54 protein-coding genes (2 of these 54 cut by a window edge) are annotated in these 54509 nt (G+C 68.3%); 41 read left to right on the top strand and 13 right to left on the bottom strand.

What is annotated here, in order from left to right:
- From accD to ACGTNG_RS05705, 9 genes are all read left to right on the top strand, one after another.
- A protein-coding gene (gene accD, locus ACGTNG_RS05665) for an acetyl-CoA carboxylase, carboxyltransferase subunit beta (RefSeq protein WP_394576004.1) crosses the window boundary here: on the top strand, nucleotides 1–806 show its 3' portion. Its footprint begins 211 nt before the window's first position; 806 of the gene's 1017 nt are visible here — the last part of the coding sequence; its start codon lies off the left edge, out of view; it ends in the stop codon at nucleotides 804–806.
- Between the two features lie 9 nt (nucleotides 807–815).
- Nucleotides 816–2150, top strand: a complete 1335-nt coding sequence (gene folC / locus ACGTNG_RS05670) for a bifunctional tetrahydrofolate synthase/dihydrofolate synthase (protein WP_394576006.1) — start codon at nucleotides 816–818, stop codon at nucleotides 2148–2150.
- The gene (locus tag ACGTNG_RS05675) at nucleotides 2147–2800 is read left to right on the top strand and encodes an SPOR domain-containing protein (RefSeq protein ID WP_394576007.1); all 654 of its coding nucleotides are present in this window, start codon (nucleotides 2147–2149) and stop codon (nucleotides 2798–2800) included. Before folC ends, ACGTNG_RS05675 begins: the two co-directional genes overlap by 4 nt.
- Complete coding sequence (locus ACGTNG_RS05680; RefSeq protein WP_394576009.1) at nucleotides 2797–3381, top strand: CvpA family protein; 585 nt, start codon at nucleotides 2797–2799, stop codon at nucleotides 3379–3381. The genes ACGTNG_RS05675 and ACGTNG_RS05680 overlap by 4 nt, the downstream gene beginning before the upstream one ends.
- 75 nt (nucleotides 3382–3456) lie before the next feature.
- Nucleotides 3457–4977, top strand: a complete 1521-nt coding sequence (gene purF / locus ACGTNG_RS05685; RefSeq protein WP_394576010.1) for an amidophosphoribosyltransferase — start codon at nucleotides 3457–3459, stop codon at nucleotides 4975–4977.
- Nucleotides 4978–4988: 11 nt separating this feature from the next.
- On the top strand, nucleotides 4989–6185 hold the full coding sequence (locus tag ACGTNG_RS05690; protein ID WP_394576011.1) for an O-succinylhomoserine sulfhydrylase: 1197 nt from the start codon (nucleotides 4989–4991) through the stop codon (nucleotides 6183–6185).
- Nucleotides 6186–6330: 145 nt separating this feature from the next.
- Nucleotides 6331–7020, top strand: a complete 690-nt coding sequence (locus tag ACGTNG_RS05695; protein ID WP_394576013.1) for a type 1 glutamine amidotransferase domain-containing protein — start codon at nucleotides 6331–6333, stop codon at nucleotides 7018–7020.
- Between the two features lie 172 nt (nucleotides 7021–7192).
- Nucleotides 7193–7747, top strand: coding sequence for a cytochrome b (locus ACGTNG_RS05700; protein WP_394576015.1), 555 nt, complete (start codon nucleotides 7193–7195; stop codon nucleotides 7745–7747).
- A gap of 39 nt (nucleotides 7748–7786) precedes the next feature.
- Entirely contained in the window at nucleotides 7787–8371 is a 585-nt protein-coding gene (locus ACGTNG_RS05705; RefSeq protein ID WP_394576017.1) for a YceI family protein, read from the top strand.
- 84 nt (nucleotides 8372–8455) lie between these two features.
- On the opposite strand, the gene ACGTNG_RS05710 is transcribed toward ACGTNG_RS05705, so the two are convergent.
- On the bottom strand, nucleotides 8456–9250 hold the full coding sequence (locus tag ACGTNG_RS05710; protein WP_394576019.1) for a 2OG-Fe dioxygenase family protein: 795 nt from the start codon (nucleotides 9248–9250) through the stop codon (nucleotides 8456–8458).
- A 294-nt stretch (nucleotides 9251–9544) separates the two neighbouring features.
- Between ACGTNG_RS05710 and ACGTNG_RS05715 the strand changes: the two genes are divergently transcribed.
- The 4 genes from ACGTNG_RS05715 to ACGTNG_RS05730 all read left to right on the top strand — a co-directional run bounded on the left by ACGTNG_RS05715 (nucleotide 9545) and on the right by ACGTNG_RS05730 (nucleotide 15100).
- Nucleotides 9545–11371, top strand: coding sequence for a putative bifunctional diguanylate cyclase/phosphodiesterase (locus tag ACGTNG_RS05715; protein WP_394576020.1), 1827 nt, complete (start codon nucleotides 9545–9547; stop codon nucleotides 11369–11371).
- A 117-nt stretch (nucleotides 11372–11488) separates the two neighbouring features.
- Nucleotides 11489–12805 (top strand): MATE family efflux transporter, encoded by a 1317-nt coding sequence (locus tag ACGTNG_RS05720; protein WP_394576179.1) that lies wholly within the window; start codon nucleotides 11489–11491, stop codon nucleotides 12803–12805.
- A 136-nt stretch (nucleotides 12806–12941) separates the two neighbouring features.
- Entirely contained in the window at nucleotides 12942–14201 is a 1260-nt protein-coding gene (locus tag ACGTNG_RS05725) for a D-amino acid dehydrogenase (protein WP_394576022.1), read from the top strand.
- Nucleotides 14202–14656: 455 nt separating this feature from the next.
- Nucleotides 14657–15100: a hypothetical protein gene (locus tag ACGTNG_RS05730; protein ID WP_394576024.1), complete on the top strand. Its 444-nt coding sequence runs from the start codon at nucleotides 14657–14659 to the stop codon at nucleotides 15098–15100.
- 221 nt (nucleotides 15101–15321) lie between these two features.
- On the opposite strand, the gene ACGTNG_RS05735 is transcribed toward ACGTNG_RS05730, so the two are convergent.
- From ACGTNG_RS05735 to ACGTNG_RS05745, 3 genes are all read right to left on the bottom strand, one after another.
- A complete protein-coding gene (locus ACGTNG_RS05735) occupies nucleotides 15322–16509 on the bottom strand; it encodes an amino acid aminotransferase (protein WP_394576025.1) in 1188 nt (395 codons plus the stop codon).
- On the bottom strand, nucleotides 16510–16848 hold the full coding sequence (locus ACGTNG_RS05740; RefSeq protein ID WP_394576026.1) for a 4a-hydroxytetrahydrobiopterin dehydratase: 339 nt from the start codon (nucleotides 16846–16848) through the stop codon (nucleotides 16510–16512).
- Nucleotides 16849–17011: 163 nt separating this feature from the next.
- Nucleotides 17012–18997, bottom strand: a complete 1986-nt coding sequence (locus ACGTNG_RS05745) for a RecQ family ATP-dependent DNA helicase (protein WP_394576028.1) — start codon at nucleotides 18995–18997, stop codon at nucleotides 17012–17014.
- A gap of 157 nt (nucleotides 18998–19154) precedes the next feature.
- On the opposite strand from ACGTNG_RS05745, the gene ACGTNG_RS05750 reads away from it, so the two are divergent.
- On the top strand, nucleotides 19155–19811 hold the full coding sequence (locus ACGTNG_RS05750) for a dienelactone hydrolase family protein (RefSeq protein WP_394576030.1): 657 nt from the start codon (nucleotides 19155–19157) through the stop codon (nucleotides 19809–19811).
- Nucleotides 19812–19821: 10 nt separating this feature from the next.
- On the opposite strand, the gene ACGTNG_RS05755 is transcribed toward ACGTNG_RS05750, so the two are convergent.
- Both ACGTNG_RS05755 and cfa read right to left on the bottom strand, forming a co-directional pair.
- Nucleotides 19822–20736 carry a GGDEF domain-containing protein gene (locus ACGTNG_RS05755; protein WP_394576032.1) on the bottom strand — a complete coding sequence of 305 codons (915 nt, stop codon included), beginning with the start codon at nucleotides 20734–20736 and terminating at the stop codon, nucleotides 19822–19824.
- A gap of 231 nt (nucleotides 20737–20967) precedes the next feature.
- Nucleotides 20968–22119 carry a cyclopropane fatty acyl phospholipid synthase gene (cfa, locus tag ACGTNG_RS05760; protein ID WP_394576034.1) on the bottom strand — a complete coding sequence of 384 codons (1152 nt, stop codon included), beginning with the start codon at nucleotides 22117–22119 and terminating at the stop codon, nucleotides 20968–20970.
- Nucleotides 22120–22432: 313 nt separating this feature from the next.
- Between cfa and ACGTNG_RS05765 the strand changes: the two genes are divergently transcribed.
- From ACGTNG_RS05765 to ACGTNG_RS05775, 3 genes are all read left to right on the top strand, one after another.
- Nucleotides 22433–23893, top strand: a complete 1461-nt coding sequence (locus ACGTNG_RS05765; RefSeq protein ID WP_394576036.1) for a sodium-dependent transporter — start codon at nucleotides 22433–22435, stop codon at nucleotides 23891–23893.
- Between the two features lie 210 nt (nucleotides 23894–24103).
- Nucleotides 24104–24982, top strand: coding sequence for a uroporphyrinogen-III C-methyltransferase (cobA, locus tag ACGTNG_RS05770; RefSeq protein ID WP_394576038.1), 879 nt, complete (start codon nucleotides 24104–24106; stop codon nucleotides 24980–24982).
- A 49-nt stretch (nucleotides 24983–25031) separates the two neighbouring features.
- Nucleotides 25032–25418, top strand: coding sequence for a septal ring lytic transglycosylase RlpA family protein (locus ACGTNG_RS05775; RefSeq protein ID WP_394576040.1), 387 nt, complete (start codon nucleotides 25032–25034; stop codon nucleotides 25416–25418).
- A gap of 19 nt (nucleotides 25419–25437) precedes the next feature.
- On the opposite strand, the gene ACGTNG_RS05780 is transcribed toward ACGTNG_RS05775, so the two are convergent.
- The 4 genes from ACGTNG_RS05780 to ACGTNG_RS05795 are packed head-to-tail and all read right to left on the bottom strand — an operon-like array spanning nucleotide 25438 to nucleotide 29184.
- The gene (locus ACGTNG_RS05780) at nucleotides 25438–26544 is read right to left on the bottom strand and encodes an ABC transporter substrate-binding protein (protein ID WP_394576042.1); all 1107 of its coding nucleotides are present in this window, start codon (nucleotides 26542–26544) and stop codon (nucleotides 25438–25440) included.
- The gene (locus tag ACGTNG_RS05785) at nucleotides 26541–27914 is read right to left on the bottom strand and encodes a sensor histidine kinase (protein ID WP_394576044.1); all 1374 of its coding nucleotides are present in this window, start codon (nucleotides 27912–27914) and stop codon (nucleotides 26541–26543) included. Before ACGTNG_RS05785 ends, ACGTNG_RS05780 begins: the two co-directional genes overlap by 4 nt.
- Nucleotides 27911–28573, bottom strand: coding sequence for a response regulator transcription factor (locus ACGTNG_RS05790; protein WP_394576046.1), 663 nt, complete (start codon nucleotides 28571–28573; stop codon nucleotides 27911–27913). The genes ACGTNG_RS05785 and ACGTNG_RS05790 overlap by 4 nt, the downstream gene beginning before the upstream one ends.
- Nucleotides 28570–29184: a helix-turn-helix domain-containing protein gene (locus tag ACGTNG_RS05795; protein ID WP_394576049.1), complete on the bottom strand. Its 615-nt coding sequence runs from the start codon at nucleotides 29182–29184 to the stop codon at nucleotides 28570–28572. Before ACGTNG_RS05795 ends, ACGTNG_RS05790 begins: the two co-directional genes overlap by 4 nt.
- Before the next feature lie 286 nt (nucleotides 29185–29470).
- Between ACGTNG_RS05795 and ACGTNG_RS05800 the strand changes: the two genes are divergently transcribed.
- The 17 genes from ACGTNG_RS05800 (at nucleotide 29471) to ACGTNG_RS05880 (ending at nucleotide 46189) form a co-directional block, all read left to right on the top strand.
- The gene (locus ACGTNG_RS05800; protein ID WP_394576051.1) at nucleotides 29471–30457 is read left to right on the top strand and encodes a Bug family tripartite tricarboxylate transporter substrate binding protein; all 987 of its coding nucleotides are present in this window, start codon (nucleotides 29471–29473) and stop codon (nucleotides 30455–30457) included.
- On the top strand, nucleotides 30457–30909 hold the full coding sequence (locus ACGTNG_RS05805) for a tripartite tricarboxylate transporter TctB family protein (protein ID WP_394576053.1): 453 nt from the start codon (nucleotides 30457–30459) through the stop codon (nucleotides 30907–30909). The genes ACGTNG_RS05800 and ACGTNG_RS05805 overlap by 1 nt, the downstream gene beginning before the upstream one ends.
- Entirely contained in the window at nucleotides 30909–32435 is a 1527-nt protein-coding gene (locus tag ACGTNG_RS05810) for a tripartite tricarboxylate transporter permease (protein ID WP_394576055.1), read from the top strand. Before ACGTNG_RS05805 ends, ACGTNG_RS05810 begins: the two co-directional genes overlap by 1 nt.
- Before the next feature lie 342 nt (nucleotides 32436–32777).
- Nucleotides 32778–34094, top strand: a complete 1317-nt coding sequence (gene urtA, locus ACGTNG_RS05815) for an urea ABC transporter substrate-binding protein (protein WP_394576057.1) — start codon at nucleotides 32778–32780, stop codon at nucleotides 34092–34094.
- Between the two features lie 60 nt (nucleotides 34095–34154).
- Entirely contained in the window at nucleotides 34155–35759 is a 1605-nt protein-coding gene (gene urtB, locus ACGTNG_RS05820) for an urea ABC transporter permease subunit UrtB (RefSeq protein ID WP_394576058.1), read from the top strand.
- Nucleotides 35760–35765: 6 nt separating this feature from the next.
- Nucleotides 35766–36905, top strand: a complete 1140-nt coding sequence (gene urtC, locus ACGTNG_RS05825) for an urea ABC transporter permease subunit UrtC (RefSeq protein WP_394576059.1) — start codon at nucleotides 35766–35768, stop codon at nucleotides 36903–36905.
- Complete coding sequence (gene urtD, locus ACGTNG_RS05830; protein ID WP_394576060.1) at nucleotides 36902–37747, top strand: urea ABC transporter ATP-binding protein UrtD; 846 nt, start codon at nucleotides 36902–36904, stop codon at nucleotides 37745–37747. The genes urtC and urtD overlap by 4 nt, the downstream gene beginning before the upstream one ends.
- A complete protein-coding gene (gene urtE, locus ACGTNG_RS05835; protein ID WP_394576061.1) occupies nucleotides 37747–38445 on the top strand; it encodes an urea ABC transporter ATP-binding subunit UrtE in 699 nt (232 codons plus the stop codon). Before urtD ends, urtE begins: the two co-directional genes overlap by 1 nt.
- Before the next feature lie 260 nt (nucleotides 38446–38705).
- On the top strand, nucleotides 38706–39593 hold the full coding sequence (locus ACGTNG_RS05840; RefSeq protein WP_394576062.1) for an urease accessory protein UreD: 888 nt from the start codon (nucleotides 38706–38708) through the stop codon (nucleotides 39591–39593).
- Nucleotides 39594–39618: 25 nt separating this feature from the next.
- Nucleotides 39619–39921, top strand: coding sequence for an urease subunit gamma (gene ureA, locus ACGTNG_RS05845; protein ID WP_394576063.1), 303 nt, complete (start codon nucleotides 39619–39621; stop codon nucleotides 39919–39921).
- Nucleotides 39922–39931: 10 nt separating this feature from the next.
- Nucleotides 39932–40348, top strand: a complete 417-nt coding sequence (locus ACGTNG_RS05850) for an urease subunit beta (protein WP_394576064.1) — start codon at nucleotides 39932–39934, stop codon at nucleotides 40346–40348.
- Entirely contained in the window at nucleotides 40345–42048 is a 1704-nt protein-coding gene (gene ureC, locus ACGTNG_RS05855) for an urease subunit alpha (protein ID WP_394576065.1), read from the top strand. Before ACGTNG_RS05850 ends, ureC begins: the two co-directional genes overlap by 4 nt.
- A 252-nt stretch (nucleotides 42049–42300) precedes the next feature.
- Nucleotides 42301–42837, top strand: coding sequence for an urease accessory protein UreE (locus ACGTNG_RS05860; RefSeq protein WP_394576066.1), 537 nt, complete (start codon nucleotides 42301–42303; stop codon nucleotides 42835–42837).
- Complete coding sequence (locus ACGTNG_RS05865; RefSeq protein ID WP_394576180.1) at nucleotides 42827–43543, top strand: urease accessory protein UreF; 717 nt, start codon at nucleotides 42827–42829, stop codon at nucleotides 43541–43543. The genes ACGTNG_RS05860 and ACGTNG_RS05865 overlap by 11 nt, the downstream gene beginning before the upstream one ends.
- A 40-nt stretch (nucleotides 43544–43583) precedes the next feature.
- Nucleotides 43584–44240 (top strand): urease accessory protein UreG, encoded by a 657-nt coding sequence (gene ureG, locus ACGTNG_RS05870; RefSeq protein ID WP_394576067.1) that lies wholly within the window; start codon nucleotides 43584–43586, stop codon nucleotides 44238–44240.
- Nucleotides 44241–44330: 90 nt separating this feature from the next.
- Entirely contained in the window at nucleotides 44331–44558 is a 228-nt protein-coding gene (locus tag ACGTNG_RS05875) for a hypothetical protein (RefSeq protein WP_394576068.1), read from the top strand.
- Between the two features lie 200 nt (nucleotides 44559–44758).
- Nucleotides 44759–46189, top strand: coding sequence for a phospholipase D family protein (locus tag ACGTNG_RS05880; protein WP_394576069.1), 1431 nt, complete (start codon nucleotides 44759–44761; stop codon nucleotides 46187–46189).
- A 71-nt stretch (nucleotides 46190–46260) separates the two neighbouring features.
- On the opposite strand, the gene ACGTNG_RS05885 is transcribed toward ACGTNG_RS05880, so the two are convergent.
- On the bottom strand, nucleotides 46261–47190 hold the full coding sequence (locus ACGTNG_RS05885) for a YihY/virulence factor BrkB family protein (protein WP_394576070.1): 930 nt from the start codon (nucleotides 47188–47190) through the stop codon (nucleotides 46261–46263).
- A 114-nt stretch (nucleotides 47191–47304) separates the two neighbouring features.
- On the opposite strand from ACGTNG_RS05885, the gene ACGTNG_RS05890 reads away from it, so the two are divergent.
- The 6 genes from ACGTNG_RS05890 (at nucleotide 47305) to dcd (ending at nucleotide 52247) form a co-directional block, all read left to right on the top strand.
- A complete protein-coding gene (locus ACGTNG_RS05890) occupies nucleotides 47305–47859 on the top strand; it encodes a YqhA family protein (RefSeq protein ID WP_394576071.1) in 555 nt (184 codons plus the stop codon).
- A gap of 92 nt (nucleotides 47860–47951) precedes the next feature.
- Entirely contained in the window at nucleotides 47952–48626 is a 675-nt protein-coding gene (locus tag ACGTNG_RS05895) for a spermidine synthase (RefSeq protein ID WP_394576072.1), read from the top strand.
- A 60-nt stretch (nucleotides 48627–48686) separates the two neighbouring features.
- Nucleotides 48687–49100 (top strand): alternative ribosome rescue aminoacyl-tRNA hydrolase ArfB, encoded by a 414-nt coding sequence (arfB, locus tag ACGTNG_RS05900; protein WP_089850620.1) that lies wholly within the window; start codon nucleotides 48687–48689, stop codon nucleotides 49098–49100.
- Between the two features lie 141 nt (nucleotides 49101–49241).
- Nucleotides 49242–50405: a coiled-coil domain-containing protein gene (locus ACGTNG_RS05905; RefSeq protein WP_394576073.1), complete on the top strand. Its 1164-nt coding sequence runs from the start codon at nucleotides 49242–49244 to the stop codon at nucleotides 50403–50405.
- A 154-nt stretch (nucleotides 50406–50559) separates the two neighbouring features.
- Nucleotides 50560–51360, top strand: a complete 801-nt coding sequence (gene apbC / locus ACGTNG_RS05910; RefSeq protein ID WP_394576181.1) for an iron-sulfur cluster carrier protein ApbC — start codon at nucleotides 50560–50562, stop codon at nucleotides 51358–51360.
- A gap of 320 nt (nucleotides 51361–51680) precedes the next feature.
- Nucleotides 51681–52247: a dCTP deaminase gene (gene dcd, locus ACGTNG_RS05915; protein ID WP_138182619.1), complete on the top strand. Its 567-nt coding sequence runs from the start codon at nucleotides 51681–51683 to the stop codon at nucleotides 52245–52247.
- 227 nt (nucleotides 52248–52474) lie between these two features.
- On the opposite strand, the gene purN is transcribed toward dcd, so the two are convergent.
- Both purN and purM read right to left on the bottom strand, forming a co-directional pair.
- On the bottom strand, nucleotides 52475–53215 hold the full coding sequence (gene purN, locus ACGTNG_RS05920; protein ID WP_394576074.1) for a phosphoribosylglycinamide formyltransferase: 741 nt from the start codon (nucleotides 53213–53215) through the stop codon (nucleotides 52475–52477).
- Nucleotides 53212–54285: a phosphoribosylformylglycinamidine cyclo-ligase gene (gene purM, locus ACGTNG_RS05925; RefSeq protein ID WP_394576075.1), complete on the bottom strand. Its 1074-nt coding sequence runs from the start codon at nucleotides 54283–54285 to the stop codon at nucleotides 53212–53214. Before purM ends, purN begins: the two co-directional genes overlap by 4 nt.
- Nucleotides 54286–54421: 136 nt before the next feature.
- Between purM and ACGTNG_RS05930 the strand changes: the two genes are divergently transcribed.
- Nucleotides 54422–54509, top strand: the start of a protein-coding gene (locus ACGTNG_RS05930; protein WP_394576076.1) for an AI-2E family transporter. 992 nt of this gene lie beyond the right edge of the window; only the first 88 of its 1080 coding nucleotides appear in the window; its start codon is at nucleotides 54422–54424; its stop codon lies beyond the right edge, outside the window.

Here is a 54509-nt window from a genome sequence, read left to right on the forward strand (position 1 = left end):
AGGAGGGTCGCGAGGAGATCGCGCCCAAGCTCGAGCCGATGGATCGCCTCAAGTTCCGCGACTCCAAGAAGTATCGGGATCGCCTGGTGGCGGCCCAGAAGGCCACCGGCGAGAACGATGCGCTGATCGCCATGCGCGGCTCCCTCGAGGGGCTGCCGGTGGTCGTGGTGGCCTTCGAGTTCACCTTCATGGGCGGCTCCATGGGCGCCGTGGTGGGGGAGAAGTTCGTGCGTGCCGCCAGCGTCGCCCTCGAGGAGGGCATCCCGCTGGTCTGCTTCGCCGCTTCCGGCGGGGCGCGGATGCAGGAGGCGCTCTTCTCGCTGATGCAGATGGCCAAGACCTCGGCGGCCCTGGAGAAGCTCAAGCAGGCCGGCGTGCCCTACATCTCGGTGCTTACCGACCCGGTGTTCGGTGGCGTCTCGGCGTCGCTGGCGATGCTCGGCGACCTCAACGTGGCCGAGCCCAACGCGCTGATCGGCTTCGCCGGGCCGCGGGTCATCGAGCAGACCGTGCGCGAGAAGCTGCCCGAGGGCTTCCAGCGCAGCGAGTTCCTGCTCGAGCACGGCACCGTGGACATGATCGTCCATCGCGGCGAGATCCGCTCGCGCCTGGGCGGCGTGCTGCGCAAGCTGACCCACCAGCCGGTGATCGGCGAGGAGCCCGTCGCGGAAGCGCCGGACCTGGTGCAGGTAGCCGAGCAGGCCGAACAGGATGACGTGCTCGCCACGACGCCCGTCGAGGGCGTTGAGCACGACGCGGAAAGCGACGCCGAGCCAAACGGCGAGCGTTCCGACCCGGCGCGCTGACCGATCCGCATGAGCGAGTGCGCCCTGCCCACGACGCTTCCGGCCTGGCTGACCCGGCTGGAGGCGGCCCATCCGGTCGGCATCGACCTCGGCCTCGACCGCGTGGCCGAGGTCGCGCGCCGCATGGGGCTTGGCGAGGCGCCACCGGCGGCTCGCGTCATCACGGTCGCCGGCACCAACGGCAAGGGATCGACGGTGGCGATGCTCGAGGCCCTGGCCCAGGCCCACGGCCTCACCACGGCGACCTACACCTCGCCCCACCTGCTGCGCTACAACGAACGCCTGCGGCTGGATGGACGGGAGGCCGACGACGCCACCCTGATCGCCGGCTTCGAGGCGGTCGAGGCGGCGCGGCTTGCGGGGGAGCCGATCAGCCTGAGCTACTTCGAGATGGGCACCCTCGGGGCGCTGTGGGCGATCGCCCGTCAGTCCCCGGCGCTGGCGATCCTCGAGGTGGGGCTGGGGGGACGCCTGGACGCCGTCAACATCATCGATCCGGACGTCGCGGTGATCACCACCGTGGCCCAGGATCATGCTGCCTTTCTCGGCGATGATATCGAGGGTATCGGCCGCGAGAAGGCCGGTATCCTGCGCCCCGGCCGGCCCGCGGTGCTGGGCAGCACGACGCTGCCGGCGAGCGTGACCGAGGTGGCCCGCGAGCGCCGGGCCCGGGTGGTGGCGCTGGGCGAGGCCTTCCACCGCGAGGGCGAAGGCGCCGGCTGGGGCTGGAGCGGGCAGGATGGTGGCGGTCATCCCGTCTCGCTCGTCGACCTGCCCGACCCCGAGCTGCCGCTGGACAATGCCGCCAGCGCCCTGCAGGCCCTGGCGCTCGCCGGGGTGTCGCTGGAGGCGTCGGCCTGCCGACGGGCACTCGCGAGCGTCCGGCTGCCCGGGCGCATGCAGTGGCTGGGTCCCTGGTGCCTGGATGTCGGGCACAATCCCCATGCGGCGGCCTACGTGGCGCAGCGGCTGGTGGCGCGTCCCTGCGCGGGACGCACCGTGGCGCTGATCGGCATGCTCGCCGACAAGGATGCCGACGGGGTGATCGACGCCCTGGCATCGGCGGTGGATGCCTGGGTGCCGGTGAGCCTCGAGGGCGAGCGGGCGCGGTCGGCGGATGACCTGGCCGGGCGCCTGACCCGCCAGGGCGCCACGATCTGGCACCGCGGTGATTCGCCGGCCGAGGCCGCCGACTGGCTGTCGGCTCGCCTCGCGCCCGAGGATCGTGTCCTGGTCTGTGGCTCTTTCTTCACCGTCGCCGCCGTGCTGGCCTGGCATCGGGCCGGTGGCCCGTCGGCGGGACCAACGGCAGGGCACGCCATGCGCAGCGAGGAAGCGAGATGAAATACGGAATGCGAGAGCGTCTCAGTGGGGCCGTGATCCTGATCGCCCTGGCGGTGATCTTCCTGCCCATGCTGTTCGACGAACCGGCCCCGCGCGGCGAGCGGCCTCAGCCGGTGATGACCATCGAGCAGCCCGTCGAGGTGGAGCGCCGCGAGCTTGAGGACCCGCAGCCGCCGGAGAGTCTCGATCAGGCACCGGAGGCGGAGAACGCGTCGTCGGACGCCGCCTCCGCCGCGCCGGAAGCGGCGCGGAACGCCGAGCCGGCGTCCGAGCCTTCGGACGAGCAGGCATCGACGCCGCCCGAGCCCGTCGACGAACCGGCCGCCGACCCCATCGCCGAGCTGGCCCGCGCCGCCGATGAACGCCTGGCCGGTCAGCAGCAGGCGTCCTCTCAACCGGTCGAGGCCGCCCCCGACGGGGAGTGGGCCGTGCAGGTGGGCAGCTTCGGCGAGACAGCCAACGCCGAGCGCCTCGAAGCGAAGCTCGCCGATCAGGGCCTGCCTGTCTACCGCCGCGCCCGCGACAACGGCCTGACCACCGTCTACGTCGGCCCCTTTGCCTCCTCACGGGAGGGCGAGCGGGTGATGGGTGAGCTCAAGGCTCGGGAGAACCTCCAGGGCCTGCTGGTGCGAGCGGACAACGGCTCATGACGCTGACCTGGATCGACTGGATCTTCGTGGCGGTCCTGGTCGTGACCGGGCTTGCCGGCTTCCTGCGAGGACTGGTCCGCGAGGCGCTGGGGCTCGCCGCCTGGATCATCGCGCTGCTGGCGGCGCGGCTCCTGGCCCCGCCGGTGGCGGATCTGCTCGCCGGGGTGATCGACAGCGCCGACGGTCGCCTGGTGCTGGCCTTCGTGCTGGTGATCTTCGCGGTGATCCTGCTCTGCGGCCTCGTCATTCGCATGGTGCATGCCGCCGTGGAGTGGGTAGGCATGGGCCTGTTGAATCGGATCACCGGCACCGCCTTCGGCATGGCCAAGGGCGTGGCGATCCTGGTCCTGGCGACCGTCCTGCTGAGCCTGACGCCACTGGTGCAGCTCCAGGCCTGGCAGGAGGCGACGCTGCGCCCGCCCTTCGAGCGTCTCCAGGACTGGGCGTTGAGCCACCTGGAGGCCTGGGAGGGTCGCCTGCCCGAGCCGTCCTCCCTGCGGCAGCTCTCCTTGCCGCCCGCGGCGCCGGCTGCATCCGCCGAGGCCGAATCGAGCGACGCCGATGAGGCGACACCCCCCTGACACACGACTTCGGGACGGCGCCCCGGCTCGTCCCTACTCTTCACAGCAAGTACCCGGCAAGAGAGGTAAAGTAGAATGTGCGGTATCGTGGGCCTGATGGCCAAGCAGGCGGTGAATCAGGGCATCTATGACGCCCTGACCGTGCTCCAGCACCGCGGACAGGATGCCGCCGGCATGATGACCTGGGACGAGGGTCGCTTCCTGTTGCGCAAGAGCAACGGCCTGGTGCGGGATGTCTTCCATACCCGCCACATGGCCCGCCTCAAGGGCAATCTGGGCATCGGCCACGTGCGCTATCCCACCGCCGGCTCCTCCAGCGAAGCGGAGTCGCAGCCGTTCTACGTCAACTCCCCCTACGGCATCACCCTGGCGCACAATGGCAACCTGACCAACTCGGATCAGCTCAAGCAGGAGCTGTTCTCCTCCGACCTGCGCCACATCAACACCAGCTCCGATTCCGAGGTGCTGCTCAACGTCTTCGCCCATGAGCTCGGCAAGCAGGGGCTGCACCTGGCGCCCGGCGATATCTTCGACGCGGTGCGTCGCGTGCATCGCCGCTGCCGGGGCGGCTATGCCGCGGTGGCGATCATCAACGGGGTCGGCCTGGTCGCCTTCCGCGATCCCCATGGCATCCGTCCGGTGGTGTTCGGCACTCGCGACGAGGGCGAGGGGCAGGAGGTGATGATCGCCTCGGAGTCGGTGGCCCTGGACGTCGGCGGCTTCGAGCTGCATCGGGATCTGGCCCCGGGCGAGGCGATCTTCGTCGACATGACCGGCGCCATCCATACCCAGCAGTGCGCCGACACCCCGCGGCTCGCCTCCTGCATCTTCGAACACGTCTACCTGGCGCGCCCGGACTCCATCCTCGACGGCGCCTACGTCTACGGCACCCGCATGCAGATGGGGCGCAAGCTCGGCGACCGCATCCAGAACGAGTGGCCCGAACACGACATCGACGTGGTGATCCCGATCCCCGACACCTCGCGGACCTCGGCGCTGGAGCTCGCCCAGCACCTCGGCGTGACCTATCGCGAAGGCTTCATGAAGAACCGCTATATCGGGCGGACCTTCATCATGCCGGGCCAGACCCAGCGCAAGAAGTCGGTGCGCCAGAAGCTCAACGCCATCGGCGTCGAGTTCAAGGACAAGAACGTGCTGCTGGTGGACGACTCCATCGTGCGCGGCACCACCTGCAAGCAGATCATCCAGATGGCCCGCGAGGCCGGCGCCCGCAAGGTCTATTTCGCCTCTGCCGCGCCGCCGGTGCGCTACCCCAACGTCTACGGCATCGACATGCCGGCGGCCAACGAGCTGATCGCCCACGGTCGCAGCGAGGCCGAGGTGGGCGAGCTGATCGGAGCCGACCGGATCTTCTACCAGGACCTCGACGACCTGAAGGCTGCCTGTCGCGAGGTGAACCCTGACCTCGAGGCCTTCGACTGCTCCGTCTTCGACGGCCAGTACGTGACCGGCGACATCGACGATCGCTACCTCGCGGCGCTCGAGGCCTCGCGCAGCGACGATGCCAAGCAGCTCAGCGCCGGCGATCACGCGCTGGTGGGGATGCACAATCAGGAAGACGACATCGACGACTGAAGGGGCCCGTCATGCAGCAGGATCAGACACCAGCGTCGGAGTGGGAGCTCGAGACCCTGGCCATCCGCGCCGGTCACCAGCGCACCCATGAGCAGGAACATGGCGAGCCGATCTTCCCGACCTCGAGCTTCGTCTATGGCAGCGCCGCCGAGGCGGCGGCCAAGTTCAGCGGCGAGGAGCCGGGCAACATCTACTCGCGCTTCACCAACCCCACCGTGCGCACCTTCGAGCAGCGCCTGGCGGCCATGGAGGGGGGGGAGCGCTGCGTGGCCACGAGTTCCGGCATGGCCGCGATCATGGCCACGGCGCTGGCGCTGCTCTCCTCGGGCGACGAGATCGTCGCCTCCCGGTCGCTGTTCGGCTCCACGGTCAGCCTGTTCGACAAGTACCTCGGCAAGTTCGGCATCACCACCCGTTACGTGGAGCTGTCGAACCTCGAGGCCTGGGAGGCGGCCATCGGCCCGGCGACCAAGCTGCTGTTCGCCGAGACGCCCTCGAATCCGCTCTCCGAGGTTGTGGACATCGCGGCCCTGGCCGAGATCGCCCACCGTCATGAGGCGCTGCTCGCCATCGACAACTGCTTCCTGACGCCGGCGCTGCAGAAGCCGCTCGCGCTCGGGGCGGATCTGGTGATTCACTCCGCCACCAAGTACCTGGACGGCCAGGGCAGGGCGATCGGCGGGGCGGTGGTCGGCCGCGACAAGGAGCTCGAGGAGGTGTTCGGCGTGGTGCGCACCTGCGGCCCCTGCCTGAGCCCCTTCAATGCCTGGCTCTTCACCAAGGGCCTCGAGACCCTGAACCTGCGCATGCGTGCCCACTGCGAGAATGCCCGGCAGCTCGCCGAGTGGCTGGAGGGCCATCCGGCGGTGGCGCGGGTCCACTACAGCGGCCTGGCGAGCCACCCGCAGCATGAGCTGGCCAGCCGCCAGCAGCAGGGCTTCGGGGCGGTGATCGGCGTCGAGGTGAAGGGCGGCCGCGAGGCGGCCTGGTCGGTGATCGACGCCACGCGCATGGTCTCCATCACCGGTAACCTCGGCGACGTCAAGACCACCATCACCCATCCCGCGACCACCACCCATGGACGCCTCTCCGATGATCAGAAGGCCGCCGCCGGCATCAGCGAGGGCTTGATCCGCCTGGCGGTGGGGCTGGAGGCGTTGGAGGACATTCGCGGCGACCTGGCGCGTGGGCTCGACGCCCTGGCCTGACGGCCGCTCGACCCTCCCTCCATGCCAAAGCGCCTGCCCTTCGCGGCAGGCGCTTTGGCGTGGATTTCTCCCGATTCCTTGAACTCCTCGCCCTCGTCTCCATCTCATCTAGGCACGCATCCACCCCAGCCCGAGGAGGGCCGCGATGAAGATCCTGATGGTACTGACCTCCCATGATCGCATGGGCGATACCGACCACAAGACCGGCTTCTGGCTCGAGGAGTTCGCCGCGCCCTACTACGTCTTCAAGGACGCCGGCGCCGAGATCACCCTGGCCTCGCCCAAGGGCGGCCTGCCCCCGGTGGACCCCAACTCCCAGGCCGAGGAGGCCCTCACCGAGGAGACCCGGCGCTTCGAGGCGGACGACCAGGCCAAGGCGCAGCTCGCCAGTACGCACCGACTCGCCGATGTCGAGCTCGATGACTTCGATGCGATCTTCTATCCCGGCGGACACGGGCCGCTGTGGGACCTGAGCGGCGATGCCGATTCCCGCCGCCTGATCGAGGCCTTCCTGGCCGCCGAGCGCCCGGTGGCCGCGGTCTGTCACGCCCCCACGGTGCTGCTCGATGCCAGGACTCCCGAGGGCGAGCCGCTGCTCAAGGGGCGCCGGGTCACCGGCTTCGCCAACAGCGAGGAGGAGGCGGTGGGCCTCACCGGCGTGGTGCCGCACCTGCTCGAGGATGCCCTCAAGGAGAAGGGTGGCCGCTACGAGCGCAGCAGCGATGATTTCGCCCCCTTCGAGGTTCGAGACGGGCTGCTGGTCACCGGGCAGAACCCGGCCTCCAGCGCGTCCACGGCCCGGTTGCTGCTCGAGGTGCTGGCCGAGCGACACTGATCCCCCGCCGCCAGGGACGATCGCCCAACACGCCCCCCATGCCGCCGCCACGCCCGTCGTGGCGGCGGCATGCGGTTTTTTTGAATGAGATGTTCGGGTTTATTCAAGGATGTCGATCAGCCGGTAGGGTATGCTGGCCGTCGATCCAACGACGCAGGGAGGCAGAGAGACCATGTGGAACAATACCCGTCGCGGCTGGGGACTGGTCAGCATCCTGCTGCACTGGGTCGGTGCCCTGGCCATCATCGGCCTCTTCGCGCTGGGCTGGTGGATGACGGGGCTCGACTACTACGACCGCTGGTACAACCTCGGTCCCTGGTGGCACCGCTCGGTCGGCATGCTGCTGCTGCTGGCTACCCTGATCCGCCTGGGGTGGCGCATCCTGCAGCCCACGCCGCAGGCGAAGGGTCATCGCCTGGAGCGCCGGGCCGCCCATCTGGGCCACCTCGGGCTCTATGCGCTGATGCTCGTGGCGCTGGTCAGCGGCTACCTGATCTCCACCGCCGAGGGCCAGGGGATCAAGGTGTTCGATGCCTTCGAGGTGCCGGCGCTGATCAGCGGCCTGCCGGATCAGGCCACGCTGGCCGGTCAGGTGCACTGGTACAGCGCCCTGGCGCTGATGCTGCTCTCCGCCGGCCACGCCCTGGCCGCCCTGAAACATCACTGGGTCGATCGCACCGATGTCCTGTCGCGGATGATCGACCCACGCCGTTCCCGTCGCCCCTGAGGCGATGATCTCCCCCGAAACGATCTGCAAGGAGCCTTCATGATCAAGAAGACCGCCATCGCCACCGCTCTGGCCGCCACCGCCCTCGTGCCGCTGACCCAGGCCCAGGCCGCGGACTACGCCATCGACACCGAGGGGCAGCACGCCTTCATTCAGTTCAAGATCAGTCATCTGGGCTTCTCCTACATCCTCGGCAGCTTCGAGGAGTTCTCGGGCAGCTTCCGCTATGATCCGGAGAACCTGGAGGACTCGGCCGCCAACCTCGAGGTCGATGTGACCAGCCTCACCAGCAACCATGCCGAGCGTGACAAGCACATCAAGAGCGATGACTTCCTGGCGACGGGCGAGTACCCGACCGCGACCTTCACCTCCACCGGCTTCACCCCCAGCGGGGATAACGAGGGCGTGCTGAGCGGCGAGCTGACCCTGCATGGCGAGACCAACGAGATCGAGATGCCCGTGACCCTGCTGGGCGAGGGCGAGGATCCCTGGGGGAACTATCGTGCCGGCTTCGAGGGCTCCACCACGCTGGCCCTGGCGGACTACGGTATCGACATGAGCAAGTTCCCCGAGTCGATGCACGAGCTCGAGCTCTACGTGACCTTCGAGGGCATTCGCCAGTAAGACGCGCCGCGACGCGGAGCGATCCGGCAACGAAACGCCCCCCTGGGACTCTCCCAGGGGGGCGTTTCGTTGCAGGACCCTGGCTTAGCTGGGCTCGTGGAGCAGCGCCTCGGGGAAGTGCCGGCGCAGGATACGGTTCTGAAACTCATCCACGAAGCGGCTGTTGATGATGATCACGAAGCGCTCGAAGGGCGCTTCTTCGTCGTGCTGTGTGATCGCATCCACGCTGTGGAAGAGGCGGTCGTCGCGCAGGTGCAGGATATCCCCCGGGGCGAGGGTCGTGTCGGCGAGGGGGTGGGTGCCGCCCTTGTCGGCATAGAGATGGTTCTCGGCCCCTGCCACGTTGTCACGGCTGAGTACCATGACGCTCAGTGCCTGGCAGCCATCGGCGTGAATCCCCTGGCCCTGCAGGGGGTCGACCATGCCCTCGCCGCGCACGCCGGTGATCTGCATGAGAATGGGCTCGTTAGGACGCAGATGCCACAGCCGCGCCCAGGCCCGGACGAAGGCCTTCACATCCGGCCGCGCCATGAACTCCGGCGTCAGCGGCTCGTAGTAGCGAAGCCGGTCCGCCATGCTCTCGGCGTCGTTGAAGGCGCCGCCCTGAGCCATCGGGCAGTGCCCCATGTCGAGGACATCGCCGCGGTCGTCCAGCGTCAGCCAGGACATGCGCTTCCAGCGACGGTTGACGTAGGGGTCCCGGGGCAGGTCGTGGGTGTAGGCCTGCCAGGCCTCGAGGTCCAGTCGAGAGCGCACCTCGGCCTGGGCCCAATCCTGCTGCCGCAGTGAGCGGGTGACCTCGGGGGACCAGTAGTCGGCGATCGGGTCGAGGGGCATGGTGGCGGTATCGAAGCCGTACTTGAGGGTGTCGAGTTTCATGGGATCTTCTCCATTGGGGGGGGATGGCATGATTGCCATTGGGTTGCCCAAGACCTGGGCAACCTTAGAAAAATGAGAAGATTTGCAACGAAATGTCAAAAAATGTACGAGACGGGGCACACTTCAGGGGCTAGGGTTCTCAGTGAAACGTTGGAGGGCAATGCCTGGTCGGAGACCTGATGCCGTGTAAGATATTTCCTACATAAGCAGGTAGGATGGGGAGTATCGATGTCGTCCCTAGGCATGCGCTCCCCGCAGGCAGGATGGCATCGCCAGGCGATGATGAGGGGATGAATGAGCGGTCGCGAAACCCGTTTCCGGCAATGGCTGATGCGCCGGTGGCAGCAGGTCAGATCGACATGGTCCGCCGTTCGGGGGGCTGACTCCCTGGATGACGTCGAGCGTGTGCGGCGCCAGTACCTGGAGAGCGAGCAGCGATTTCGTGCCCTGCTGGAGAGCCTGCCGAAGGTGGCGGTACAGGGCTACGACCGGCAGCGTCGGGTGATCTACTGGAACGAGGCCAGCACTCGGCTCTATGGTTATGCCCCCGACGAGGCACAGGGGCAGCTGCTCGAGGAGCTGATCATCCCCGCGCCGATGCGCGAGCCCGTGATCCATGCGCATCGTGCCTGGGTGGAGCAGGGGATCGAGATTCCCGCCGATGAGCTGGAGCTTCAGCACAAGAGCGGCGAGCCGGTATCGGTCTTCTCGCATCATGTGATGCTCGGGGAGCACACCGACGATCCCCTGATGTTCTGCGTCGACGTGGATCTCTCGGATCAGAAGCGCGTCCATCGCGAACTGGATTTTGCCACGCGCTTCGACGCCCTGACGCATCTCCCCAATCGCCAGACCTTCGAGACCCAGCTCGACGAGGTCCTTGCCGGGTGTGGACGACAGGATTGCGGCCTGGTGCTGGTCTACCTGGACATCGATCACTTCGTGGAGATCAACGATGCCCTGGGCTACGAGCAGGGCGATCGTCTGCTGGTCGAGCTGAGCCGTCGCCTGCACCGTACCAAGCGCGGGTCGGACCTGATGTCGCGCCTCTCCGGCGACGAGTTCGTGATCGCCTTCCCCGGCCTCCAGCGCGAGGACGTGCTGCCGCAGCTGGTTCACAAGATCCAGCAGGCGCTGCGGGCCCCCTTCATGGTGGACGGGTCGCGACGCCAGGTAACGGCCTGCCTCGGGGTCAGCTTCTATCCGGATAACGGCGATACGGCGCGGGAGCTGATTCGCAACGCCGATGTGGCCAAGAACCGGGCCAAGCTCGATGGCCGCGGCAGCGTGTGGTTCTTCGATCAGCAGCTCCACGACGAGCTTTTGCACCAGCATCGCCTGGCCGATCGCCTGGAGCAGGCGCTCGACCAGGGCGAGCTATTGCTGCACTACCAGCCCCAGGTGTCGGCCATGAGCGGGCGCATCGAGAACCTCGAGGCCCTGTTGCGCTGGCATCCTCATGATGGCCCGCCGATCTCTCCAGTCGAGTTCATCCCGCTGGCCGAGCATTCCGACCTGATTCATCGCCTCGGTGACTGGGTCATGGAAGCGGCCTGTGGGCAGCGGGCGCGCTGGCGGGACGCCGGCCTGGCGCTGGAGCGTATCGATATCAACTTCTCCGGTCGGCAGATGAGCCGGCCTGACGTCTTCGAGCGTTTCGAGGCCTGCCTGGCGCGCTACGACCTGGGGCCGCGGCACATCGGCATCGAGCTCACCGAGAACGTGCTGATCGAGGCCGACGATCGGATTCTCGAGGGGTTGCGCCGTCTCCATCGCCTGGGGTATCGCATCTCCATCGACGATTTCGGTACCGGCTACTCGTCGCTGAGCTATCTCAAGCACTTCCCGGTCACGGCGCTGAAGATCGACCGCGCCTTCGTGCGGGATGCCCCGGATCAACCCGAGGACCGTGCCATCATGGAGGCCGCGGTCTTCATCGGCCATCGGCTGGGTCTCGAGGTGGTCGCGGAAGGGGTCGAGAATCGCGAACAGCTGGCGCTGATCCAGGAGATGCGCTGCGATCTGGTGCAGGGGTTCTACTTCTTCCGCCCCATGCCCGCCGCCGACATCGAGCGTATCCTGGCCGGGCTGGTGATGGGGCACCGGGGACTTGCGGGCTGAGTCCGGCGCCGCCATGGCGTAGAATGCCAGCCCCCGTCAGCCCCCGGAGTCCGTGTGAATTCCCTCGATACATCCCGTTCCTCCCTCGGCCCCACCCTGTGGCGCCAGACTTGGCCCATGGCGATCGGCGTGCTGGCGCTGCTCGGCTTCCAGCTGGTGGACAGCGCCTTCATCGCCCGGCTGGGCACGGCGCCGCTGGCCGCCCAGTCCTTCACCTTCCCGCTCTCCTTCCTGGTCATCGGCATTCAGGTGGGCATGGGCATCGCCATCGCGGCGTTGATCTCGCGTGCCCTGGGTGCGCGGGAAACGGCGCGAGCCCGACGCCTGGGCAGCCTGGTGCTGCTGGTCGGCACCCTGACCATCGCGTTGCTCGTGCTGCTGCTGTGGGCTATCCAGACCCCGCTTTACGGCCTGCTGGGCGCCGATGGGGCGACGCGCGCGCTGATTCGCGACTACTGGGGGCCGCAACTGCTGTCGGCGTGGCTCGGGGCGGTGCTCTACTTCGGCTACAGCCTGTTCCGGGCCCACGGCGATACCTGGCTGCCGGGCAAGATGATGGTGATCACGAGCCTTCTGAACCTGGTGCTCGATCCGCTGCTGATCTTCGGTGTCGGGCCCTGGGAGGGGCTGGGCCTGCCGGGCGCTGCCTGGGCGACCGCGATCGCCTTCGCCATCGGCCTGCTGCTGCTGGGCCAGCGACTGCGTGACAAGTCGTGGCTCGCCGCCGAGGGACTGGTCGGGGAGATGCAGCGCTCGCTCACGCCCTTCGTCGGTATCGCCGGCCCGGCGATGATCAGCCAGCTGATGCCGCCTCTGGCGGCGATGCTGGCGATCGCGGTGGTGGCCTCCCTCGGCGAGTCCCAGGTGGCGGCCTGGGGGTTGGCCAGCCGTCTGGAGACGCTGTCGCTGATGGTGGTGCTGGCCATGACGATGTCGCTGCCGCCCTGGCTCGGACGCTGCTACGGGGCGGGGGATTGGGAGCAGGTGCATCGCCTGATGCGCCTCGCGCTCAGGGTGGTGGTGCTCTGGCAGCTGTCGCTGGGCGTGATCCTGGCGCTGGCCGCGCCCTGGGTCGCCCTCGCGCTGTCCGGTAATCCCGAGGTACAGGACGACCTGGCGATCCTGATTCGTTTCCTGCTGCCGAGCTACGCGGCGCTGGGGGTCTGCATGCTCGTGGTCTCGGCCGGTAATGCCCTGGGCTGGCCGCTGCGAGCCATGCTGATGTCGGGGGCTCGGCTGTTCGTCTTCTATCTGCCTTGCCTGTGGCTCGGGGCCTGGCTCGGTGAGCTGATGGGCCTGGCGATGGGGGCGGCCATCGGCAACCTGCTGGCGGGCCTGGCGGCCTGGCAGGTGCTGAGACGCATCCTGGCCAGCCCGCGTCGGCAGCCATCTCAAGACGAGGTAGAGGAAAAGCCCAAAAATACCGTTCTATAACGAGTTATTCATTATAGAAATCAATAAAAACATGGCTTGGCTTTGTTTGTAAGGGCTTTTTTGGTCGAATCATCTGGAGCGTTATCCCTATACTGCTGGGCTCGTTGATCTCACCACCCGGCAGAAGGGGAAGCGCATGAAGGTACTGATTCTCGGCAGCGGCGTCGTCGGCGTCACCAGCGCCTATTACCTGGCTCGGCAGGGCCACGAGGTCACGGTGGTGGATCGCCAGCCCTCGCCGGCGCTGGAAACCAGCTACGGCAACGCCGGCCAGGTCTCCTTCGGCTTCTCTTCGCCCTGGGCGGCCCCGGGCATTCCCCAGAAGGCCATCAAGTGGATGTTTCAGGAGCATGCGCCGCTCAAGATCCAGCCCAGGATGGATCCCAGCATGGCGCGCTTCATGACGCAGATGCTGGGCAACTGCAGCCCCGAGCGCTACATGATCAACAAGGAGCGCATGGTGCGCGTGGCCGAGCATAGCCGGTCCTGTATCGATGCCCTGCGCGACGACACCGGCATCCGCTACGAGGATCGTCAGCGCGGCCTGATGCAGCTGTTTCGCCATGAGAGCCAGGTGGAGGCGGTGGCCAAGGACATGCGGGTCCTGGAGCAGTGCGGCGTGCGCCACAAGCTGCTCAATGCCGACGAGATCGCAGGCGTCGAGCCGGCACTCGCCCGGGTGCCGGGCAAGTTCGTCGGCGGGCTGCACCTGCCCGATGATCAGACGGGCGACTGCTACCTCTTCACCAACCGGCTGGCGGACTACTGCTGCGAGCGACTGGGCGTCGAGTTCCGCTTCAACGTCGATATCCAGCGCCTCAAGCGCAGCGCCGGGGCCATCGAGAGTGTGGTGACCAGCGAAGGTGAGCTGACCGCCGACGCCTACGTGGTCTGCCTGGGCAGCTACTCGCCGTTCCTGGTCAAGGACATGGGCATCCGGCTGCCGATCTATCCGGTCAAGGGCTACAGCCTGACCGTGCCGGTCACCGACGACGGCGGCGCCCCCCAGTCCACGGTGATGGACGAGACCTTCAAGGTGGCGATCTCGCGCTTCGACGACCGCATCCGGGTGGGCGGCACCGCGGAGCTGGCTTCCTTTGATCTGAGCCTGCTGGAGAAGCGCCGGGCCACCATCGCCATGGTGGTGCGCGACGTCTTCCCCGAGGGGGGCGACGTGGGCCGGGCGGAATTCTGGACCGGCCTGCGCCCGATGACCCCGGACTCCACGCCGATCATCGGTCCCACCTCGGTCGACAACCTGTGGCTCAACACCGGGCACGGCACCCTGGGCTGGACCATGAGCTGCGGCAGCGCCCAGCTGCTGGCCGACCTGATGAGCGGCAAGGCGCCGGTCATCGACCCCAGCGGCCTGGGGGTCTCCCGCTACGCGGCCTGATCCGCCCGCGCCTCGCCATGCACAGGCCCCGCCGCGCTGAACTGCTCGGCGGGGCCTGTGCCTTGGGTGTGACGGTTCGCCGGCGCAGTGTCGGCCCTTCCGCGTGTGTGATGGGCAACAGATTAATCAATTGATATTAAAGGGAAAGTTGTGCCAGTGGTGTGAGGTGTCGACAAATAGTGACGGCGTGCCGCGGTCGGGTGGGTGAAAGGGTCCGTCTCCTGCGCAGAGGATTTTTATAATCATCTGTTTTTGAAGCTTAAATATTTTTTCTGGCATGTACTTCGCTGGAGGATAGGTGTCTGCTCCGGCCTTGGTGCCGGAGGCGCGAATGCTGCTGCCAAGGCAGTATCGCGGCCATGGAGGGCACGGGGCCAGGGAAGGGCCCGCGTGACATGGATCTATCATTTCGGAGGCCATCGAGCCGAGTTCGGTGGCCACCACCAGGAGGTATCATGAAACTGAAGACAGTCGGAATCACGCTCTCCCTCGCGCTGGCTGGCCTGGGCGCCCAGGCCGCCATGGCGGACAGCGCCGCTATCCAGGCCCAAGGCGATACCAGTGTGCAGACTCAGGCCGCCGGTCAGGACGTCGGTGCCGACCTGAGTGCCGACGCTCAGGGCAGTGCCGAGACCGGTACGGCACATCAGGCCGGGCAGGGCGCCGTCGAGGGCGCCACCGCCGCGGGTGCCGGCGTCCAGGAACGGGCCGACGCCGGGATGGACGCAGCCGGCGGCGCCCTGGATCGGGCTACCGACACGGCTGAGCAGACCCTCGAGTCGGCCGGGGATGACGCCGAGGGGGCCTGGGACAGCACCGCCGGGGGCGCCAGCGACCCGAACGGCTCGGCCAGCGCCGGCGTGTCCGGTACCGCCGAGGGCGAGGCCGCGGTCAACTGATCATCTCCTGCTAGACTCGCCAGGGCCCCGCCGGCAAAAAACCGGCGGGGCCCTCTGTTGTATGGCGGCCTCAGGAGCGGACGGGCGGCCCTGTGTCCCCGGCGGTGGGACGAACCTTTTTCGGCAAGCGTGGCGGTGGTTCCGCAACGGAAAACGGTCCCGCAAACGAAATGCCCGGGTCAGTGACCCGGGCATCTGGCGTGAGTCGCTGGGCGAGCGGCTCAGTTGACCGCGGCGATCGCCTTGGCCAGGTACGGCAGGTTCGCCTTGGAGAAGCCGGCGACGTTGGCGCGACCGGAGCGCACCATGTAGATGCCGAACTCGTCACGCAGGCGGTCGACCTGGTCGGGGGTCAGGCCGGTGTAGGAGAACATGCCGCGCTGCTCGGCCACACAGGCGTACTTCTGGTCCAGGCCGTAGGGCTTGAGGGCCTCGACGAAGTCGCGACGCAGCGTGTTGATGCGATCGCGCATCTCGGTGAGCTCCTCGCGCCAGATCACGGCCAGTTCGGCCGAGTGCAGGATCTCGCTGACGATGGCACCGCCATGGGCCGGCGGGTTGGAGTAGTTCTCGCGGGCGACGATGGCCACCTGGGAACGCACGTTCTCCATCTGCTCGGCATCCTTGGCCACCAGGATCAGGCAGCCGGTGCGCTCGCAGTAGATGCCGAAGTTCTTGGAGCAGGAGCTGGTGATGATCACCTCGTCGAGGTTCTCGGCCAGCAGGCGCACGCCGTAGGCGTCCTCGTCCAGCCCCTCGCCGAAGCCCTGGTAGGCGAAGTCGATCAGCGGCAGCAGGTTGCGCTCGCGGACGACCTCCAGGACCTGCTGCCACTGGGCCTGGGACAGATCGAAGCCGGTGGGGTTGTGGCAGCAGGCGTGCAGCAGCACCACGTCGCCCTCCGGAATCTGCTTGAGTGCGCCGAGCATGCCGTCGAAGTCGAGCCGGTTCTCGGCGTCGACGTACGGGTACTTGTGCAGGGTCAGGCCGGCGGCCGGGAAGATCCCCAGGTGGTTCGGCCAGGTCGGGTCGCTGACCCAGACATCCTTGCCGGGCAGCTGCTTGGCGATGAAGTCCGCCGCCAGGCGCAGGGCCCCGGTGCCGCCGGGGGACTGGGTGGCACTGGCACGCCCGGCCTCGAGCACCGGCGAGCCCTCGCCCAGCACCATGGGCAGTACCGCCTGGCCGTATGCCGGTGCGCCGTGCGAGCCGATGTAGGTCTTGGTGGTCTCGTTCTTGAGCAGCAGGGCCTCGGCTTCCTTCACGGCGCGCATCACCGGGGTGTTGCCCTGGTCGTCCTTGTAGACGCCCACGCCGAGATCGACCTTCTGAGGGTTGGTGTCCTTCTTGAAGGCTTCGATAAGACCGAGGATGGCGTCCCCGGGAACCCGCTCAATTTTCTCGAACATTTATGTCGCTACCTCGTCAGTTCTGGCGGCAAGAATGAAATCGTTCCTGTGCAGGCCCTTCATCTCGTGCGACCACCAGGTCACGGTGACCTTGCCCCATTCGGTCAGTAGGGCCGGATGGTGTCCGGCCTCTTCGGCGATCTCGCCGACGCGGTTGGTGAAGTCGAGGGCCTGCTGGAAGTCGCGGAACGTGAAGCTCCGCTCTAGCTTCATGATGCCATCGCGCTCGACGATCCGCCACTCGGGGATCTCGGCCCCGAACTGCTCGATCTCGGCCTGGGTCACCTGGGGAGCGTCCTTGTGGCAGGCCTCGCAAGTCTGTTCGGAAAGCTGGCTCATGGTCTCCTCCTGAGCGTCGACAAGGGTGTGGTGAGAAAGGTCGTGCAGCGACGCCGCCTCGTCAAGCCGGCGCGTGGCCCTGCCGGGCCCGGTTGAGTCCGGCTGGGGGCGGCCAGGGCACGCGTCGGGCGTCGTCGGTGAGCCGTCCTTCGGCGCGCGTGGATCAGGAGGAGGGCGGCACCGAGGCCATCCGGGGCAGGCGTTCGGCGACCCGCTCGCGCACCTCGCCGTAGGCGACCCCCTCGAGGGCGGCGAAGCCTGGCAGCTGGCGCGCCTTCAGCGGCGTGAAGAGCGGGGTGGTGATCCCGCAGAGAAAGCGCGTCAGCAGATCCGGCGTGGCGGGATGGCTCTCTCCGGCCTGGCCGAGGCGCTCGAGGAAGGGGGCGCACAGCGCCTCGAGGTCCTGGGGTGCCGGCGGTGCCGCCTTCGCGGCGGCGGGCAGGCGCGCCACCTGGCCCCGGCAGGCCGAGCAGTGGCCGCAGCGCTCGGGTGCCCGGGCATCGCCGAACCAGTCGGCCAGGCGCCGGCTGAGGCAGCCGTCGCTCTCGAAGAGCGCCAGCATGGCCTCGAGACGCGCGATCTCCGCGTCTTCCTTGTCGCGGAAATAGCGGCTCAGGTCGTCGGTGAGCGCCGCCGGGTCGGCCTGCCGGGCGAGCACCTCGTAGACCTCGGTCATCTGCTTGCTCTCCAGGGTCATCCAGCCCTTCTCGACGAAGTATTCCAGGGCGGTGATGACGCGCCCGCGCCGGGTATCGAGCCCGCGTTCGGCGCCCAGTGCCTCCAGGGCGGCGAAGTCCAGGGTGTACCAGGTGCGGGCCCGGGACGCGGCGTCGAGAATCCCCTGGACGAAGGCGCGACGCTCGCCCTCGAAGCGGGCCACCAGCGTCTCCGGCTCCTCCGCCAATCGAAAACGATAGTCGGCGAAGTAGCTGTAGCGCGGGGCGATGATGCCGCGCAGCTCGAGCTGCACCAGCAGGGTCTTGAGGGGCAGGGGGCGGATATTGCTGTGTCGCGACAGGGCGTTGAGCATCAGCTCCCACTCGTCACCGGCTGCCTGTAGCGCGTCGATCACGCGACGGATGCCGTGATGCTCCGGCGTGTCGCCATAGACGAAGTTCTCCAGCACCTCGAGGTGGTCGCGCCCGGCCAGCATCAGGCAGTTCGAGGGCAGCCCATCCCGGCCGGCCCTGCCGATCTCCTGGCTGTAGTTCTCGATGGACTTCGGCAGGTCGAAGTGCACCACGTTGCGGATATCGGCCTTGTCGATGCCCATTCCGAAGGCGATGGTGGCGACGATGCAGGGCGTCTGTCCCGCCATGAAGTCCCGCTGGATAGCGTCGCGCCGCTCGGCGTCGAGCCCCGCGTGGTAGGCCGTGGCGGGTAGGCCGGCCTTCTGGAGGTAGGCGGCCAGGCGCTCGGCGGTCTGCTGCAGGGTGACGTAGACGATGGTCGGCTCGGGCGGGTCCGGCGCGAATTTCGGTCGCAGCCACTCCACCAGCCGGCGCGGGCGCTGATCGGCGGGCACCGGGGAGACCGCGAGGTCGAGGTTGGCGCGATAGAAGCCGGTGCCGGTGACGTCCTGCGGCGCGATGTCGAAGCGGCTGCGCATGTCGTCGATGACCCTTGGTGTGGCCGTGGCGGTCAGCAGCAGCACCTGGGCAATGCCGAACTCCCGGCGATAGGCGGGCAGCTTGAGGTAGTCCGGCCGGAAGTTATGCCCCCATTCGGAGATGCAGTGGGCCTCGTCCACCACCATCAGCGAGATCGGTACGCGGCGGATGAAGGCCCGGAAGCGCTCGTTCTTGAGGCGCTCGACCGAGACCATCAGGATGCGAATGTCGCCGCGCTTGACGCCCTCCATCACCGCCGCCGCCTCCTCGCGGCTCTGGCCGGAATCGAGACTGGCGGCGGCGATGCCGTGGCGCGCCAGGAAGGCCAGCTGATCCTGCATCAGCGCCAGCAGGGGCGAGATCACCAGCGTCAGGTGCGGAAGGTGCAGGGCGGGCAGCTGATAGCAGAGCGACTTGCCGGAGCCGGTGGGGAAGATGGCCGCCGCCGAGCGGCCGGCCACGATCGCCTCGATCACCGGCCGCTGCCCGGGGCGGAAGTCGTCGTAGCCGAAGACCTGTTCGAGCGTCTGCTGGATCATGGGGCTCTCCCTGCCGAGTCGTTGGGGGGTCACTGGGGATCCATCCAGTATACCGGCCTCGGGCGGCTCGCGTCCGCCGCTGTGTCTGCCGGTCGACCCAGTCACTATACTTCGGGTATGACCGTCGCGGCCTGCGGGGTCGGGAGGAAGCCTGTCCATGACCGAGCACGATCTCGAGATCCAGACGTCGGGTGTCGCCCTGGAGGGGAACCTGTTGATGCCCGAGGCGCCGGCCGGCATCGTGGTGTTCGCCCACGGCAGCGGCAGCAGCCGCTTCAGCGTCCGCAATCGCCGGGTGGCACGCCACCTGGCCGAGCAGGGATTGGCGACCCTGCTGTTCGATCTGCTGACGCCGGAGGAGAGCCTGATCGACGAGCGGACCCGGGCGCTGCGCTTCGATATCGCGCTGATCGGGGCGCGCATGAGCGGCGCGGTGGCGTGGGTCGCCGAGGCGACGGCGTCGCGGGGGCTCGGCATCGGCCTGTTCGGCGCCAGCACCGGGGCTGCGGCGGCGCTCATCGCGGCGGCCGACCAGCCGGCGCGAGTGAGGGCAGTGGTGTCGCGCGGCGGACGTCCCGACCTCGCCGGGGAGGCCCTGGCGCGGGTCAAGGCGCCGACCCTGCTGCTGGTCGGCGGGCATGACCCCCAGGTCATCCGGCTCAACGAGCAGGCCATGGCGCGGCTCTGCTGTCCTCGCCAATTGCTGATCGTGCCCGGTGCCAGCCACCTCTTCGAGGAGCCCGGTACCCTGGAAAGGGTCGAGGCCCACGCCGCCCGATGGTTTTTCGATCACCTGACCGGCGAGCCCTCCTGAGATGCACGGGTCAGGCGCCGGCCATGATCCGGTTGCGCCCGCCGTGCTTGGCGGCATAGAGGTTATCGTCGACGCGCTGCAAGAGGATCTCGCGGGAGTCGCCGACGCGGTGTTCGGCGATGCCGATGCTGACGGTAACCTGGCCGCTTCCGACGCCGAAATCATTCTCGGCGATGCGCCGGCGGAGCCGCTCCGCCAGCTGCCGGCAGTGCGACTCGGGGGTCAGGGGCAGCAGCACGGCGAACTCTTCGCCGCCGAGTCGGGCCATCAGGTCCTCCTCGCGCAGGATGCCCTGGCAGAGGCTCGCGAGCTCGCGTAGCACCTGATCGCCCTGCAGGTGCCCCCAGGTATCGTTGATCGACTTGAAATGATCGATGTCGAGCATCATCAGCGACAGCGGCAGGCCGTGACGGTTACTCAGCGAGAGTTCCTCGTCGAGACGCGTCATCAGCTTGCGTCGATTGGCCAGGCCGGTGAGATCGTCGGTGTCCGAGAGCCGGCGCAGGCGGTCCTCTTCCAGCATCTGCTCGCTGATATCGATCATCAGGCCGACCCAGAGCGTGCCGCTCTCGACCTCGCGAGGCTGGGCCCGCACGGCGATCCAGTTCATGCGCTCCCCGTTCAGACGCAGCCGAAAGGTGGTGGCGATGGGAGACCCCGAGCGCGCCGAGCGTTCGATGAGGGCCATCAGCCGCGGGTAGTCCGGTTCGGCCAGGCGTTCCAGGGCGGGGAGGGCATTCTGTTCCAGGTCGCGCCGATCGAGGCCGTCGAGCCCGGTGCCGCTGCCGGCCAGGTAGGGAAAGTGCAGGTGGCCATCCGGGGCACGATGCAGCTGGAAGATCACGCCGGGCAGCTGCTCGGTCAGCTCGAGGAGCCACGGGGCATGTGAACTCTCTCTCTCCGGCAGGACATCGTTGGAGGGCATGCGGGTGTCCTTGTATCCCTGCTGCGCACAGCGAGTGTCGTTATCGTCCTGCCCAGCGAGAGGCTGGGTCGGTCGCGCGCTCGTGGCGTGGCGCGTCGCTTTTCGATCGGCGGCATTATGCCGCCTCGCCAGGGTACTGCCTATCCACCTTGAGGTGTAGGCGATCGCCGACAATAAGGCTTAGGTAATGGGCTGCGTCGGCGGGTCAAGCCGTGACGTCACGACCGGGCATCAGCGCGGCGCGTCGTAGCGGCGTTCCTGTCCGCGCGAGAACACCACCTGCCAGAGCTGGAGATGGCGAGAGCGAAAGGCGCCGGCACAGACCGACAGGTAATAGCGAAACATCCGGCGTGTGCGCTCGTTGTAGCGCGGGGCGATCTCGTGCCAGTGAGCGTCGACATTGGCGAGCCAGGCCATCAGCGTCCGGTCGTAGTCCGGGCCGAAGTTCTGCCAATCCTCCATCAGCAGATGATTCTCGCTGGCTCGCGCGATATGCATGGCCGAGGGCAGGGTGCCGTTGGGGAAGATGTAGCGATGGATCCAGGGATCCGCCGATATCTCTGAGCGGTTGGCGCCGATGGTATGCAGGAGGAAGAGGCCGTCCGAGGGCATCAGGCGCCGGATGGTCTCGAAATAGGTCCCGTAATTGCGGTGCCCCACGTGCTCGAACATGCCGATGGAGACGACACGGTCATACAGGCCATCGAGGTCGCGATAGTCCTGCAGCAGGATCTCCACCGGCAGCTCGGCGCAGCGCTCTCGGGCGAGGGCCGCCTGCTCGCGGGAGATGGTGATACCGGTGACCGACACGCCGTGATGACGGGCCGCATGCTCGGCGAAGCTGCCCCAACCGCAGCCGATATCGAGGACCCTCATGCCCGGTTTCAGATCGAGTTTCTGACAGGCAAGTTCGAGCTTGGCCTTCTGAGCGGAGGCGAGATCATCGGCCTCCTTCCAGTAGCCGCAGGAGTAGCACATGGTCTCATCGAGCATGCGCTCGAAGAGGTCGTTACCCAGGTCGTAGTGCACCTCGCCGACCATGTAGGCCCGGGTCCGGCTCTGCAGGTTGCGAAAGCCCGACTGCAGTCGGTACATGAGTTTTTCCGACGGCGTGCGGGCGTGCTGTCCCAGGCCGTGCAGCAGCAGACGATGGGCCATCTGATCGATGCGCTCGCACTCCCACCAGCCCTCCATGTAGGTCTCGCCGAGGCCCAGGGTGCCCTGGTGCAGGATGCGCGAGAAGACGTCGGGATGCAGCACGCGGATATCCTGGGGAGCATCACCGTTGAGCGTGACGCCCGATCCTTCCAGCAGGTTTTCGACGATGCGCCTGGATCGGGTATCGGGCAGGGCGATCGGGCCGATAGGGGTGTCACTGGTCATGGTGTCCTCCTGGGCGCGTGCTGGCTGACAGGTTGACGAACGCGGCCGCGCCGCGCCAATGCCACTTTGATCACCAGCATAGACCAGCCGGCTTGAATCGTGGGATAGGCCGTGAGTCGGGACTCGTGGCCGTGAGCGTTCGCGCCGTCCTCATGAGGGGGTGCCGTCGCCAGCGTATTTTCCTCAGGCGCTGACGGTCTCTGGCAGCACAATCGGTCGTGCGTCTGCCCAATGACGATAAAATCCGTCACAATAGCCGGCTGGTGGCGATGCCTCGCGGTGTCGGAAAGAACTCCGGTGATCCTGGTGTGATATGACAACGAACGCACAACCTCGAACCCAGTGGCTCGGCCGCTGGGGCTTCATCCTGGCGGCGACCGGTTCCGCCGTGGGCCTGGGCAACATCTGGAAGTTTCCCTACATCACCGGCGAGTTCGGCGGTGGCGCCTTCGTGCTGGTCTACCTGGCCTGCATCCTCGCCGTGGGGGTGCCGGTGATGATGACCGAGATCGCCCTGGGGCGACGTGGCCGTGGCAGCCCCGTCGATGCCCTGCGGCGCGTCGTCGCCGAGTCGGGCCGCGGCTCGGCCTGGTCGCTGCTCGGCTGGATGGCCATGCTGTGCGGCTTTCTGATCCTGTCGTTCTACGTGGTGGTGGCGGGCTGGTCCTTCGCCTATCTCTGGAAGATGCTGAGCGGCGGCCTTGCGGGCTCGAGCGTCGATGAGATGGCGGCGATCTTCGCGGCCAACAACGCCAGTCCCCTGAACCTCGGGTTCTGGAGCACCCTGGTCACGGTGGCGACCATGGTGATCGTCGGCAAGGGCGTGCAGGCCGGCATCGAGAGAAGCGTCAGCTGGATGATGCCCGGCATGGTGCTGATGCTGCTGCTGCTGATCGGCTATGGCGTGTTCTCCGGCGGCTTCCCGGCGGCGGTCGAGTTCCTGTTCTCCTTCGATGCCGGCCGCCTCTCCAGCGAGGGCATGCTGGCCGCACTGGGCCACGCCTTCTTCACCCTGTCGCTGGCCTCCGGGGCCATCCTCACCTACGGCAGCTATCTGCCCGCGACCACCTCGATCGCGCGGACCACGCTCTCCGTGGCGCTGGCCGACACGGTGGTGGCGCTGATGGCGGGGCTGGCGATCTTCCCGGTGATCTTCGCCAACGGCATGAGCCCAAGCAGCGGCCCCGGTCTGATCTTCATGAGCCTGCCGTTGGCCTTCCAGGCGATCCCCATGGGCACCCTGTTCGGCGTCCTGTTCTTCGTGATGCTCTCCATGGCGGCGCTGACCTCGTCGATCTCCATGGTCGAGGCCACGGTCTCCTGGCTCACCGACAACAAGGGCATCTCGCGTCGTACCGCCTCCTGGGGTACCGGCCTCGTGCTGTGGCTGATCAGCACCCTGGCGATGCTCTCCTTCAACGTCGGCGCCGACTGGACCCTGGCCGGCAAGCACTTCTTCGACTGGCTCGACTACCTGACCTCGCGCTGGATGATGCCGTTGGGTGGGCTGGGCATGGTGATGCTGGCCGGGTTCGTGCTGAAAAGCGAGACCTTCCGGGAAGAGCTCGGCCTGTCGCCGGCCTGCCATGCGCTCTGGCTGTTCATGGTGCGCTACGTCAGCCCGCTGGGGATCCTGATGATCTTCGTCGATGCGCTGGGCATCACCCGCGTGGAGTTCGGGCTGCACTGGCCCTGGCTGCTGGCGATCCTCGCGGCCGCGACCCTGTTCGGTGAGCTCGCAAGCCCCCGCCTGCGGCGTACGCTCTGCTCCTGAGTGCGTCGTCGTGCCGGTTCCGATCCCCCCCGCCCCGCGGGGGCGATCTGGTTTCAGGCGGGGCCACCGCCGCCGGTGCCGGCCCCGGTTCCGGTCCCACGATGATGAAACCAGCGGTTATAGCCTTGTGCCGAGGGAGTCGTGGTATCCGTGGCGACTGTTAATTACCATAATGAATAAATCGCCATTCATTACTGAGGTTATTGGAATATGAGAACCGGTTCCGTGCACGCGGCAGGGCGAGACGAGGCGCCGCTGGGGCTGCCGGCGGGCTCGGCCTTCCCGCCAGGCTGTGTCAGCCTGGTCGGGGCCGGCCCGGGCGACCCGGAGCTGCTCACCCTCAAGGCGTGGCGACGCCTGAAGGCCGCCGAAGTGATCCTGCATGACCGACTGGTCAGCGACGAGATCCTGGCGCTGGCGAGCCCCGAGGCCCAGCGCCTCTATGTGGGCAAGGAGCGCTCGCGGCACAGCGTTCCCCAGGACGGCATCAATCAGGCCCTGGTCGACTGGGCCCTGGCCGGCAAGCGGGTCGTTCGCCTCAAGGGCGGCGATCCCTTCATCTTCGGCCGTGGCGGCGAGGAGCTCGAGACGCTGGTCGACGCGGGGATCATGGTGGAGGTGGTGCCCGGCATCACCGCGGCATCGGGCTGTGCGGCCTATGCCGGCATCCCGCTCACGCATCGCGAGCATGCGCAGTCGGTGCGCTTCGTCACCGGTCACCTGCGCAACGGCAGCAGCGACCTGGACTGGCCGACGCTGGCGGCGCCCGGCCAGACCCTGGTGTTCTACATGGGGCTGGGCAGCCTGTCGCTGATCGGCGAGCAGCTCTGCCGCCACGGCCTGGCACCCGAGACGCCCGTGGCGCTGATCGAGCAGGGCACCACGGCACGCCAGCGGGTACACGTCGGTACCCTCGAGAAGTTGCCGCCGACGGGCGAAGTGGTTACTATCCGACCGCCGACGCTGATCGTCGTCGGCGGTGTCGTGACACTGCACGATCGGCTGGCCTGGTTCGACCAGGCACGGGCCAACAGCTCGGGTTGGCTGCAGGGCAAGCACCCTTCGCCGCCCCTCGACCAGGGCGCCTGATCGCTGGATGCGATGGTCGGCGCCATCCGGTATGTCATGAGGTGACCGCATGGGAATTCGCTCCCGACCGATTCTGACCATCTGCCTGGCGGGGTGGCTGATGACCGGCTGTGCCGGCACCGGTCAGGCCCACGAGGCCGAGGCCAAGACCCAGCAGGGCGTGGCGTCCTACTACAGCGACCGTTTCCAGGGCCGCACCACGGCCAGCGGCGAGCCCTTCGACCAGCAGGCCCTCACCGCCGCCCATCCCACCCTGCCGTTCGGCACCCGGGTCACGGTGACCCGGGAGGACAACGGGCGCGAGGTCGAGGTGCTGATCAACGATCGAGGCCCCTATGCCAAGGGGCGCATCATCGACCTCTCCAAGCGGGCCGCCAAGGCGCTCGGCATGCTCAAGCGCGGCACCGTGCCGGTCGAGATCTCCTACGTCCGTTGAGCCGGTCGGCAATGACCGATCAGCGGCGCTCCCGGCGCGTGAACTCGCGTCGCCAGCGCGTCAATAGCGCCTCTCGCTTGAGATCGTCCAGGGTCGCCAGCAGGCCGGGGCCCAGGCGGATGGGGCGCAGCGCCTCGCCGCGCTGCCGTCGCAGCGCGGCCGCCGTGCCCGGCCCCTCGAGCGAGGGGTGAATGGCACCCAGCGGCGTGGCTCGCGCCAGCACTTCCTGTCCCCTCTCGCCGATCAGGTAGTCGAGAAAGCGCCGGGCCATCTCGGGGTGGGGCGCCAGGCGCGGCACCAGGGCCAGGCGCTGGGTGACCAGGGTGTAGTCCTCGGGCACCACGATCTTGAGCCGTGGCTGGTCGGCGAGGCGCTCCCGGGCGTAGCTGCCCAGCAGGTTGTAGCCCACCAGATAGCGGCCCTCGATCAGTCCCTCCAGCATCTCCCCGGTGGTCTCCGCCAGGGCGGCCTCGGCCTCGCCCAGCGCCGCCACCAGCTCCCAGTAACGCGGCGAGAGCCGTGACTCCTCGATGGCATAGGTATAGCCCGCGCCGCTGATGGCCGGGTCATAGGTCACCACGCGGCCGCGCAGCGACTCGCCCTCACGTTCCAGCAACGTCAGCAGGTCGGCGTGGCTGCGAACCTCGCCGAAGCGCGCGATGATCGCCTCGTTGACCACCATCACGATGGGCTCGAAGGTGATGGCGAAGAGTTCGCTGCGCCAGCGCGCCCAGGCCGGCCAGCGCCTGGCCGCAGGCGTGTCGAGCGGCTGGGCCTGGCCATCGTTGGCCAGGCGGTACTGCCAGGGCATGGCCGAGGAGATCAGCACGTCGGCTTCCGCGGGCGAGCGGAGGAAGCGCTCGTGCAGAGCCAGGGTGGAGAGGTTGCGGTAGTGCAGGGCGACATCGGGGTGGTCGCGGTGGAAGGCGTCCAGCAGCGGCCGCACCTGGGGCAGGTCCAGGGCGCCATGAATCACCAGCGGTGAGGCGGCGTCGCCCTCCGGCGTGGCGGGGTAGCGCAGACTCTGGGCGGCGTGGGTCGTGAAGGGGAGCGCCAGCAGCAAGGCGATCAGGCAGCACCCGGCCAGGCGAGAGAGCGGGGGCATCGTGGGGCGTCGGGGGCTCATGGAGTGTCTCCGGGAAAGACCAGCGTCACGCGAAGCCCGGCACCGCCCGGCCCTTCGGACATCTCGAGACGGGCGCCGTGCGTGCGGGCGATGCCGTCGACGATGGCGAGCCCCAGCCCGGAGCCCTCCACGTCGTCGCGATCGCGGTGGAAGGGGCGCAGCATCAGTAGCCGGCGGGCAGGGGGGATGCCCGGGCCGTCGTCCTCGACGGCCAGGCTCGGCGGCGCCTCGCCGACCCGGATCGTGACGTGCCGTGCCCCGTAGCGACGGGCATTGTCGATCAGGTTGCCGAGCGCCTCGGCGAGCTGCCAGTCGATGCCCGCTACCTCGACCTCGGCCGCGGCGCCCGCCACGCCGAGGTCGATCCCCGCTCGGTGGCAGGCCGTCCAGTGCTCGCGTACCGCCTCCCGGGCGATGGCGTTGAGGGAGAGCGGTGTGAGCTCGGGGCAATATTCGGGGTTGGCCAGCCGCGTCAGCGACAGCAGCTGCATCGCCAGTCGCGCGGTGCGGGTGCTGGTGGCCTGCATGGCGACCAGGGCCTCCCGCCAGCGCGCCGGATCGTCCTGGCGCAGGGCGAGCTCGGCGCGCGCCGAGAGCCCCGCCAGCGGCGTGCGCAGCTGGTGCGAGGCATCCCCGATGAAGCGTTCCTGGTTGGCGCGCACCCGGCGCATCCGGGCGAGCAGGTCGTTGACGGTATCGCGCAGTTCGGCGAGTTCGCGCGGCAGGCGAAGCGCCAGCGGGGCGAGGGTGCGAGGATCGCGGCTTCTGATCGCGCGGCGCAGGCGAGTCAGCGGGGCCAGGGCGGTGCGGATCGCCAGCAGCAGCGCGACGATCGCCAGCGCCGCCATGGCCAGGATCATCGCCAGGTTGGCCCGCCACAGCTCGGCCGCCAGGGCGTCACGCCCCTCGCGACTGTGGGCGACGCGCACCTCGAAGGGCTCGCGCAGCTGCCACTCCTCGAGGCGCGTGCGTCGCACCCCCTGGCGCAGCGACAGGCCCTGCCAGGCGATGTCGCGGTAGAGCAGGGTGTCGTCGTCCGAGACCGCCTCACGCGCATCCCCCGGCAGTTCGGCGTTACCGGTGATCATGCGGCCGTGGCGGTCGACCAGGCTATAGAACACGCGCTCTTCGGCGTCGGTGGCCAGCATCTCCAGCGCCGCCGGCGGCAGGTCGAGCCAGAGGCGGTCGTCCTGCCACTGAACCTGCTCGGCGATGGCCAGGGAGGCGGCCTCGAGCAGGCGGTCGAAGGCGCGATCGGCGGTGCGCCGCGCCTCGAACCAGGCCTGCAGGAGCATCAGGCTGCCGAGTACCAGCAGCGGCACCAGCAGCCAGGCCAACAGGCGGCGAGCGAGACTGTCGCCGCGCTTCATTCGGCCTCCAGCAGGTATCCCAGGCCGCGCACCGTGCGCAGGGCCACGGGGCTTCCGGCCAGGCGTTTGCGCAGACGGTGCACATAGACCTCGATGGCGTTGTCGCCCATGGCGTCGCCCTGGAACGCCTCCTCGGCGAGCCGGGCCTTGTCCACCGGCGTGCCGGCATGCTGCATCAGGCAGGCGAGCAGGCGTTGTTCCCGGGGCGGCAGGGTGAGCGGCTCGCCCTGGAGGGTGAAGCGCTGCTGCCGGGTGTCGAGCGTGAGGGGCCCCACGCTCATCTCGGCCGCGGGGCTGCGGCGCCTGAGCAGGGCGCGCACGCGCGCCTCGAGCTCGTCGAGGGCGAAGGGCTTGGCCAGGTAGTCGTCGGCGCCCAGGTCGAGGCCCCGCACCCGGTCCTCCACGGCGCCGCGGGCGGTGAGGATCAACACCGGGGTGGCACGGTCATGGGCCCGCAGGGCCTCGAGCACCTCGAGTCCGCCACAGCCCGGCAGGTTCAGGTCGAGCAGCACCAGCGCGAGGCCATGCCCGGGCTCCGCCAGGCGCTCACGCGCCGCGCTGCCGTCATCGAGGTGGCAGACCTCGTGGCCTTCCAGGCGCAGGGTCTCGGCCAGCGTCTCGGCGAGCAGGGCGTCGTCCTCCACCAGCAGCAGCGTCATGGTCCCGCACCCCCTGAGCCATTTCCCGATTCGGCGGACAGCCTCGCCACGACCGCCTCGAGCGCCGCCCTGGCGCGCCGGGTGTCCAGGCGTCCGGCCGGGCCCGAGAGGGCCAGCCACCGGGGCGGTTCGAGGGCGTCGCCGGGCAGCGCCTGGCAGACCATGGTCCCGCCGGGCAGCGACGGGCGCGGATCCTGTTCCTGTGTCACCGCCCAGCGGTCGCCCGGGTGCAGGTCATGGCGCAGGGCGCTCTCGGGCAGCGTCACCAGGCGACACTCCGCCATGCCGTCCTCCACCTCGAGCAGGGTCGCGGTCTCGCCGGACTCGGCCGCCAGGCGGGCCAGCAGGGGCTGGATACGCCTCGCCAGATGCCGGCCGGGAAGGTGCCGGCGCGCCAGGCGCACCGGGGCATGGCCGAGATGCCAGCGGCCGTGGTCGTCGCGCTGCACGTAGTCGAAGCGGGAAAGCGAGCCCAGCAGGCGCAGCAGCGTGCTCTTGTAGAAGCCGGTGGCCTGGGCCAGCTCGGCGAGGGTGAAGTACTCCTGCGCGGAGTCGAAGGCCTCGAGCACGGTCAATGCGCGCTCCACGGCCTCGACGCGGTCCTGTGCCATCTGTGGATCGAGCCTCCGTTGTGTTCAGCGTGTGTCCTGCGCCGTGCGTGACCGACATGAGTGGTGCCGATGACGCTGCTCGCGTCGGCGTCGAGCCGTGGTCAGGGCTGACGGTCTCGGCTAGAACTTTGGTCGCAATCGGGCAGCCGGCCGTTGACGCTCCAAGAGCCCGGGCCTACCTTTCTGTCCTGAGGAACGATGTTCTGCCTTACAGAATTGTAAGGAAGGCCGACAGGTTCCGCAAGCCAACAATCACACAAGCCTGATCTTGGGAGGAACGCCCGCCATGAACCTCAAGCGCCCCGTCCAGCTGGTGGCCATCAGCGTGCTCGCCACCACCGCCGCCTCCGCCTTCGCCTTCGAGCCCGAGGGCAAGGTGGAGTGTCTGGCCCCCGCCGACCCGGGCGGCGGCTGGGACTTCACCTGCCGCAGCGTCGGCAAGGTCATGCAGGACCTCGAGCTGGTGCCCGGCAACGTCCAGACCATCAACATGGCCGGTGCCGGCGGCGGGGTGGCCTACGCCCACACCGTCAGCAAGCGCGCCGGCGACGACCAGCTGCTGGTAGCGGCCTCCACGGCGACCACCACGCGCCTGGCCCAGGGGCAGTTTCCGGGCATGACCGCCGACATGGTCAACTGGATCGGCGCGCTGGGCGCGGACTACGGCGTGATCGCCGTGGCCGATGATTCCGAGTACCAGGACCTGCCGGCGCTGATGGCGGCCCTCGAGGAGGATCCGCGCAGCGTCAAGTTCGCCGGCGGCAGCGCCAAGGGCGGCTGGGATCACCTCAAGGTGCTGATCGCCGCCCAGGCGGCGGGCATCGAGAACCTGCCGCGCATCGCCTACCTCTCCTACAACAACGGTGGCGAGGCCATGACTCAGGTGGTCGGCGGGCACGTCGATGCCTTCACCGGCGACATCTCCGAGGCCCAGGGCTTCATGGAGTCCGGCGACCTGCGCGTGCTGGCCGTGCTCTCCGAGGAGCGTCTGCCCGGCGAGTTCGGTGACATTCCCACCGCCCGCGAGCAGGGCATCGATGCCATCGGCCCCAACTGGCGCGGCTTCTACATGCCCGCCGATATCCCCGACGAGGCGAAGCAGTACTGGGTGGACGCCATGGACACCATCTACGAAAGCCAGGAGTGGCAGGAGGTCATGACCAATAACGGCCTGATGCCCTTCCACATGAGCGCCGGCGAGTTCGAGACCTTTGTCACCGACCAGATCGATGACATCGAGCAGCTCTCCCAGGACATCGGGCTGATCCAGTAATGACCTTCAACGACCGCATCTTCGGAGTGCTGATGATCGTCCTGGCCGTCGCGTACGGCTGGGGCGCCACGCAACTCCCCGAACCCTTCGGCGGCAGCGAGGCCGTCGGCCCCGAGACCTTCCCGCTGCTGCTGGCCGTCGTGCTGGCGCTCTCCAGTCTCTACCTGATCGTGCGGCCCGACCCCGATAACGCCTGGCCCTGGAGCCGCACCGGCGTCGAGCTGATCATCGCCGTGGTGGTGCTGGTGCTCTACGCCATGCTGCTCCAGCCGCTCGGCTTCATTCTCAGCACCGCCCTGGCCGTCGGCACGCTGTGCTGGCGCATGGGCTCGCGCGTGCCGCGCGCCTACCTCGTCGGGGCGATCTCCGGCCTGGTGGTCTATCTGGTGTTCAACTTCGCCCTGGACCTCGCGCTGCCGCTGGGCCTGCTCTCGTTCCTGGAGGTGAGCTGATGGAGACCCTCGGCTATCTGATCGACGGCTTCGGCGTCGCCCTGGCGCCGCACAACCTGATGTTCGCCCTGATGGGTGCCTTCCTGGGCACCCTGATCGGCGCGCTGCCGGGACTGGGGCCGGCCAACGGCGTGGCGATCCTGATCCCGCTGGCCTTCACCCTGGGGCTCGCCCCGGAGACCGCGCTGATCATGCTCACCGCGGTCTATGCCGGCGCCATGTACGGCGGGCGCATCTCGTCGATCCTGCTCAATATCCCCGGTGACGAGCCGGCCATGATGACCTGCCTCGACGGCTATCCCATGGCCCAGCAGGGCAAGGCGGCCGAGGCGCTGGCGATCTCCGCGGTGGCCTCGTTCATCGGCAGCCTGGTCGCCACCATCGGCCTGATCCTGCTGGCGCCGCTGTTGGCCGACTTCGCCCTGACCTTCGGCCCCGCGGAGTATTTTGCGCTCTTCCTGCTGGCCTTCGCCACCCTGGGCGGCATCACCGGCAAGAACCCGATGAAGACGGTGGTGGCCGCGGCCATCGGCCTGATGATCGCCACCGTGGGCATCGACAATACCGGCGTGCAGCGCTTCACCTTCGGCGTGCTGGAGCTCTACGAGGGGGTGGACTTCATCATCGCCATCGTCGGGCTCTTCGCGATCTCGGAGCTGCTGTTCTTCATCGAGGAGCGCGCCGGCGGCGGCAAGCAGAAGATGGTGGTCAACAAGCTGAAGCTCTCCTGGGCCGACATCCGCGCCATCCTGCCCTCGAGCCTGCGCGGCGGGGTACTGGGCTTCATCGCCGGGGTCCTGCCCGGGGCGGGGGCGTCGCTGGGCAGCTTCATCGGCTACACCCTCGAGAAGAAGGTGGTCGGCGCCAAGGGCTATTTCGGCAAGGGCGACCCGCGCGGCGTGGCCGGCCCCGAGGCGGGCAACAACGGCGCCTCCTCCGGCGCACTGGTGCCGATGCTGACGCTGGGCGTGCCGGGCAGTGGCACCACCGCCGTGCTGCTGGCGCTGCTGATCTCGCTGAACATCACGCCGGGACCGTTGATGTTCACCCAGAACGCCGACATCGTCTGGGGGGTGATCGCGGCACTGCTGATCGGCAACTTCCTGCTGCTGGTGCTCAACATCCCGCTGGTCGGCATCTTCGTCAGGCTGCTGTCGGTGCCGCCGATGTACCTGCTGCCGGTCGTCACCATGATCGCCTTCGTGGGGATCTACTCGATCAGCAACACCACCTTCGATCTCTACTTCATGGTGGCCTTCGGGGTGGGGGGCTACGTGCTGCGCAAGCTCGAGATCCCGCTGGTGCCGGTCATCCTCGGCCTGCTGCTGGGGCCGGAGATGGAGAAGAACCTGCGCCACGCCATGGACATCTCCGATGGCGACTGGACCATCCTCTGGGACAGCGGGCTGGCCATCGGCCTGTGGGTGTTCGCCGGCCTGGGGCTGATCCTGCCCTACATCGTCGGCCCGCTGCTGCGGCGGCGCATGAAGGTGACCACCGGCACGGGTGGCCCGGAAGGCGACTGACCCCTCAGGCAGCTCTGCTAGCATCGCGCGTTGCGCGTGTCCCACGGGGGCGCCGGCCTGGCCGGCGCCCCCGTCTCGTGTCCGGCCGCCTCGCCCCGCGATGGTGCGTTGCACCATGGGGGCGGACGATGATGGGGCGTCGCGCCGGGCGCCCGCCCCTCGTCGAGCCCCGGCGGTGGCCGCCGCCCCTTGTTGAGCTTCTGCCAATAGACTGATTCGTTGAGCAAAACTCGGCAGCCTCTGGAAGTGGCACACCCCTTGCGATGACAGGCCAGAGGCATCGTTCGCGATGTCCTCCTGCGCTGGACAGATCGACAACAACATCGCCCGCAAGGAGTTCCCATGATTCCGTCATCCGCTTCCCGTTCCCCCCGCTGGTTGGCCGCGTCTCTCCTGAGTCTGGGGGTGGCCGCCCCCGCCCTGGCCCAGGAGGACCCGATCAAGGTCGGCATCCTGCACTCGCTCTCCGGCACCATGGCCATCAGCGAGACGGTGCTCAAGGACACCGTCGAGATGCTCATCGAGCGCCAGAACGCCGAGGGCGGCCTGCTGGGTCGCCAACTGGAGGCCGTGGTGGTGGATCCGGCCTCCGACTGGCCGCTGTTCGCCGAGAAGGCTCGCGAGCTGCTCTCCCAGCAGGAGGTCGACGTGATCTTCGGCAACTGGACCTCGGTGTCGCGCAAGTCGGTGCTGCCGGTGGTCGAGGAGCTCAACGGCCTGCTCTTCTACCCTGTGCAGTACGAGGGTGAGGAGTCCTCCGAGAACGTCTTCTACACCGGGGCGGCGCCCAATCAGCAGGCGATCCCCGCCGTCAACTACCTGATGAACGAGGTGGGCGTCGAGCGCTGGGTGCTGGCCGGCACCGACTACGTCTATCCGCGCACCACCAACAAGATCCTCGAGGCCTACCTCGAGGGGCACGGCGTGGACGCGGCGGACATCATGGTCAACTACACCCCCTTCGGCCACTCCGACTGGCAGAACATCGTCTCCGAGATCAAGGCGTTCGGCAGCGAGGGCAAGAAGACCGCGGTGGTCTCGACCATCAACGGCGATGCCAACGTGCCGTTCTATCGGGAGCTGGGCAACCAGGGCATCAATGCCGCCGACATCCCGGTGGTGGCCTTCTCGGTGGGCGAGCAGGAGCTCACCGGCATCGACACCGCGCCGCTGGTCGGCCACCTCGCCGCCTGGAACTACTTCATGAGCGTCGACACCGACGCCAACTACGACTTCATCGACGCCTGGATCGAGTACACCGGCGACGAGATGGCGGTGACCAACGATCCCATGGAAGCGCACTACATCGGCTTCAACATGTGGGCCGAGGCGGTCCGCAAGGCCGGGACCACCGAGGTCGATGCGGTCAAGGACGCCATCATCGGCGTCAGCGTGCCCAATCTCACCGGCGGCTACGCGGCGATGATGCCCAACCACCACATCACCAAGCCGGTGCTGATCGGCGAGATCCAGGACAACGGCCAGTTCTCCATCGTCTGGGAGACCCCCTCCACCGTGGCCGGGGACGCCTGGTCCGACTACCTGGAAGGCTCCAAGGATCTGATCAGCGACTGGCGCGCGCCGCTCGCCTGCGGCAACTACAACGTCGTCGAGAATCGCTGTGGCGGTGGCGAGGCCGAGGTGGCCTCGGCCGAGTAAGCCGCTCCCCGGGCCGCATCCGCGGCCCGGGGTCTTCCCCCTTACCGACAGGACATGGTCATGAGGAAGATTCGCTCCCTCGTGAGAGGTTTGCTGTGCCTGGCCGTCGTCGCGCTTGCCGCACCGGCGGCCCTGGCCGCACCCGACGACGACGGCCAGGCGCTGCTCGAGGCCCTCGATACCCGCGCCTACGCCGACAAGGGCGAGGCCATCGAGGCGCTCGCCGCCAGCGGCGACCCGCGCACCCGGCGCTGGCTCGAGGCCCTGCTGGACGGCAAGCTCCAGCGTCACAAGGAGACCGGTCGCTTCGTGGTGGTGCTCGAGAACCGGGGGCGGCACTGGCCCGTCGAGGATGCCCTGAACTTCGAGCCCGCCGGCGAGATGTCGCGGCGTGAGCTGGATCGCATCGGGATCAACAATGCGCTGCGCGGCCGGCTGCAGAGCACCCTCGCGGTGCTCGACCTGCGGGTGGATGACGCAGGCGCCCGCCGCGAGGCCGCCCGCGACCTGCTGGGGCGGGTCGGCGCGGCCATGGTGGCGCCGCTCGAGGGCGTGCTCGAGGAGGAAGGCGACGCCGAGGTCGCCCGCCTGCTGGCGCAGGGGCTGGCGATTCACCGGCTCGAGCAGGGCGACGACGCGGCGATCGAGCTGCTGGCGGGCAGCCTCAACCCCGAGGCCCGGGCGGCCCTCAGTGCCGCCGCGCGCAGCGATGATCCCGCCCTCGCCGAGGCCGCCAGCGGGGCGCTCGCCGATATCGAGCAGAAGCTCAGGCTCAATCGCGGTCTGGAGACGCTCTACTTCGGCCTGTCGCTGGGCTCGGTGCTGGTGCTGGCGGCGATCGGTCTGGCCATCACCTTCGGCGTGATGGGGGTGATCAACATGGCCCACGGCGAGCTGATGATGCTCGGCGCCTACACCACCTGGGCGGTGCAGCAGCTGCTGCCCGGCCAACCCGGCCTGGCGCTGCTGCTGGCCATTCCCGCCGGCTTCCTGGTCGCGGCGCTGGCCGGCATCGCCATCGAGCGCGGCGTGATCCAGTTCCTCAAGGGACGACCGCTGGAGACCCTGCTCGCCACCTTCGGCGTCAGCCTGATCCTCCAGCAGCTGGTGCGTACCGTCATCTCGCCGCTCAACCGCACCGTGGTCACCCCGGAGTGGATGAGCGGCTCGCTGATGATCAACGAGGGGTTGTCGCTGACCCTGAACCGCCTCGTCGTGCTGGGCTTCGCGCTGCTGGTCTTCGCCGGCCTTTGGCTTGTGATGCGGCGCACCCGCCTCGGCCTCGAGGTGCGGGCCGTGACCCAGAACCGGGCGATGGCCCGTGCCATGGGCATCCGCGCGACCCGGGTGGACATCCTGACCTTTGCGCTGGGTTCCGGCGTGGCGGGACTCGCCGGCGTGGCGCTCTCGCAGCTGACCAACGTCGGGCCCAACCTCGGCCAGAACTACATCATCGACTCCTTCATGGTGGTGGTGTTCGGTGGGGTGGGGAACCTCTGGGGCACCCTGGTGGCCGGGCTGTCGCTGGGCGTCATCAACCAGGTGCTCGAGCCCTGGGCCGGGGCCGTGCTGGCCAAGATCCTGGTGCTCGTCTTCATCATCCTGTTCATCCAGAAGCGCCCCCGCGGACTCTTTCCGCAGAAGGGCCGGGCCGCGGAGGGCTGATTCGCCATGTGGCTCACAAGACCGTTTTACGAACGTGCGACACAGCTCTTCCTGGGCATCCTGCTCACGGCCCTGGCCGCGGTGACGCTGCTCAACCTGGCGCTGCCGGCGGAGCATCCGCTGCACGTCTCCACCTACACCGTGACGCTGCTCGGCAAGTACCTGAGCTATGCGCTGCTGGCGGTGGCCGTGGACCTGGTGTGGGGGTATCTGGGCATCCTGAGTCTCGGGCACGGCGCCTTCTTCGCCCTGGGCGGCTATGCCATGGGCATGTACCTGATGCGCCAGATCGGCGATCGCGGCGTCTATGGCGACCCAGTGCTGCCGGACTTCATGGTCTTCCTCGACTGGGACGCGCTGCCCTGGTACTGGCTGGGCTTCGACATGCCCGGGTTCGCCTTCTTGATGGTGCTGCTGGCCCCGGGGCTGCTGGCGCTGGTGTTCGGCTTTTTGGCCTTCCGGTCGCGGGTCACCGGGGTCTATCTCTCGATCATCACCCAGGCCCTGACCTTCGCGCTGATGCTGGCCTTCTTCCGCAACGAGATGGGCTTCGGCGGCAACAACGGCCTGACGGACTTCAAGGAGCTGCTGGGCTTCGACCTGCGCAGCGACGCCACCCGGCTGGGACTGTTCCTGGCCACCGGCGTGGCCCTGGCCCTGGGGTACGTGCTGTGCCGGGCGATCGTCGCCAGCAAGCTCGGTCGCGTCTGCGTGGCGACCCGCGACGCCGAGGCGCGCACGCGCTTTCTCGGCTATCGGGTGGAGCGCTTCCAGCTGTTCGTCTTCGTGGTCTCGGCGATGCTGGCCGGGGTCGCCGGGGCGCTCTACGTGCCCCAGGTGGGCATCATCAACCCCGGCGAGTTCTCGCCGATCTTCTCCATCGAGATCGTGCTGTGGGTGGCGCTGGGCGGACGCGGCACCCTCTACGGCGCGGTGATCGGCGCGCTGCTGGTCAACTACGCCAAGACGGTGTTCACCGGGGCGATGCCGGATGCCTGGCTGTTCGCCCTGGGCGGCATGTTCGTGCTGGTCACGGTCCTGCTGCCCAAGGGCATCGCCGGCCTGCTGGCCTATCGCCTGCGCCGCCGACCCTCGACACGCCCGTCATCCCCCGAACCCACTGCGCCCAGGGAGGCCTCGGCATGAACTTCCTGAACTCCTTCGCCGACCGTGACCGGGTCTTCGACTTCCTGGTGCCGGCGGCCTCGCCGGTGGACGTGCGCCACGGCCCGATCCTCTACCTGGACGGCGTGACCGTCAGCTTCGATGGCTTCAAGGCGATCGACGCCCTCGACCTGACCATCGACGACGGCGAGCTACGCTGCATCATCGGCCCCAACGGCGCCGGCAAGACCACCATGATGGACATCATCACCGGCAAGACCCGCCCCGACAGCGGCTCGGTGTGGTTCGGCAGCCGCCATGACCTGCTGGCCAAGAGCGAGCCCGAGATCGCGAGTCTCGGCATCGGGCGCAAGTTCCAGAAGCCCACGGTCTTCGAGGCCCTGACGGTGTTCGAGAACCTGGAGCTCGCCATGGCCGCCGACAAGCGGATCCTGCCCACCCTCACCGCGCGCCTGACCGGCGAGATTCGCGATCGCATCGAGGAGGTGCTCGCCACCGTCGGGCTCGTCGAGTGTCGCCAGCGTCCGGCCGGCATCCTCTCCCACGGCCAGAAGCAGTGGCTGGAGATCGGCATGCTGCTGATGCAGCGCCCCCGGCTGCTGCTGGTCGACGAGCCGGTCGCCGGCATGACCGAGCAGGAGATGGAGCGCACCGCCGAGCTGCTCACCGGGCTCGCCGGCAAGGGCAAGCAGTCCGTGGTGGTGGTCGAGCATGACATGGGCTTCGTGCGCTCCATCGCCCGCACGGTGACGGTGCTGCACCAGGGCAGCGTGCTGGCCGAGGGCAGCATGGACGAGGTCGCCAGCGACCCCCGGGTCGTCGAGGTCTACCTGGGCGCCGACCCCGACGAGGAGGCCGCCTGATGCTCACGATCGAGTCACTCGACCAGTACTACGGCGAGAGCCACACCCTCTGGGACCTGAACCTCGAGGTGCCCGCCGGCCAGTGCAGCTGCGTGATGGGGCGCAACGGCGTGGGCAAGACCACCCTGATGAAGGCGATCATGGGCGAGGTGGCGGTGGCCGCCGGCCACATCCGCTATGCCGACGACGTGGAGCTGACCCGTCGCCGGGTCGAGGATCGCCCGCGGCTGGGCATCGGCTACGTGCCCCAGGGGCGCCAGATCTTCCCGCTGCTGACCGTCGAGGAGAACCTGCGCACCGGCCTCGCGGCGCGCGGCGATGGCCTCAAGCGCATTCCCGAGCGGGTCTATGAGCTCTTTCCGGTGCTCGAGGAGATGAAGCACCGCCGCGGGGGCGACCTCTCCGGAGGCCAGCAGCAGCAGCTGGCCATCGGCCGGGCGCTGGTGCTCGAGCCAAGGCTGCTGATCCTCGACGAGCCGGGGGAGGGCATCCAGCCCAACATCGTCACCCAAATCGGCGAGGTGATCCGCCGGCTGATCCGCGAAGATGGCCTGACGGTGCTGCTGGTGGAACAGAAGCTGCCCTTCGCCCGCCAGTACGCCGACCGCTTCGCGATCATGGATCGAGGGCGCCCCGTGGCGCGTGGTGAGATCGGCGAGCTCTCCGAGGCGCTGATCCGCGAGCATCTGACCGTCTAGCCCGTGCCGTGCGGTCCTAGGGCTCACTCGACCCGGCACCAGACCATGCACCAGAAAAGGACGGTTGCCCCCAGGCCCTGTCGCTTCTGGTGCGCCTCAGGATCTGACTGCTCCTTTCTGGTGCGCCGCCGATTGGGCGATGCTCCCGCGTATACAATACAAATTATTGAAATAAAAGAAAAAAGCTTGGGGTTTTCCGTTCTGGTACAGGCTTTGCGAGTGACAGGGCACTCGCCACTTTCCTGACAGGGCGGACCGCCATGACGGCCATTCCGACACTCACGCCACCCCTCCCGGCCTCCGGACATCGTTTCGATGCCGGTCGCCACTGGGCGGCTTCGCTGGACCTGGCCTTCGCCCCCCGGGACGGCGTGACGCGCATGACGCGCTGTCGCCATCTCGGGCCGCTGCGGGTCCAGCGCCCCTTTCACCCCGAGGGCCGTCGGGGCGCCTGCCACGCCTACCTGCTGCATCCGCCCGGCGGCCTGGTCAGCGGCGACGCCCTGACCATCACCGCCCGGGTCGCGCGGGGCGCCCACGCCCTGCTGACGACCCCTGCCGCCAACAAGCTCTACCGAGCCGATAGCCACGGCGTCGCCTGGCGGCAGCACACCCGGCTCGAGGTCGCCGAGCAGGGCGTGCTCGAGTGGCTGCCCCAGGAGACCCTGGCCTTCGACGGCTCCCGGGGCGAGCAGTGCACCACCATCGCGCTGGGAGAGACGTCGCGCTGCCTCGGTTGGGAAGTGATGGCCCTGGGGCGCCCGGCGAGTGAGCTGCCCTTCCAGAGCGGGCGCATCGAACAGCGCTTCCACCTCACCCGTAACGGCCGACCGCTGTGGCTGGAGCGCCAGCCGCTGGATCCCCGCCACCCGCGCTTCACCGGTCGCTGGGGGCAGGGCGGAGCCAGCGTGCAGGCCACGCTCTGGGCAGTAGGGCTCGAGGATGAGGCGGGCGCCGTGGAGGCGCTGCGCGAGGGCCTGCCGAGCTCCCCGCACTGGGCGGTGACGGTGCGCCACGGCGTGTTGCTGCTGCGCTATTTGGGCGCGGAACGTAACGAGGCCTGGCAGCTGTGTTGCCGGGCCTGGGAGATCCTGCGACCGCGCCTGCTCGACCGGCCGGCCCACACCCCGAGGATCTGGTTGACCTGATGGCCCTACACGATGGAGATGCCCCGTGGAACTGACTCCCAGAGACAAGGACAAGCTGCTGCTCTTCACCGCCGGCCTGCTGGCCGAGCGGCGGCGCGCCCGCGGCCTAAAGCTCAACTACCCCGAGGCGATCGCGCTGATCAGCTGCGAGATCCTCGAGGGCGCCCGCGACGGGCGCAGCGTGGCGGAGCTCATGAGCCATGGGCGCGAGGTGCTGACCCGCGATGACGTCATGGAGGGCGTCGCGGAGATGGTCGACGAGGTGCAGGTCGAGGCCACCTTTCCGGACGGGACCAAGCTCGTCACCGTGCATACGCCCATCGTGTAAGGAGCGCGCCATGATTCCCGGTGAGTACCAGCTGCAGGACGGTGAGATCGAGCTTTGCGCAGAGCGCGAGCGCATCACCGTCGAGGTCGCCAACACCGGCGACCGGCCGATCCAGGTCGGCTCCCACTATCACTTCGCCGAGGCCAACCCGGCCCTGAGCTTCGATCGCGTGCGCACGCGGGGCCTGCGTCTGGATGTCGCCGCCGGCACGGCGATCCGCTTCGAGCCCGGCCAGGTGCGGGAGGTGACGCTGATCCCCTATGTCGGGGAGCGGCGCATCTACGGCTTTCGTGGCGACGTCATGGGCCGGCTTCTTATCGCGCCCGACGCAGCGCGATCCACCGCGCCGCCTTCTAATGCGCCCGAGGCCGCGCAAGGCGCGCGATCCCCGCAAGCCGATGACACGGATCAGGGAGAACCGTCATGAAGATCAGCCGTCAGGCCTATGCCGACATGTACGGCCCTACGGTGGGCGACCGGGTGCGCCTGGGCGACACCGAGCTGTGGATCGAGGTGGAGCGTGATGCCACCCACTACGGCGAGGAGGTGAAGTTCGGCGGCGGCAAGGTGATCCGCGACGGCATGGGCCAGAGCCAGCGTCACGATGCGGCGGTCATGGATACCGTGATCACCAATGCCCTGATCCTCGACTGGTGGGGCATCGTCAAGGCCGACGTGGGCCTGAAGGCCGGGCGCATCAAAGCCATCGGCAAGGCCGGCAACCCCGATACCCAGCCGGACATCACCATCGTGATCGGCCCCGGCACCGAGGTGATCGCGGGGGAGGGCAAGATCCTCACCGCCGGCGGCATCGATGCCCATATCCACTTCATCTGCCCGCAGCAGGTCGAGGAGGCGCTCGCCAGCGGCATCACCACCATGCTCGGCGGCGGCACGGGGCCGGCCACGGGCTCCAATGCCACCACCTGCACCCCCGGGGAGTGGCATCTCGGCAAGATGCTCCAGGCGGTGGACGATCTGCCCATGAACATCGGCCTGCTCGGCAAGGGCAATGCCAGCCTGCCCGCGGCGCTGGAGGCCCAGCTCGAGGCCGGTGCCATGGGCCTCAAGCTGCATGAGGACTGGGGAACCACGCCGGCGTCCATCGATGCCTGCCTCTCTGTGGCGGACCGCTACGACGTCCAGGTGGCGATCCATACCGACACCCTCAACGAGTCGGGCTTCGTCGAGGACACCCTGGCCGCCTTCAAGGAGCGCGGCATCCATACCTACCACACCGAGGGGGCCGGGGGCGGCCATGCGCCGGACATCCTCACCGCCTGTGCCAAGCCCTACGTGCTGCCGTCGTCGACCAACCCGACGCGGCCTTATACCGTTAACACCATCGACGAGCACCTCGACATGCTGATGGTGTGCCACCATCTGGACCCCAACATTCCCGAGGACGTGGCCTTCGCCGACTCGCGCATCCGCCGCGAGACCATCGCCGCCGAGGACATCCTCCAGGACCTGGGCGTGATCTCGATGATCGCCTCGGACTCCCAGGCCATGGGGCGGGTCGGCGAGGTGATCTGCCGGACCTGGCAGACCGCCCACAAGATGAAGGTCCAGCGCGGGTTGCTGGCGGAGGACGAGGTGCGCGGCGCCGACAACGTCCGCGCCCGGCGCTACATCGCCAAGTACACCATCAATCCCGCCATCACCCACGGTCTGAGCCATGAGGTGGGCTCCATCGAGGTGGGCAAGCTCGCCGACCTGGTGCTCTGGAAGCCGGCCTTCTTTGCCTCCAAGCCCTCGTTGATCCTCAAGGGCGGCATGATCGCCATGGCGCCCATGGGCGATCCCAACGCCTCGATTCCCACGCCCCAGCCAGTGCACTACCGCCCGATGTTCGGCGCCTTCGGCGGGGCGGTGAGCCAGACGCGCCTGACTTTCGTCAGCAAGGCGTCGCTTGAGGCCGGGATCAAGGAGAGGCTCGGCCTGAAGAGCCCGCTCAGCGCCTGTCGGGACGTGCGGGGCGTGCGCAAGGCTGACATGAAGCTCAACGACGCCTGCCCCGAGCTCAGCGTCGACCCGCAGACCTACGAGGTGCGCTGCGACGGCGAGCTCTTGACCTGCGAGCCCGCCACCGAGTTGCCGCTCGCCCAGCGCTATCACCTGTTTTGAAGCAGGAGAGGCATATCGCCATGGCCGTTCACCGCGTTCGCCACGCCACGCGCCCGAAACCCCGGGTCCCCGACCGGTCTCCCGCGGTCGGAAAGACGGCACCTCCCTGTGCCGGCTTTCCTCGATCTTCATCCCTGAAGATCGACCGCGTCGTCTCGGCCGGAGCCCCAGCGGTCGCGCGAGGTGGCTCAGCGGTATTCGGCCTGTCGACGGCTGCTGCCCCCGACTATCCAATTAACAGGACACCCTGACATGTTGAGATTGATCGAACGCCTCGGCCCCATTGCGGCGGACCAGGCCAGCGATACCCTGACGCTGCCCTACGCGCAGCGCGTGCTGGGCCGACTCAAGGCCGAGAGTGACACCGGGCAGGCGCTGGGCCTGTTCCTCGACCGGGGCCCGGTGCTGCGCGACGGGGAGGGGCTGCGCGCCGAGGGGGGCGAGGTGGTGCGCATCCGCGCCGCCGTAGAACCGGTCGTCACTGCCCGCACCGCGGCGGGCCTGCCCCTGGCGAGGCTCGCCTATCACCTGGGCAACCGCCACGTGCAGCTGGCGCTGGGCGAGGATGAAGACGCGTCATCAAGTCAAGGCGGCTACGTGCGCTTCCCGCCGGATCACGTCCTCGAGGCCCTGGCCGAGCGGCTGGGGGCACGCCTGGAGCATCATCGGGCGCCCTTCGACCCCGAGCCGGGCGCCTATTCCCATGCCCCGTCCCACGCCCATGCCGAGGACGGAGAGGGCCATGGACACTCTCATCACCACGGCCATGCCCATGACCATGCCCACTGAGGGGCCGGGGATGGCGGCCCGGGACGATGACCTGGCGCTGCTGGGACTCCTGCAGCTGGTCAGCCCGGCGCTGCCCATCGGCGCCTTCGCCTTCTCCCAAGGGCTCGAGAGCGCCTTCGAGCTGGGCTGGGTGTCGGACGAGGCGAGCCTCGGCGAATGGCTAGAGGGGGTGCTGGAGGACGGCCTGACCCGCTGCGAACTGCCGGCGCTGGCTCGCCTCGGCCGGGCCTGGCAGGAGGCGGACGGCGAGGCCATCGCCGAGTGGGATGCCTGGCTCGCCGCCAATCGCGAGACCGCGGAACTCGCCGCCGAGGATCGCCGCCTGGGCGCCGCCCTGGTGCGCCTGCTGGGGAGCCTCGCGCTGCTGCCCGGTGGCCCCTCGAACCAATCGCCGGCGCTGCCGAGCGAGCCCGGCTACGTCACGGTGTTCGCCTGGACGGCGCACGTGCGCGGCGTGCCGGTGCGACAGGCGCTGCTGGGCTTCGCCTGGGCCTGGCTGGAGAACCAGCTGGCGGTGGCCTGCAAGGCCCTGCCGCTTGGCCATACCGCGGCGCAGCGCCTGGTGGAACGATTGCGTCCGGCGCTGGTGGACGCGGTGGACGAGGCCCTGGCGCTCGAGGACGACGCCCTGGGGCCGGCCCTGCCGGGGCTGGCCCTGGCCAGCGCCCTGCACGAGACCCAGTACTCACGACTGTTCAGAAGCTGACTGTTCAGAAGCCAGCAGTTCAGAATCAAGGAGACGAACCATGACCCATTGCCTGCGAATCGGCGTCGGCGGCCCGGTGGGCTCCGGCAAGACGGCCCTGCTCAAGCAGCTCTGCCGGGCCCTGCGCGACCACTACGACATCGCCGTGGTCACCAACGATATCTATACCCGCGAGGATGCCGACTTCCTGCTCGAGCACGAGGCCCTGCCGGCGGACCGGATCCTCGGCGTGGAGACCGGCGGCTGCCCGCACACGGCGATCCGCGAGGATGCCTCCATGAACCTCGCGGCCACCGACGAGCTCCAGGCACGCCATCCCGGGCTCGAGCTGGTGCTGGTGGAGTCCGGCGGCGACAACCTCTCGGCGACCTTCAGCCCGGAGCTCTCCGATCTGACCCTCTACGTGATCGACGTCTCCGCCGGCGACAAGATCCCGCGCAAGGGCGGGCCGGGCATCACCAAGTCGGACCTGCTGATCATCAACAAGATCGACATCGCCGACCAGGTCCACGCCTCGCTGGAGGTCATGGAGCGGGACTCGCGAAAGATGCGCGGCGAGCGTCCCTTCGTCTTCGCCAACCTCTACGACGGCGTCGGCCTGGAGGAGATCATCGCCTTCATCCTCGACCGCGGCATGCTCCCCGAGCGTCGCCCGATGCCCTCGACCGCCACCGGGCGCGACGCCGCCCCCGCGTGAGAGGCCAGCGCCCTACGAGCCGACGCGCTCGATCCAGCGTCGCCTGACGCTTTCCGATATTCGTTTTCCTCACACCCAGGAGATCCCCCCATGACCCTTCGCGTGGCCAAGATGCCCCTTCCTGTCGCCTTCGGCGCCACCCTGCTGCTCTCGACCCCTCTGGCCCTGGCGCACTCGGGCCACGGCGCCCCCGATGTCCATGCCCATACCGGCAGCCCGGCGATGCTGGCGGTGCTGGCGATCAGTGCCCTGGGGCTGGCGGCCCTGGTGCCGTTGACGCGTCTGGTGCGACGTCGCCGGCGTCACCGCCAGAGCTGAGGCGCCCCCTCACCGTCTGCTGCGCCCGGCCCCGGTCGGGCGCAGTGCGTCGTGCGTTGGCGACGGCCGCTCGCTATGCTGGCCGGGATGTCGTCCCGTTCGGCGGCAGGCAGGGGGAGGGCGTCATGGTGCGCAGGCAGCGCCCGGGAAGCAGCCGAGGGAGAGACGGCGTGAAAGACCGAGGGAAGGGGAGGCGCCGCATGTGGCCCTGGATCGTGGTGGCGCTGCTGGCGGCGTGGTTCGCCATGGGGGCCTGGCAGCGCTACAAGCCGCTGCCGGAAGGGCTCGGCCGTGCCTTTGTCGAGCGCCCGGTCGAGGCAGTGCGTTTTCTCGCCGACGAGACCTGGTACGCTCCGTCCGGTGAGCGACACGCCCGTCGCCGGATCTTCGACGAGGTCATGGCGCTGATCGGCCAGGCCGAGCGCCTGGTGGTGCTGGACATGTTCCTGTTCAACGATTTTGCCGGCGCCGCCGACGGCCAGGACTTCCGGCCCCTGTCGGCAGAGCTCACCGCGGCCCTGGTCGAGCGCAAGGCGCAGCGTCCGACGCTCGAGGCCGTGGTCATCACCGACCCGCTCAACACCCTCTACGGCGGTCTCGAGCCTGGGCATCTCGAGCGGTTGCGCGAGGCCGGCGTCAGGGTGGTCGTCACGGATCTGACGCGGCTGCGGGCCTCCAACCCGCTCTGGTCGGGGGCCTGGCACCTGGGGCCGCGCTGGCTCGGGAATCACCACGACGGGGGCTGGCTGCCCAATCCCCTGGGACCGGGGCAGGTGCCGTTGCGCAGCTACCTGACCCTGCTCAACTTCAACGCCAACCATCGCAAGACCCTGGTCGTCGATCGGGGAGAGGGCTGGACGGGACTGGTCACCTCGGCCAACCCCCATGATGCCAGCAGCCGGCACGGCAACGTGGCGCTGCGCTTCGAGGGAGCGGCGGCGCTGGACCTGCTGGCCTCGGAGCGCTCGGTGGCGAGCTGGTCGGGGGTACGCTTGCCGGGTCCCGAGGCGCCGGGCGCTGCGCCGACGCCGGTCGAGGGCGCAAGGGTGCAGGTGCTCACCGAGGGGGCCATCCGCGAGGCGCTGCTGGCGGCCATCGAGGCAAGCGAGCCGGGCGATCGGCTGGATATCGCCGTCTTCTACCTCTCGCATCGGGAGCTGATCGAGGCGCTGGTGGCGGCTCAGCGGCGCGGCGTGGCCTTGCGGGTGCTGCTCGATCCCAATCGCGACGCCTTCGGCATAGAGAAGGGCGGCATCCCCAACCGACCGGTGGCCCACGAGCTGCATGCCGCCGGAGTGCCGGTGCGCTGGTGCGCCACCCAGGGCGAGCAGTGCCACAGCAAGCTGCTGCTGCGTCGACCCGCCGGGGCCGCTGGCGAGGCCGAGCTGATCCTGGGCTCGGCCAACTTTACCCGGCGCAACCTGGACGACCTGAACCTGGAGACCAGCGTGCGCCTGGTGGGCCCCGTTGGCACCGAGGCCCTCATCGACGCGGCGGCCTTCTTCTCGCGTCGCTGGCACTCGACCCCCCAGCGGATCACCAGCGAGCCCTTCGCGGCCCATGATGACGCCTCGACCTGGCAGCGGTGGCGCTATCGGATCATGGAGGCCACCGGGCTCTCCACCTTCTGAACCGTGGCACCGCTTGGCCTGGCTCGCTTCCGTGCCACGCCAGATGCCAAGCGATCATCTCCGCGAGGGCGTCAATCCACGTGGGTCACCGCCTGGCGACGCGGGTCGATATGCCAGGCCAGGCCCTGACGGGCGTTGCGTTCCAGCTCGGCGATCACCTGGGCGCCGAGCAGCAGGATGATGGCGCCCACCTCCAGGCTGATCAGCACCACGACCAGGGTCGCCAGGGAGCCGTAGACCGCATTGACCAGCGAGATGTTGGCGAAATAGAACACCAGCAGCAGGCGCACGCCCTCCCACAGCAGGGCGGCGACGAAGCCCCCCACCACGGCGCGACGCAGGGCGATGGTGACCACCGGCAGCACCTTGTAGATGGCGCTGAACAGCAGGAAGACGCCCAGGAAGCTGGTCAGGTTGAGCATCGGCCCGGACAGACCGGCCAGGGGAAGGTTGCGCTCGAACAGCGTCAGCCACAGGGCATTCATCGAGCTGACCAGGCTGACCAGCAGGGTCAGGGCCAGCAGGCCCGCGCCGAGCACCAGCATGAAGGCGTAGGGCAGCGCCACCGAGACCCACAGGCGGCGATGGGAGTGGTGGGTGTCGGGGGCATGGAAGATGATCGCCAGGGCATCCTCGAGCATGCGAAAGGCGAAGGAGCTGAACAGCAGCAGCACGGGAAAGCCCAGGATGCCGATCACGTCGCGGGAGTCGAGCAGGGTGCGCACGGCGTCGAGCAGCACCTCCGCGTGGGCGGGCGCCAGATGGCGCGCCTGGATGGTCAGTACCTCGAGCAGGTGCTGCTGGTCGACCACGCCGGCCAGCAGCACGACCATCAGCGCGAACAGCGGCACGATGGAGAGCAGGATGTTGTAGCCGACGCCCCCGGCCAGCAGGATGCCGCGGTTGCGCAGGAAGGCACACAGCACGCGCCAGAGGAACTGCAGCGTCAGCGGCAGCAGGGAGAGGAGTGACTGTCGGGAGGCTTCGGGGGGTGACGTCATCGGGGCTGCCGTGCCAGTGTGCCTGCGTCATCATAGGGGTATCCTTCGCGCCTGGGTCAAATGTTTGGCGACAATCGCGTCGGCCGACCGCCCGTCATCGAGGAGACGTCCGTCATGGAACCCGAACACCGCCCCGCTCCCCGGCCCCCGAAGCGCCGCAGCCAGCTCGAGCGACGCTTCGAGGCCTTCCTGTGGCACTCGCGTCTGATGGTGCTGATGGCCGTGATCCCGGCGCTGCTGGGGGCGCTGGTGCTGTTCATCATCGCCAGCCTGGACGTGCTCTCGATCCTGGCCGATACCTGGCGCCACTACCTCAGCGGTGGCGCCGACATCCACAAGACCGTGGTCACCGATATCATCGTGGCCGTGGACATCTATCTGATCGCCCTGGTGCTGATGATCTTCGCGCTGGGCGTCTACAAGCTCTTCGTCTCGCGTATCGAGCCCGCCGAGGGGCGCGATCCCCACCATCCGTTCAACGTCAGCTCCCTCGATCAGCTCAAGGACAAGATCGCCCGGGTAGTGATCCTGGCGGTGATCATCGAGTTCTTCCGCGCGGTGGTGGGGATCAGCTTCGACACCCCGCTCGATGCCATCTACCTGGCGCTCTCGGTGCTGGCCCTGGCGCTGGCGCTCTACCTGATGGCGCTGGCGCACAAGCAGGAGTGACGCCCGCATGGCAAGTCGCTGGCGGGCCGCGCATAATGCGCGCTTTCGGCGCCATTCCGGTGGTCGATTTATTCCCGTGACAGCGAGACAGCATGGCCAAATTCGAAGAGATCGGCACAGCGAGCATTCCCGGCCAGGGCACCCGGCTGCGCTTGCTGCAGCGCAATGACGAGTTCTCCATCCGCATCGTCGGCGCGCCGGGTGACCTGATGAACACGCGACTGCACGGCTCCGAGGATGCCCTGGGAGAGCTGGCCTGCCGGCGCGTCGCCGAGCGGCCCGGGGCACGCGTGTTGGTCGGCGGCCTGGGGATGGGGTTCACCCTGGCCGCGGCCCTGGCGACGCTTGGCGAGGATGCCGAGGTGGTCGTCGCCGAGCTGGTCCCGGGCGTGGTGGAGTGGAATCGCGGCCCGCTCGGGGCGGCCGCCGGGCGGCCCCTCGACGATCCCCGTGCCCGGGTCAGCCTGGGCGACGTGGGCGAGCTGCTGCGCGCCGAGCCCGGCGGCTTCGATGCCATCATGCTCGACGTGGATAACGGCCCCGAGGGGCTGACGCGTCGCGAGAACGACTGGCTCTATTCCCCCCGGGGGCTCGCCGCGGCCCAGCAGGCGCTGCGCCCCGACGGGGTGCTGGCGGTCTGGTCGGCGGGGCAGGATCCGGCCTTCACCGAGCGGCTGCGCCGTATCGGCCTGCTGGTCGAGGAGGTCACCGTGCGCGCCCACCGCCCCGGCAAGGGCGCGAAGCACCAGATCTGGCTGGCCAGCTGATCGTTCCCCTGCCCGGCGGCCGTTGGCGCCGGGTCCATTTTCCCTGATAAGGCAGACAGCATGCTGGAACTCTCGCGCCAAGTGACCATTCCCGACCACGAGATCGAGATGCAGGCGGTGCGCGCCCAGGGCGCCGGCGGCCAGAACGTCAACAAGGTCGCCACGGCGATCCATCTGCGCTTCGACATCCGGGCCTCCAGCCTGCCCGAGGGCTTCAAGGAGAAGCTGCTGGCGCTGGGCGATCAACGCATCACCCGCGATGGCGTGGTTATCATCAAGGCCCAGAGTCACCGCACCCAGGAGCGCAATCGCACCGAGGCCCTGGCGCGGCTCAAGGCGCTGATCAAGAGCGTGATGTATGCGCCGAAGAAGCGCATCGCCACCCGGCCCAGCAAGGGGGCCAAGCAGCGCCGCCTGGACAGCAAGAAGAAGCGCGGCCGGCACAAGGCCCTGCGTGGCAAGGTCGAGTCCTGACGTTGACGACGTCATCGCCGCTCGGGTGGCGGCCGCCCGTCTGGCGTGTATGCTGGAAGACGTGACCACGATAGCCGGCCACGCCTGGCCGGCGACCGACACCCAACCATGCAGGGGGACTCGCCGATGGCGGATACGTCGATGAGTGAGCTGTTCAAGGATAACCGCGTCAAGGGCCTCACGGCCGTGGCGGCGGTGGCACTGGTCTGGGCGCTGATCGCCCAGTCGAGTGCCAGCTCCAGCAACGAGGCCCTGGAGTCGCTCCGCGAGCGCCTCGATAACGTACAGGCCGAGAATGCATCGCTGTCGGGTCGCGTCGAGGAGCTTCAGAGTGCCGCCGGGAACATCGATGAGCTGGCAGAGCAACGCAGCGAGCTCGAAGCGCAGCAGCAGGCCGCTCAGTCCGAGCTTGAGCGTATCGAGGGTGAGGTCGCCATGGCGGGCACCGAGCTCGAGGAGGCCCAGGCCTCGGTAGAGGCGGTGCAGGCTAGCCTGGAAGCGCGTCAGGGTGAACTCGTGAAGGCAGAAGAAGCCCTTGCGACCGCGCAGGAGGAGCGTCAGCAGGCCGTCGAGGCACGCGATGAGGCTCAGGCCTCTCTCCAGCAGGCCGAGGAGGCCCGCAAGGCCGCCGAAGCGGAACGCCAGGAAGCCGAGCAGGCCCGCCAGCAGGCCGAGCAGGAGCGAAGCGATGCGGTCGCCGCCCGCGACGAGGCGCGAGCCGAACTCGAGGGGCTGCAGGACGAGATCGCATCTGCCGAGAAGAATCTGGCCGAAATCAACGAGGAGATCTCGTCCGGGCAGGAGGCGCGTGAGGCCCTCGAGCAGGAACTGGGCGAGCTCGAGGTCAGCCGCAGCGAGGCCGCTCAGGCGCTCGAGACGACCCAGGGCGAGCTGGAGAAAGCCCGTTCGAGCGTCGACGAGGCCCGCGAGACGATCAAGGATCTCGAGGTGGCGATCAAGGTTGGCCGCGAGGAAGTGGCTGAGATCGAGTCCCAGATCGAGACGCGCCAGTCTCAACTCGAGCGTCTGGACGCCCAGCTCGATACCTGGCGCAACGAGTTGGCCGAACTGAATGCCAGTGTGAACGAGAGCTCCGCTTCTTCAACGTCGGAGACCACTGACACGCAAAAGGCGGCGACCGACGAGACCCAGGATGCGGCCTCTGGCGGGTCGCAAGAAAACGCCAATGCATCAAAGGCCGCCGAGGGACCGTCATCCCAGACCACGACGGCCGATGAGCTCGACAAGGATGTCGGTGCCGAGGATGCCGAGGCTTCGTCCTCCGAGGAGTCTTCGAGCCAGTGAGTTGATGCATGCTCGTGAACAAGGGGTGCGCCGCGGCGCACCCCTTGTCGTTTCCAGGCATGCCCCAGGATTGCATTGGCCGGTGACGTGACGGGTATACTGGCGCCATTGGCCGTTTGAGCGGTACCCCCAACAGCAGAAGGAGCGATTCGTGATCGAAGGGGTCAAGCATATCGTCGCCGTGGCATCCGGCAAGGGCGGGGTGGGCAAGTCCACCGTCACCGTCAACCTGGCGCTGGCCATGGCCGCCGAGGGCTACCGGGTCGGCATCCTGGACGCCGACATCTACGGCCCCAGCCAGGCCCAGATGCTCGGGGTGGGGGAGGGCGTGCGTCCCCAGTCCGCCGGCGAGAACCGCTTCAAGCCATTGGAAGCGCACGGCATCCAAGCCATGTCCATGGCCTTCCTGGCCGACGTGCGCGAGCCCATGGTGTGGCGGGGGCCGATGGTCGCCGGGGCCTTCCAGCAGATGCTCACCCAGACGGCCTGGGACGATCTCGACTACCTGTTCATCGACATGCCGCCGGGCACCGGCGACATCCAGCTGACCCTGGCCCAGAAGGTGCCGGTGGACGGCGCGGTGATCGTGACCACGCCCCAGGACATCGCGCTGCTCGACGCCCGCAAGGGCATCGAGATGTTCCGCAAGGTCAACGTGCCGGTGCTCGGCGTGGTGGAGAACATGAGCCTGCACACCTGTTCCCAGTGTGGCCATAGCGAGCCGATCTTCGGTGAGGGCGGTGGTGAGCGCATCGCCGACGAGTACGAGACCCGCGTGCTCGGCCGGCTGCCGCTGAGCCTGGCGATCCGTGAACAGGTCGATGGCGGTCGTCCCACCGTGGTGGCCGAGCCCGCGGGCGAGGTGACCACCGGCTTTCGCGACATGGCCCGCCAGGTGGCCGAGCAGGTCGAGGGCCAGGCGCCCGACGGGCCGGAGATCTCCTTCAGCGAGTGACGTTCCGCTCGCCCGCCAGGGCCAGTGCCAGGGCTATCGCAGTTACCGAAATCAAGAGGCGCTGGGGACAAGCCGAAGAGGAGGTCCTACGCCAGGGATGGCGTCGGTAGCGCCCAGGGAGGCTTCACAGCGCCTCCTCGCAGGCTAGTCGCCAGTTCAGCCTCGAGCTACAGAGCTGTCAAACTATCTGCAATAGCCCTGGCGCCCGGGGCGAGTTGCCGTGACCTTCCCGTCCGGGGCCGCTATGATGTGGCCCCGGTTTTTCTTGCGCCGTGGTTGCCTACAGCGCTTTTTCCACCAGACAGCTTCAGGACGTGTCGATGAGCATCAAATCCGACAAGTGGATCCGCCGCATGGCCGAGCAGGAAGGCATGATCGAGCCCTTCGAGCCCGACCAGGTGCGCTACGTGAACGAGCGGCGAGTGATCTCCTACGGGACGTCCAGCTACGGCTACGATGTGCGCTGCGCCGACGAGTTCAAGGTCTTCACCAACATCCATTCGGCGGTGGTGGACCCCAAGGGCTTCGACGAGAAGAGCTTCGTCGATATCAAGGGCGATGCCTGCGTAATCCCGCCCAACTCCTTCGCCCTGGCGCGCACCGTGGAGTATTTTCGCATTCCGCGCAGCGTGCTGACCATCTGCCTGGGCAAGTCCACCTATGCCCGCTGCGGCATCATCGTCAACGTGACGCCGCTGGAGCCCGAGTGGGAGGGTCACGTGACCCTGGAGTTCTCCAACACCACCAACCTGCCGGCACGCATCTACGCCAACGAGGGCGTGGCGCAGATGCTGTTCCTGGAGTCCGATGAGGTCTGCGAGACCTCCTACAAGGACCGCGGTGGCAAGTACATGGGGCAGAGGGGCGTGACCCTGCCGCGCACCTGAGAAAGCGCCGATTTGCTGCTGCGCTTGCCATCCTGGACGCCGGCGGTGCTCGGAATCCTCATGTAGCAGGCTACACTCCGGTTCCTGCGCTCCGGCGGCGCCCAGCCTGCCATCGCTCGCTGCGCAAATCGCCGGCTTTCTTGAGTTTGCGATAAACCCTCGTAAACAAGACAGCCCCGCCGGATGCCGGCGGGGCTGTCTTGTTTCTGGCAGACTCGAGGAAGGATCTACTCCTCGACGTCCTCGTCGAGCTCCTCGGCGGCGTCCCGATGGGAGAGGCGCATGCCGGTAGGCGGCAGCGCGACGCCGTCCATGGCGGCAGCGTCGCCCTTGAGCTGCAGGCGCCCCTCCAGGAACCAGCGCACGGCGATCGGGTAGATCAGGTGCTCGCGGGCCTGGACCTTGGCCTGCAGGCTCTCCTCGGTCTCGTCCGGCACCACGGCCACCTCGGCCTGCAGGGCCACCGGGCCCCCATCGAGTTCCTCGGTGACGAAGTGGATGCTGCAGCCGTGCTCTGTCACGCCGTCGGCCAGTGCCCGAGTGTGGGTGTGCAGTCCGGTATAGGCGGGCAGCAGCGAGGGATGGATGTTGAGCATCCGGCCCAGGAAGCGGTTGACGAAGCGCGGCGTGAGGATGCGCATGAAGCCCGCCAGTACGATCAGGTCGGGTTCATGGCGCTCGATCACCTTGATCAGCGCGCCGTCGTAGGCCTCGCGGCTGTCGTATTCGCGATGGGGCAGGGCCACGGCATCGATGCCCGCGTCCCGGGCGCGCTTCAGGCCGTAGGCATCCGGCTGGTTGGAGATCACCGCGACGATCTCGCCGCCCAGTTCGTCATGCGCCTGGGCGTCGATCAGCGCCTGGAGGTTGCTGCCGCTGCCGGAGATCAGCACCACCACCCGCCGCGCCTCGCTGGGCTCGGGGGTGAAGGCGTTCAGGGTGTCGCTCTGATAGTCGGTCCCGCTCATGCCTCGAGGTTCTCCAGCTGGACCGGCTCGTCGCCCTCGTCCCGGGCGGTGATCACCCCGATGCGGTGGACCGTCTCGCCCTGGGCCTGCAGGTGGGCGCGGGCCTGGTCGGCCTTCTCCGCCGGCACCACGATCACCATGCCGATGCCGCAGTTGAGCACCCGGTGCATCTCGTGCTCATCGACGTTGCCCTGCTCCTTCAGCCAGTCGAAGATCGCCGGGCGGGTCCAGCTCGCGGCGTCGATGCGCGCGCCCAGCGTGTCGGGCAGCACGCGGGGGATGTTCTCGGTCAGGCCGCCACCGGTGATGTGCGACAGGGCGTGCACCGGGATGTCGGTCTCCTTGATCAGCGACAGCAGAGGCTTGACGTAGATCTTGGTGGGCGCGAGCAGCGCCTCGCCCAGGGGCTTGCCGTCGACGGCGGTGTCCAGGGCGGCGCCCGACACTTCGAGGATCTTGCGGATCAGCGAGTAGCCGTTGGAGTGGGGGCCGGAGGAGGCCAGGCCCAGCAGCACGTCGCCTTCGCCGACCTTGCTGCCGTCGAGGATCTCGGACTTCTCCACCACGCCCACGCAGAAGCCGGCGAGATCGTAGTCGCTGCCCTCGTACATGCCGGGCATCTCGGCGGTCTCGCCGCCGACCAGGGAGCAGCCCGCCTGCTCGCAGCCCTCGCCGATGCCGGTCACCACGTCGGCGGCGATATCCACGTCGAGCTTGCCCGTGGCATAGTAGTCGAGGAAGAGCAGCGGCTCGGCGCCGGCCACGACCAGGTCGTTGACGCACATCGCCACCAGGTCGATGCCGATGGTGTCATGGCGGCCGATGTCCATGGCCAGGCGCAGCTTGGTGCCCACGCCGTCGGTGCCGGAGACCAGCACCGGCTCCTCGTAGCCCTTGGGGAGCTCGCACAGGGCGCCGAAACCGCCCAGGCCGCCCATCACCTCGGGGCGGGTGGTGCGTTTGGCGACGCCCTTGATGCGGTCGACCAGGGCATTGCCGGCATCGATGTCGACGCCGGCGTCCTTGTAGCTGAGCGAGGTCCCGGTCGGGCGGTTAGTGGAATCGGTCATGACGCTTCCTGTATGAGAATGGCGGTCGCGAGGCCTGTCGCAGGGCGAGGCGCGACGGTCGGGTTCGGGGAAGGAATTGTAGCATCACGGCGCGCGGCTGGCAGCCTGATGGCCGCGTCGATACAGGGAGGAGACGATGCGCAGACAGTGGTGGATTGTGGCGGCGTGTGCGGCGCTGGCGCTGTGGTTCCTGATCAGCATCGAGCCGGTGCTGATGCCGTTCT

It is taken from the genome of Halomonas sp. B23F22_3, from assembly GCF_043496965.1.
In the GTDB taxonomy this organism is placed as follows: domain Bacteria; phylum Pseudomonadota; class Gammaproteobacteria; order Pseudomonadales; family Halomonadaceae; genus Halomonas.

What these genes read in the sequence shown, in the direction of transcription:
- folC (WP_394576006.1), top strand. Translation starts at nt 816, where the DNA reads ATGAGCGAGTGCGCCCTGCCCACGACGCTTCCGGCCTGGCTGACCCGG.
- ACGTNG_RS05675 (WP_394576007.1), top strand. Translation starts at nt 2,147, where the DNA reads ATGAAATACGGAATGCGAGAGCGTCTCAGTGGGGCCGTGATCCTGATC.
- ACGTNG_RS05680 (WP_394576009.1), top strand. Translation starts at nt 2,797, where the DNA reads ATGACGCTGACCTGGATCGACTGGATCTTCGTGGCGGTCCTGGTCGTG.
- purF (WP_394576010.1), top strand. Translation starts at nt 3,457, where the DNA reads ATGTGCGGTATCGTGGGCCTGATGGCCAAGCAGGCGGTGAATCAGGGC.
- ACGTNG_RS05690 (WP_394576011.1), top strand. Translation starts at nt 4,989, where the DNA reads ATGCAGCAGGATCAGACACCAGCGTCGGAGTGGGAGCTCGAGACCCTG.
- ACGTNG_RS05695 (WP_394576013.1), top strand. Translation starts at nt 6,331, where the DNA reads ATGAAGATCCTGATGGTACTGACCTCCCATGATCGCATGGGCGATACC.
- ACGTNG_RS05700 (WP_394576015.1), top strand. Translation starts at nt 7,193, where the DNA reads ATGTGGAACAATACCCGTCGCGGCTGGGGACTGGTCAGCATCCTGCTG.
- ACGTNG_RS05705 (WP_394576017.1), top strand. Translation starts at nt 7,787, where the DNA reads ATGATCAAGAAGACCGCCATCGCCACCGCTCTGGCCGCCACCGCCCTC.
- ACGTNG_RS05710 (WP_394576019.1), bottom strand. Translation starts at nt 9,250, where the DNA reads ATGAAACTCGACACCCTCAAGTACGGCTTCGATACCGCCACCATGCCC.
- ACGTNG_RS05715 (WP_394576020.1), top strand. Translation starts at nt 9,545, where the DNA reads ATGAGCGGTCGCGAAACCCGTTTCCGGCAATGGCTGATGCGCCGGTGG.
- ACGTNG_RS05720 (WP_394576179.1), top strand. Translation starts at nt 11,489, where the DNA reads ATGGCGATCGGCGTGCTGGCGCTGCTCGGCTTCCAGCTGGTGGACAGC.
- ACGTNG_RS05725 (WP_394576022.1), top strand. Translation starts at nt 12,942, where the DNA reads ATGAAGGTACTGATTCTCGGCAGCGGCGTCGTCGGCGTCACCAGCGCC.
- ACGTNG_RS05730 (WP_394576024.1), top strand. Translation starts at nt 14,657, where the DNA reads ATGAAACTGAAGACAGTCGGAATCACGCTCTCCCTCGCGCTGGCTGGC.
- ACGTNG_RS05735 (WP_394576025.1), bottom strand. Translation starts at nt 16,509, where the DNA reads ATGTTCGAGAAAATTGAGCGGGTTCCCGGGGACGCCATCCTCGGTCTT.
- ACGTNG_RS05740 (WP_394576026.1), bottom strand. Translation starts at nt 16,848, where the DNA reads ATGAGCCAGCTTTCCGAACAGACTTGCGAGGCCTGCCACAAGGACGCT.
- ACGTNG_RS05745 (WP_394576028.1), bottom strand. Translation starts at nt 18,997, where the DNA reads ATGATCCAGCAGACGCTCGAACAGGTCTTCGGCTACGACGACTTCCGC.
- ACGTNG_RS05750 (WP_394576030.1), top strand. Translation starts at nt 19,155, where the DNA reads ATGACCGAGCACGATCTCGAGATCCAGACGTCGGGTGTCGCCCTGGAG.
- ACGTNG_RS05755 (WP_394576032.1), bottom strand. Translation starts at nt 20,736, where the DNA reads ATGCCCTCCAACGATGTCCTGCCGGAGAGAGAGAGTTCACATGCCCCG.
- cfa (WP_394576034.1), bottom strand. Translation starts at nt 22,119, where the DNA reads ATGACCAGTGACACCCCTATCGGCCCGATCGCCCTGCCCGATACCCGA.
- ACGTNG_RS05765 (WP_394576036.1), top strand. Translation starts at nt 22,433, where the DNA reads ATGACAACGAACGCACAACCTCGAACCCAGTGGCTCGGCCGCTGGGGC.
- cobA (WP_394576038.1), top strand. Translation starts at nt 24,104, where the DNA reads ATGAGAACCGGTTCCGTGCACGCGGCAGGGCGAGACGAGGCGCCGCTG.
- ACGTNG_RS05775 (WP_394576040.1), top strand. Translation starts at nt 25,032, where the DNA reads ATGGGAATTCGCTCCCGACCGATTCTGACCATCTGCCTGGCGGGGTGG.
- ACGTNG_RS05780 (WP_394576042.1), bottom strand. Translation starts at nt 26,544, where the DNA reads ATGAGCCCCCGACGCCCCACGATGCCCCCGCTCTCTCGCCTGGCCGGG.
- ACGTNG_RS05785 (WP_394576044.1), bottom strand. Translation starts at nt 27,914, where the DNA reads ATGAAGCGCGGCGACAGTCTCGCTCGCCGCCTGTTGGCCTGGCTGCTG.
- ACGTNG_RS05790 (WP_394576046.1), bottom strand. Translation starts at nt 28,573, where the DNA reads ATGACGCTGCTGCTGGTGGAGGACGACGCCCTGCTCGCCGAGACGCTG.
- ACGTNG_RS05795 (WP_394576049.1), bottom strand. Translation starts at nt 29,184, where the DNA reads ATGGCACAGGACCGCGTCGAGGCCGTGGAGCGCGCATTGACCGTGCTC.
- ACGTNG_RS05800 (WP_394576051.1), top strand. Translation starts at nt 29,471, where the DNA reads ATGAACCTCAAGCGCCCCGTCCAGCTGGTGGCCATCAGCGTGCTCGCC.
- ACGTNG_RS05805 (WP_394576053.1), top strand. Translation starts at nt 30,457, where the DNA reads ATGACCTTCAACGACCGCATCTTCGGAGTGCTGATGATCGTCCTGGCC.
- ACGTNG_RS05810 (WP_394576055.1), top strand. Translation starts at nt 30,909, where the DNA reads ATGGAGACCCTCGGCTATCTGATCGACGGCTTCGGCGTCGCCCTGGCG.
- urtA (WP_394576057.1), top strand. Translation starts at nt 32,778, where the DNA reads ATGATTCCGTCATCCGCTTCCCGTTCCCCCCGCTGGTTGGCCGCGTCT.
- urtB (WP_394576058.1), top strand. Translation starts at nt 34,155, where the DNA reads ATGAGGAAGATTCGCTCCCTCGTGAGAGGTTTGCTGTGCCTGGCCGTC.
- urtC (WP_394576059.1), top strand. Translation starts at nt 35,766, where the DNA reads ATGTGGCTCACAAGACCGTTTTACGAACGTGCGACACAGCTCTTCCTG.
- urtD (WP_394576060.1), top strand. Translation starts at nt 36,902, where the DNA reads ATGAACTTCCTGAACTCCTTCGCCGACCGTGACCGGGTCTTCGACTTC.
- urtE (WP_394576061.1), top strand. Translation starts at nt 37,747, where the DNA reads ATGCTCACGATCGAGTCACTCGACCAGTACTACGGCGAGAGCCACACC.
- ACGTNG_RS05840 (WP_394576062.1), top strand. Translation starts at nt 38,706, where the DNA reads ATGACGGCCATTCCGACACTCACGCCACCCCTCCCGGCCTCCGGACAT.
- ACGTNG_RS05850 (WP_394576064.1), top strand. Translation starts at nt 39,932, where the DNA reads ATGATTCCCGGTGAGTACCAGCTGCAGGACGGTGAGATCGAGCTTTGC.
- ureC (WP_394576065.1), top strand. Translation starts at nt 40,345, where the DNA reads ATGAAGATCAGCCGTCAGGCCTATGCCGACATGTACGGCCCTACGGTG.
- ACGTNG_RS05860 (WP_394576066.1), top strand. Translation starts at nt 42,301, where the DNA reads ATGTTGAGATTGATCGAACGCCTCGGCCCCATTGCGGCGGACCAGGCC.
- ACGTNG_RS05865 (WP_394576180.1), top strand. Translation starts at nt 42,827, where the DNA reads ATGCCCACTGAGGGGCCGGGGATGGCGGCCCGGGACGATGACCTGGCG.
- ureG (WP_394576067.1), top strand. Translation starts at nt 43,584, where the DNA reads ATGACCCATTGCCTGCGAATCGGCGTCGGCGGCCCGGTGGGCTCCGGC.
- ACGTNG_RS05875 (WP_394576068.1), top strand. Translation starts at nt 44,331, where the DNA reads ATGACCCTTCGCGTGGCCAAGATGCCCCTTCCTGTCGCCTTCGGCGCC.
- ACGTNG_RS05880 (WP_394576069.1), top strand. Translation starts at nt 44,759, where the DNA reads ATGTGGCCCTGGATCGTGGTGGCGCTGCTGGCGGCGTGGTTCGCCATG.
- ACGTNG_RS05885 (WP_394576070.1), bottom strand. Translation starts at nt 47,190, where the DNA reads ATGACGTCACCCCCCGAAGCCTCCCGACAGTCACTCCTCTCCCTGCTG.
- ACGTNG_RS05890 (WP_394576071.1), top strand. Translation starts at nt 47,305, where the DNA reads ATGGAACCCGAACACCGCCCCGCTCCCCGGCCCCCGAAGCGCCGCAGC.
- ACGTNG_RS05895 (WP_394576072.1), top strand. Translation starts at nt 47,952, where the DNA reads ATGGCCAAATTCGAAGAGATCGGCACAGCGAGCATTCCCGGCCAGGGC.
- arfB (WP_089850620.1), top strand. Translation starts at nt 48,687, where the DNA reads ATGCTGGAACTCTCGCGCCAAGTGACCATTCCCGACCACGAGATCGAG.
- ACGTNG_RS05905 (WP_394576073.1), top strand. Translation starts at nt 49,242, where the DNA reads ATGAGTGAGCTGTTCAAGGATAACCGCGTCAAGGGCCTCACGGCCGTG.
- dcd (WP_138182619.1), top strand. Translation starts at nt 51,681, where the DNA reads ATGAGCATCAAATCCGACAAGTGGATCCGCCGCATGGCCGAGCAGGAA.
- purN (WP_394576074.1), bottom strand. Translation starts at nt 53,215, where the DNA reads ATGAGCGGGACCGACTATCAGAGCGACACCCTGAACGCCTTCACCCCC.
- purM (WP_394576075.1), bottom strand. Translation starts at nt 54,285, where the DNA reads ATGACCGATTCCACTAACCGCCCGACCGGGACCTCGCTCAGCTACAAG.